General features: G+C 73.2%; 38 protein-coding genes, 1 other RNA gene and 1 pseudogene (1 of these 40 running past the window's edge). 19 read left to right on the top strand and 21 right to left on the bottom strand.

The annotated features are described in order from the left end of the window. Positions 1-104 carry the end of a response regulator gene (locus H0H10_RS29540; protein ID WP_188184196.1) on the top strand. 643 nt of this gene lie to the left of the window's left edge, so the window shows 104 of its 747 coding nt (coding positions 644-747); its start codon lies off the left edge, out of view; its stop codon occupies positions 102-104. A 37-nt stretch (positions 105-141) separates the two neighbouring features. Here H0H10_RS29540 and H0H10_RS29535 read toward each other — a convergent pair whose 3' ends face one another. Continuing rightward, positions 142-1,317 (bottom strand): winged helix-turn-helix domain-containing protein, encoded by a 1,176-nt coding sequence (locus H0H10_RS29535; protein ID WP_188184195.1) that lies wholly within the window; start codon positions 1,315-1,317, stop codon positions 142-144. A gap of 48 nt (positions 1,318-1,365) precedes the next feature. Then, positions 1,366-1,974, bottom strand: coding sequence for a GNAT family N-acetyltransferase (locus H0H10_RS29530; RefSeq protein WP_188184194.1), 609 nt, complete (start codon positions 1,972-1,974; stop codon positions 1,366-1,368). Positions 1,975-2,264: 290 nt separating this feature from the next. Between H0H10_RS29530 and secA the strand changes: the two genes are divergently transcribed. Further along, positions 2,265-5,084: a preprotein translocase subunit SecA gene (secA, locus tag H0H10_RS29525; RefSeq protein WP_188184193.1), complete on the top strand. Its 2,820-nt coding sequence runs from the start codon at positions 2,265-2,267 to the stop codon at positions 5,082-5,084. A 102-nt stretch (positions 5,085-5,186) separates the two neighbouring features. Here secA and H0H10_RS40625 read toward each other — a convergent pair whose 3' ends face one another. Continuing rightward, positions 5,187-5,873, bottom strand: coding sequence for an Rv3235 family protein (locus H0H10_RS40625; RefSeq protein ID WP_188184192.1), 687 nt, complete (start codon positions 5,871-5,873; stop codon positions 5,187-5,189). Positions 5,874-6,377: 504 nt separating this feature from the next. On the opposite strand from H0H10_RS40625, the gene H0H10_RS29515 reads away from it, so the two are divergent. The 4 genes from H0H10_RS29515 to H0H10_RS29500 all read left to right on the top strand — a co-directional run bounded on the left by H0H10_RS29515 (position 6,378) and on the right by H0H10_RS29500 (position 14,644). Beyond that, a complete protein-coding gene (locus H0H10_RS29515; RefSeq protein ID WP_188184191.1) occupies positions 6,378-6,893 on the top strand; it encodes a DUF6912 family protein in 516 nt (171 codons plus the stop codon). A 45-nt stretch (positions 6,894-6,938) separates the two neighbouring features. Next, positions 6,939-7,604 carry an HAD family hydrolase gene (locus tag H0H10_RS29510; protein ID WP_188184190.1) on the top strand — a complete coding sequence of 222 codons (666 nt, stop codon included), beginning with the start codon at positions 6,939-6,941 and terminating at the stop codon, positions 7,602-7,604. Positions 7,605-8,057: 453 nt separating this feature from the next. Continuing rightward, positions 8,058-12,998, top strand: a complete 4,941-nt coding sequence (locus H0H10_RS29505; RefSeq protein ID WP_188184189.1) for an NAD-glutamate dehydrogenase — start codon at positions 8,058-8,060, stop codon at positions 12,996-12,998. Positions 12,999-13,168: 170 nt separating this feature from the next. Continuing rightward, a complete protein-coding gene (locus H0H10_RS29500) occupies positions 13,169-14,644 on the top strand; it encodes a putative glycosyltransferase family protein (protein WP_188184208.1) in 1,476 nt (491 codons plus the stop codon). 127 nt (positions 14,645-14,771) lie between these two features. On the opposite strand, the gene H0H10_RS29495 is transcribed toward H0H10_RS29500, so the two are convergent. The 4 genes and pseudogenes from H0H10_RS29495 to H0H10_RS29480 form a co-directional block, all read right to left on the bottom strand. Then, entirely contained in the window at positions 14,772-16,436 is a 1,665-nt protein-coding gene (locus tag H0H10_RS29495) for a glycosyltransferase family 2 protein (protein ID WP_188184188.1), read from the bottom strand. Further along, positions 16,433-18,640, bottom strand: coding sequence for a CDP-glycerol glycerophosphotransferase family protein (locus H0H10_RS29490; RefSeq protein ID WP_188184187.1), 2,208 nt, complete (start codon positions 18,638-18,640; stop codon positions 16,433-16,435). The genes H0H10_RS29495 and H0H10_RS29490 overlap by 4 nt, the downstream gene beginning before the upstream one ends. 87 nt (positions 18,641-18,727) lie before the next feature. Continuing rightward, a pseudogene (locus H0H10_RS29485) lies at positions 18,728-19,623 on the bottom strand (ABC transporter ATP-binding protein). Next, entirely contained in the window at positions 19,598-20,524 is a 927-nt protein-coding gene (locus H0H10_RS29480; protein WP_188184185.1) for an ABC transporter permease, read from the bottom strand. Before H0H10_RS29480 ends, H0H10_RS29485 begins: the two are co-directional and overlap by 26 nt. A gap of 189 nt (positions 20,525-20,713) precedes the next feature. Here H0H10_RS29480 and H0H10_RS29475 point away from each other — a divergent pair, with 189 nt between their 5' ends. Next, the gene (locus H0H10_RS29475) at positions 20,714-21,340 is read left to right on the top strand and encodes a TetR/AcrR family transcriptional regulator (protein ID WP_188184184.1); all 627 of its coding nucleotides are present in this window, start codon (positions 20,714-20,716) and stop codon (positions 21,338-21,340) included. Between the two features lie 120 nt (positions 21,341-21,460). On the opposite strand, the gene galE is transcribed toward H0H10_RS29475, so the two are convergent. Both galE and H0H10_RS29465 read right to left on the bottom strand, forming a co-directional pair. Then, positions 21,461-22,441 carry a UDP-glucose 4-epimerase GalE gene (galE, locus tag H0H10_RS29470; protein ID WP_188184183.1) on the bottom strand — a complete coding sequence of 327 codons (981 nt, stop codon included), beginning with the start codon at positions 22,439-22,441 and terminating at the stop codon, positions 21,461-21,463. Positions 22,442-22,458: 17 nt separating this feature from the next. Next, positions 22,459-24,153, bottom strand: coding sequence for a glycosyltransferase family 2 protein (locus H0H10_RS29465; protein ID WP_188184182.1), 1,695 nt, complete (start codon positions 24,151-24,153; stop codon positions 22,459-22,461). 160 nt (positions 24,154-24,313) lie between these two features. Between H0H10_RS29465 and H0H10_RS29460 the strand changes: the two genes are divergently transcribed. Then, positions 24,314-26,239, top strand: a complete 1,926-nt coding sequence (locus H0H10_RS29460; protein WP_188184207.1) for a glycosyltransferase family 39 protein — start codon at positions 24,314-24,316, stop codon at positions 26,237-26,239. On the opposite strand, the gene H0H10_RS29455 is transcribed toward H0H10_RS29460, so the two are convergent. Beyond that, complete coding sequence (locus H0H10_RS29455) at positions 26,187-26,657, bottom strand: MarR family winged helix-turn-helix transcriptional regulator (protein ID WP_223180616.1); 471 nt, start codon at positions 26,655-26,657, stop codon at positions 26,187-26,189. The genes H0H10_RS29460 and H0H10_RS29455 overlap by 53 nt on opposite strands. Before the next feature lie 120 nt (positions 26,658-26,777). On the opposite strand from H0H10_RS29455, the gene H0H10_RS29450 reads away from it, so the two are divergent. After that, entirely contained in the window at positions 26,778-27,191 is a 414-nt protein-coding gene (locus H0H10_RS29450; RefSeq protein ID WP_188184180.1) for an organic hydroperoxide resistance protein, read from the top strand. Positions 27,192-27,208: 17 nt separating this feature from the next. On the opposite strand, the gene H0H10_RS29445 is transcribed toward H0H10_RS29450, so the two are convergent. The 9 genes from H0H10_RS29445 to H0H10_RS29405 all read right to left on the bottom strand — a co-directional run bounded on the left by H0H10_RS29445 (position 27,209) and on the right by H0H10_RS29405 (position 44,541). Continuing rightward, positions 27,209-28,759, bottom strand: a complete 1,551-nt coding sequence (locus H0H10_RS29445) for a hypothetical protein (RefSeq protein WP_188184179.1) — start codon at positions 28,757-28,759, stop codon at positions 27,209-27,211. Positions 28,760-28,853: 94 nt separating this feature from the next. Continuing rightward, positions 28,854-30,131 (bottom strand): hypothetical protein, encoded by a 1,278-nt coding sequence (locus H0H10_RS29440; protein WP_188184178.1) that lies wholly within the window; start codon positions 30,129-30,131, stop codon positions 28,854-28,856. Then, entirely contained in the window at positions 30,128-32,347 is a 2,220-nt protein-coding gene (locus H0H10_RS29435; protein ID WP_188184177.1) for a bifunctional glycosyltransferase/CDP-glycerol:glycerophosphate glycerophosphotransferase, read from the bottom strand. Before H0H10_RS29435 ends, H0H10_RS29440 begins: the two co-directional genes overlap by 4 nt. 7 nt (positions 32,348-32,354) lie before the next feature. Continuing rightward, the gene (locus tag H0H10_RS29430; RefSeq protein WP_188184176.1) at positions 32,355-34,559 is read right to left on the bottom strand and encodes a bifunctional glycosyltransferase family 2 protein/CDP-glycerol:glycerophosphate glycerophosphotransferase; all 2,205 of its coding nucleotides are present in this window, start codon (positions 34,557-34,559) and stop codon (positions 32,355-32,357) included. Positions 34,560-34,722: 163 nt separating this feature from the next. Beyond that, complete coding sequence (locus tag H0H10_RS29425; RefSeq protein WP_188184175.1) at positions 34,723-36,984, bottom strand: bifunctional glycosyltransferase/CDP-glycerol:glycerophosphate glycerophosphotransferase; 2,262 nt, start codon at positions 36,982-36,984, stop codon at positions 34,723-34,725. Between the two features lie 157 nt (positions 36,985-37,141). Further along, complete coding sequence (locus H0H10_RS29420; protein ID WP_188184174.1) at positions 37,142-38,062, bottom strand: carbohydrate ABC transporter permease; 921 nt, start codon at positions 38,060-38,062, stop codon at positions 37,142-37,144. After that, complete coding sequence (locus tag H0H10_RS29415) at positions 38,059-39,405, bottom strand: carbohydrate ABC transporter permease (protein WP_188184173.1); 1,347 nt, start codon at positions 39,403-39,405, stop codon at positions 38,059-38,061. The genes H0H10_RS29420 and H0H10_RS29415 overlap by 4 nt, the downstream gene beginning before the upstream one ends. Before the next feature lie 3 nt (positions 39,406-39,408). Further along, positions 39,409-40,800, bottom strand: coding sequence for an ABC transporter substrate-binding protein (locus tag H0H10_RS29410; protein WP_188184172.1), 1,392 nt, complete (start codon positions 40,798-40,800; stop codon positions 39,409-39,411). 294 nt (positions 40,801-41,094) lie between these two features. After that, positions 41,095-44,541 (bottom strand): FHA domain-containing protein, encoded by a 3,447-nt coding sequence (locus H0H10_RS29405; RefSeq protein WP_188184206.1) that lies wholly within the window; start codon positions 44,539-44,541, stop codon positions 41,095-41,097. A 425-nt stretch (positions 44,542-44,966) separates the two neighbouring features. Here H0H10_RS29405 and H0H10_RS29400 point away from each other — a divergent pair, with 425 nt between their 5' ends. The 4 genes from H0H10_RS29400 (at position 44,967) to H0H10_RS29385 (ending at position 50,231) form a co-directional block, all read left to right on the top strand. Beyond that, positions 44,967-46,658: a serine/threonine-protein kinase gene (locus H0H10_RS29400; protein WP_188184171.1), complete on the top strand. Its 1,692-nt coding sequence runs from the start codon at positions 44,967-44,969 to the stop codon at positions 46,656-46,658. Between the two features lie 170 nt (positions 46,659-46,828). After that, positions 46,829-48,073, top strand: coding sequence for a serine/threonine-protein kinase (locus H0H10_RS29395; protein ID WP_188184170.1), 1,245 nt, complete (start codon positions 46,829-46,831; stop codon positions 48,071-48,073). 66 nt (positions 48,074-48,139) lie between these two features. Next, positions 48,140-49,246, top strand: a complete 1,107-nt coding sequence (gene prfB / locus H0H10_RS29390; protein ID WP_188184169.1) for a peptide chain release factor 2 — start codon at positions 48,140-48,142, stop codon at positions 49,244-49,246. A 307-nt stretch (positions 49,247-49,553) separates the two neighbouring features. Continuing rightward, positions 49,554-50,231 (top strand): hypothetical protein, encoded by a 678-nt coding sequence (locus H0H10_RS29385; RefSeq protein ID WP_188184168.1) that lies wholly within the window; start codon positions 49,554-49,556, stop codon positions 50,229-50,231. Between the two features lie 123 nt (positions 50,232-50,354). Here the strand turns inward: H0H10_RS29385 and H0H10_RS29380 are convergent, their stop codons facing one another. Continuing rightward, a complete protein-coding gene (locus H0H10_RS29380; protein ID WP_188184167.1) occupies positions 50,355-50,546 on the bottom strand; it encodes a hypothetical protein in 192 nt (63 codons plus the stop codon). Positions 50,547-50,782: 236 nt separating this feature from the next. On the opposite strand from H0H10_RS29380, the gene ftsE reads away from it, so the two are divergent. From ftsE to ssrA, 5 genes are all read left to right on the top strand, one after another. Next, positions 50,783-51,472 carry a cell division ATP-binding protein FtsE gene (gene ftsE / locus H0H10_RS29375; protein ID WP_188184166.1) on the top strand — a complete coding sequence of 230 codons (690 nt, stop codon included), beginning with the start codon at positions 50,783-50,785 and terminating at the stop codon, positions 51,470-51,472. A gap of 46 nt (positions 51,473-51,518) precedes the next feature. Next, positions 51,519-52,436 carry a permease-like cell division protein FtsX gene (ftsX, locus tag H0H10_RS29370; protein WP_188184165.1) on the top strand — a complete coding sequence of 306 codons (918 nt, stop codon included), beginning with the start codon at positions 51,519-51,521 and terminating at the stop codon, positions 52,434-52,436. Positions 52,437-52,504: 68 nt separating this feature from the next. Next, a complete protein-coding gene (locus H0H10_RS29365) occupies positions 52,505-53,677 on the top strand; it encodes a S41 family peptidase (protein ID WP_188184164.1) in 1,173 nt (390 codons plus the stop codon). A gap of 76 nt (positions 53,678-53,753) precedes the next feature. Next, positions 53,754-54,233 carry an SsrA-binding protein SmpB gene (smpB, locus tag H0H10_RS29360; protein ID WP_188184163.1) on the top strand — a complete coding sequence of 160 codons (480 nt, stop codon included), beginning with the start codon at positions 53,754-53,756 and terminating at the stop codon, positions 54,231-54,233. A gap of 179 nt (positions 54,234-54,412) precedes the next feature. Beyond that, positions 54,413-54,812, top strand: a transfer-messenger RNA (tmRNA) gene (gene ssrA / locus H0H10_RS29355). Between the two features lie 63 nt (positions 54,813-54,875). Here the strand turns inward: ssrA and H0H10_RS29350 are convergent. Then, on the bottom strand, positions 54,876-56,165 hold the full coding sequence (locus H0H10_RS29350; protein WP_188184162.1) for an MFS transporter: 1,290 nt from the start codon (positions 56,163-56,165) through the stop codon (positions 54,876-54,878). An 83-nt stretch (positions 56,166-56,248) separates the two neighbouring features. Between H0H10_RS29350 and H0H10_RS29345 the strand changes: the two genes are divergently transcribed. Then, positions 56,249-57,217, top strand: coding sequence for a LysR family transcriptional regulator (locus H0H10_RS29345; RefSeq protein ID WP_188184161.1), 969 nt, complete (start codon positions 56,249-56,251; stop codon positions 57,215-57,217). Positions 57,218-57,671: the final 454 nt, after the last annotated feature.

Genomic DNA, 57,671 nt, shown 5'->3' with positions numbered 1-57,671 from the left:
CCGTGAAGAACCACGTGCGCAACATCCTGGAGAAGCTGCAGCTGCACTCCAGGATGGAGGCCGTGGTGTACGCGATGCGGGAGAAGATCCTCGAGATCCGGTGACGTCCGGCGCGGGTGCGCGGGTGCGCGGGTGCGCGGGTCAGGCCGACAGACGGGCCAGTTCCTTCACGAGGGGCCCGCGCAGATCCGGTGCGTCGACCCGTTCCACCCGTACGTCCGTGCAGTCCACCCAGCTCGCCGCCTCGGCCAGCGCCTGGGCGACCGCCGGCACGGCCCGGGGGCCGTCCAGCGTGACCTGCTTGGCCACCAGGGTGCGGCCCTCGCGCGCCGGGTCCACCCGGCCGACCAGTCGGCCGCCGGCGAGGACCGGCATCGCGAAGTAGCCGTGCACCCGTTTCTGCTTGGGCACGTAGGCCTCCAGACGGTGGCTGAAGCCGAAGATCCGCTCCGTGCGCGCCCGCTCCCAGACCAGGGAGTCGAAGGGCGACAGCAGCGTGGTGCGGTGCCGGCCGCGCGGGGGCGTCTCCAGGGCGGCCGGGTCGGCCCAGGCCGGCCTGCCCCAGCCCTCCACCGTGACCGGGACCAGGCCCGAGTCGGCGATCACGGCGTCGACCTGCTCGCCCTTGAGGCGGTGGTAGTCCGCGATGTCCGCGCGCGTGCCGACGCCCAGGGACTGGCCGGCCAGGCGGACCAGGCGCCGCAGGCACTCGGCGTCGTCCAGGTCGTCGTGCAGCAGCGACTGCGGCACCGCGCGCTCGGCCAGGTCGTACACCCGCTTCCAGCCGCGGCGCTCGACGCAGACCACCTCGCCGTACATCAGCGCGCGCTCGACGGCGATCTTCGTGCCCGACCAGTCCCACCACTCGCTGGTCTTCTTGGCGCCGCCCAGCTCCGTCGCCGTCAGGGGTCCTTCGGAGCGGAGCTGCTTGACGACCTGGTCGTAGGTGCCGTCGGGCAGGGGGTGGTTCCAGTGCGGGCGGTTGCGGTAGGCGCGGCGGCGGAAGGCGAAGTGGGGCCACTCCTCGATCGGGAGGATGCAGGCCGCGTGGGACCAGTACTCGAAGGCGTGCGTGCCCTTCCAGTAGGCGCTCTCGACCGTCTTGCGGCCCACCGCGCCCAGGCGGGCGTAGGGGACGAGCTCGTGGGAGCGGGCGAGGACCGAGATGGTGTCGAGCTGCACCGCGCCCAGGTGGCGCAGGACGCCGCGGACGCCGCCGCGGCGGTCGGGGGCGCCGAGGAAGCCCTGGGCCCGCAGGGCTATGCGGCGGGCCTCGTCTGCCGAGAGTTCCGTTGCGGAGCGCGGGAGGGTCGTCATACGTCCGCACGATAGGGGGTGGGTCTGACAGCCGGGGCGGGTCCCTGGCTACGGCGTCGCGGGCCGGCCCGCGACCGGGGCGCCGGACTGCGGGCGGGCCGGCAGGTACGGGGCCGTCGAGGGGAGGGACAGGTCCGAGGGCAGGAGTGAGCCGACCCAGCAGTCACGGCGTACGCCCTTGTTGTTGACCGCGGAGCGCAACGTGCCCTCCATGGTGAAGCCGACGCGCTGGGCCACCGCGCGGGAGGCCGTGTTGCCGACCTCGGCGCGCCATTCCACACGGTCGATCGCCAGATGGGTGAAGGCCCAGCGGGACACGGCGACGGCGGCCTCGGTGACGTAGCCGTGGCCGCGGTGCTCCCTCGCGCACCAGAAACCGATCTCGCCCACGCCCAGGGAGATCATCGTGAGGCCGAGCATGCCCGCCAGGTCACCGGAGGGGAGGAAGAGGCCGAAGGTGAACATGGAGCCGTTCGCCCAGCCGTCGGGGACCATCTGCTCGGTGAAGCCCCGCGCGTGTTCTGGCAGGTACGGCGAGGGGATCGTGGTCCAGCGCTGGATGTCGGGATCCTGACAGGCCGCGTGGACGGCGTCCGTGTCCTGGGGGCCGACCGTCCGCAGAAGGAGGCGGTCGGTGGTGAGCGTGAGGGGTTCCATCGGCCGATTCTGCTGGGCGACGGGTGACGGCCGCCATCCTTTTGCCGTGCGTGCACACGTGATCACGATTCGCGAGATTCACCGGCGGACGCGGCACCATCCGCGGGCCCCGGACGTTGTTCTCGGTGAAAGCAGACCCGACGCAGGAAGAACAGGAAGAAGCGGCGCGCGGTTTCCCCGTCACGGCAGGCCTCCCGGGGCGGCGGGGTCCTCGCATACGATGGCCGTTGCTCAGTCAGTGAAACGGAAACCGACCGTCCCAGGCCCGACCGGCAAGGAGACCAACCCCCGTGTCCGTCCTCTCGAAGATCATGCGTGCAGGCGAAGGCAAGATCCTGCGCAAGCTGCACCGCATCGCGGACCAGGTCAACTCCATCGAAGAGGACTTCGTCGACCTCTCCGACGCCGAGCTGCGTGCCCTCACCGATGAGTACAAGCAGCGCTACGCCGATGGTGAGACCCTGGACGACCTGCTGCCCGAGGCCTTCGCCACCGTCCGCGAGGCCGCCAAGCGCGTCCTCGGCCAGCGCCACTACGACGTGCAGCTGATGGGTGGCGCGGCCCTGCACCTGGGCTACGTGGCGGAGATGAAGACCGGTGAGGGCAAGACCCTCGTCGGCACGCTGCCCGCCTATCTGAACGCCCTCTCCGGAGACGGCGTCCACATCGTCACGGTCAACGACTACCTGGCCGAGCGCGACTCCGAGATGATGGGCCGCGTCCACAAGTTCCTGGGCCTGAGCGTCGGCTGCATCCTCGCCAACATGACGCCGGCCCAGCGCCGCGAGATGTACGGCTGCGACATCACCTACGGCACGAACAACGAGTTCGGCTTCGACTACCTGCGCGACAACATGGCGTGGTCCAAGGAGGAGCTCGTCCAGCGCGGCCACAACTTCGCCATCGTCGACGAGGTCGACTCCATCCTCATCGACGAGGCCCGTACGCCGCTGATCATCTCCGGCCCGGCCGACCAGGCCACCAAGTGGTACGGCGACTTCGCCAAGCTGGTCACCCGCCTCAAGCGCGGCGAGCAGGGCAACCCGCTCAAGGGCATCGAGGAGACCGGCGACTACGACGTCGACGAGAAGAAGCGCACGGTCGCCATCCACGAGTCGGGCGTCAGCAAGGTCGAGGACTGGCTGGGCATCGACAACCTGTACGAGTCGGTGAACACGCCGCTGGTGGGCTACCTGAACAACGCCATCAAGGCCAAGGAGCTCTTCAAGAAGGACAAGGACTACGTCGTCATCGACGGCGAGGTCATGATCGTCGACGAGCACACCGGCCGTATCCTCGCCGGCCGCCGCTACAACGAGGGCATGCACCAGGCGATCGAGGCGAAGGAAGGGGTGGACATCAAGGACGAGAACCAGACGCTCGCCACGATCACCCTGCAGAACTTCTTCCGCCTCTACAACAAGCTCTCCGGCATGACCGGTACGGCGATGACCGAGGCCGCCGAGTTCCACCAGATCTACAAGCTCGGCGTGGTCCCGATCCCGACCAACAAGCCGATGATCCGCAAGGACCAGTCGGACCTGATCTACCGCACCGAGGTCGCCAAGTTCGAGGCTGTCGTCGACGACATCGTCGAGAAGCACGAGAAGGGCCAGCCGATCCTGGTCGGCACCACCTCGGTCGAGAAGTCCGAGTACCTCTCGCAGCAGCTCAGCAAGCGCGGCGTCCAGCACGAGGTGCTGAACGCCAAGCAGCACGACCGCGAGGCGACGATCGTCGCCCAGGCGGGCCGCAAGGGTTCGGTGACGGTCGCCACGAACATGGCCGGCCGCGGTACGGACATCAAGCTCGGCGGCAACCCCGAGGACCTCGCCGAGGCGGAGCTGCGCCAGCGCGGTCTCGACCCCGAGGAGCACATCGAGGAGTGGGCCGCGGCCCTGCCCGCCGCGCTGGAGCGGGCCGAGCAGGCGGTCAAGGCGGAGAAGGAAGAGGTCGAGAAGCTCGGCGGCCTCTACGTCCTCGGTACCGAGCGGCACGAGTCGCGGCGTATCGACAACCAGCTGCGCGGCCGCAGCGGCCGTCAGGGCGACCCGGGCGAGTCCCGCTTCTACCTGTCGCTGGGCGACGACCTGATGCGCCTGTTCAAGGCCCAGATGGTCGAGCGCGTGATGTCGATGGCGAACGTCCCGGACGACGTGCCGATCGAGAACAAGATGGTCACGCGCGCGATCGCGTCCGCCCAGTCGCAGGTCGAGACCCAGAACTTCGAGACCCGCAAGAACGTCCTGAAGTACGACGAGGTCCTCAACCGGCAGCGCGAGGTCATCTACGGCGAGCGGCGCCGGGTCCTGGAGGGCGAGGACCTGCACGAGCAGGTGCAGCACTTCATGGACGACACGATCGACGCCTATGTCCAGGCGGAGACCGCCGAGGGCTTCCCGGAGGACTGGGACCTCGACCGTCTGTGGGGCGCCTTCAAGCAGCTCTACCCGGTGAAGATCACCATCGAGGAGCTGGAGGAGGCGGCCGGCGACCGGGCCGGCCTGACCGCCGAGTTCATCAGCGAGTCCATCAAGGACGACATCCACGAGCAGTACGCGGCGCGCGAGACGCAGCTCGGCTCCGAGATCATGCGTGAGCTGGAGCGCCGGGTCGTCCTGTCGGTGCTGGACCGCAAGTGGCGCGAGCACCTCTACGAGATGGACTACCTCCAGGAGGGCATCGGCCTGCGCGCGATGGCGCAGAAGGACCCGCTGGTCGAGTACCAGCGCGAGGGCTTCGACATGTTCCAGGCCATGATGGACGGCATCAAGGAGGAGTCCGTCGGCTACCTGTTCAACCTGGAGGTCCAGGTCGAGCAGCAGGTCGAGGAGGTTCCCGTCCAGGAGGACGCGGCGCCGTCGCTGGAGAAGGGCCCGCAGGACGCGGTGCCGGCGCAGGCGGGCGCCCGCCCGGAGATCCGCGCCAAGGGGCTCGACGCCCCGCAGCGCCGGGACCTGCACTTCTCCGCGCCGACCGTGGACGGTGAGGGCGGCGTCATCGAGGGCGACTTCACCACCGACGGGGAGCCGGTGCGGTCCGAGACCGACGGCCTCACCCGCGCCGAGCGCCGCAAGCAGGCCAAGGGCGGGCGGCGCCGCAAGAAGTGACGGTGCCGGCGGCGCCGTAGCGGTCGGAAGGGCCGGGTCACCCTCGGGGTGCCCGGCCCTTCCGCGTCTCCAGGGGCCCGGTCGTGCGGGCGGCGGCCTGTGTCAGTCGTCGTCCACGTGTGGCCTGCGCGGACCGCCCAGCTCCACCGCCGTACACCGCCAGCGCAGGTCCCGGCCGCGTTCCAGGCGGAAGGCCATGGCACGCAGCTGGTCGCCCGCGCCGATGCGGGCGAAGACCTCCAGGGCGCCCGGACGGGGCTCGAAGTAGCCGATGTCGCGGACGACGGGGAGCGTGCCCCGGGTGCGCAGCGGGCCGCGCTCGGCCAGCCAGGCCAGTTCGTCGTAGGCGCGCCCGGCTGTGTGCCGGAGCATCGAGTGGACGGGACGCCGGCCGCTGAGGACTCCCAGGAGGAGTTCGGCGAAGAGGTCGGTGGGGCGGGGCTGGGGAACGGACGGGACGGGGCGGCGGGGGGTCTGGGCGGGGACGACCGGGGGGACGGGCCGTGCGGGGGCCGGTTGCGGTGCCGGTGCGGGTGTGGACGGGGAGGCGGCTTGGCGGGTCGCCGCGGTGCTCGTCCCCGCGCGTGAGGCCGGCGGGGTCCTGCCCGGGCCGGTCGTCGGCGGGCGGGTGTCCGCCGGCCTCGTCCGGCCCCGGCGCGACCCGCCCGGTGCGCCCGGCGGACGGCCACCGGGCGCACCGGTCCGGGAGGCGTTCCCACCCGGCCTGCGCGGCGGAACGCCGCCAGGCGTGCGGGGCGACGGGGCCTCGTCCGGTACGCGCGTCGCCACGGCACCTGCCGTGCCGGCCGGGGCGCCGCCGGGCGTGCGGGACGCGGCCACCTCGGGCGTGCGCGGTGGCCTCCCGGACGGTGTGTGCGGCGTGCCGTCGGGCCTGTGGGGTGCTGTGGTGGGCGGTGGGCTGGCGGGAGTCGGTGGGGTGGGGTGGTGGGGGGCCCGGTGGAGTTGGGCCCTGGTCATGACCTTCTGCAAGTGCATGGAGTCCCCGTTTCGGTGAGCCGGTGGATACCGGGCAGTAACTTCTTGGTCGGGGATCTTGTACGGGGAGGCCGGGGGCGGCGGCAAGGAGGTGCGGGGCCGGGTCGGGGAGGCGGGAGGTTCACCTATCCGAGGGAGCCGGCCGCCGCCGGGGCCCGGTCCCGAGCGGATGGCCCGGGTGAATGCCGGGTCCGGGGTGGACGCGTCCGGCGTCATGGGCGGGGACCCGAAAGGGGACGGCCCGCACGTATCCTGAAGGCTCTCCGAGCGGAGCCCCGACCACGAAAGCGGCCAGCCATGCGCGTCTACGTCCCCCTGACCCTCTCCGGTCTCGCCGAGGCGCACAGGACGGGGGAGCTGGGGTCCGGGCCGCTCCTGGCGTACGCCGTCACGCCGGCACTGCGCGAGTGGTACCTCTCGGACGACATCGAGGAGCTGGAGTACGCCGCCCTGAGCCGCGCCGCGCTGGCGTCGCTGCGGCTGCTGGCGGCGGACGCCGGTGCCGCACGGCGCCGGGTCGTGGTCGCGGCCGACGTGCCCGACGGCGCGGTCTCGGCCGACCCCGGCCGGGGGCTCGACCCCGCGGCGCTCGGCGAGGTCCGCGTCACCGGGCCCGTGCCGCTGGCGAAGGCCGCCGCGGTGCACGTGGACGCCGCCGACGCCGAGGCGGACGTGGCCGCCGCGGCCGGGGCGCTCGCGGCGGCCGACGGCGGGGACGACGACGCCCAGTTCGTCGTGGACGGGGCCGAGGACCACGAGCTGCTGTGGTACGCGACGCAGGAGATCCCGAACCTGGTGGGGCTCGACGACTGACCTCCGCCGCCTTGACTGTCAGTGGCGGCGGGTACGTTTTGATGCATGGGGATGCACACCGGCGCGCACATCGTCTGGGACTGGAACGGGACGCTGTTCCACGACAATGACGCGGTCATCGGAGCGACGAACGCGGCCTTCGCCGAACTCGGGCTGGAGCCGATCACACTCGAGCAGTACCGGGCGCTGTACTGCGTTCCGGTGCCGAAGTTCTACGAGCGCCTGATGGGGCGGCTGCCCACCGACGCGGAGTGGGAGGTCATGGACGCGACCTTCCACCGTCACTACACCGAGCACCGCGTGCGGTGCGGGCTGACCGAGGGCGCGGCGGAGCTGCTGGCGGGGTGGAGTTCGGCGGGGCGCAGCCAGTCGATCCTCAGCATGTACGGTCACGAGGAGCTCGTCCCGCTGGTCAAGGGCTTCGGGATCGAGACGCACTTCATACGCGTCGACGGACGGACCGGGCCCTCCGGTGGCAGCAAGGCCGAGCACATGGTGCGGCACCTCGCGGCGCTCGCCGGTGTGGAACCCGCCCGTACGGTCGTGATCGGGGACGCGGCCGACGACGCGGTGGCCGCGCGGCACGCGGGGGCGCGGGCCGTGCTGTACACCGGGGGATCGCACAGCCGGGCCAGCCTGGAGGGCGCCGGTGCGCCGGTGGTGGACACGCTGGCGGAAGCCGTCGCGGAGGCCGAGCGGCTGGCCGCCTGAGCAGCCGGGGGCGGAGCCGGTCGCGCGTCTCTGTGCAGAACGTCAAACTTCCACCCCCGGATTTGTACACATACGGCTCATGACGGGCCCCCCGCAAGGAGCGATAGCCTTGTGGCGTGATCAGCGCGATAGCTCGCGGGGGCATCGCCGCCCCTGCCCTGCGCCCGGTGAGCACGGAGGACATCCGTGACCGGGCGGCGGTCGCTGGTCTTCGCGGGCGGGCCGGGTCACCGGAGGTGGCCGGGACGACGCGCACTCCCCGGACGGTGCCGCCGAGACCGGCATCACATGCGGCGGGCGCGTCTCAGATGGCTGATATGCCCCCGCTCCTCTCACCTTGCGGCATAGCGTCGGAACAGACCGGACACCCCGCGTCTCGGCGTCACGCCGGAAGGCAGGAGACCGTACTTCCTTCTACGTCACGCAACGGCGCGCGACAGGAGCCAGAGGACAATGCAGACCAAGCTGGACGAAGCCAAGGCCGAGCTGCTCGAAAGGGCTGCCCGGGTAGCTGAGAACAGCCCGGTCGGGGGGCACCTACCGACTGGGACGACGGACGAGGGCACCCCGGGCACCCCGGACCACGCATCCGTGTTCGCGTTCCTCCGGCGCTACTACCGGCACACCGCCCCGGAGGACCTCACCGACCGCGACCCGGTCGACGTCTTCGGAGCGGCCGTCTCGCACTACCGGCTGGCGGAGAACCGCCCGCAGGGCACGGCCAACGTGCGGGTGCACACCCCGACGGTGGAGGAGAACGGCTGGACGTGCAGCCACTCCGTCGTCGAAGTGGTCACCGACGACATGCCCTTCCTCGTCGACTCCGTGACCAACGAGCTGACCCGGCAGGGGCGCGGCATCCACGTCGTCGTCCACCCGCAGTTCGTCGTACGCCGCGATGTCACCGGCAAGCTCGTCGAGGTGCTGTCCACCCCGCCCACCGACGGCCTCCCGCACGACGCGCACATCGAGTCCTGGATCCACGTCGAGATCGACCGTGAGACCGACCGCGGAGACCTGAAGCAGATCACCGCCGACCTGCTGCGCGTGCTGTCCGACGTCCGCGAGGCCGTCGAGGACTGGGGCAAGATGCGCGACGCGGCCGTCCGGCTCGCCGAGGGCCTGTCCGACGAGCCGGCCCCCGACGACCTGAACGCGCAGGAGCTGGAGGAGGCCCGCGAGCTGCTGCGCTGGCTCGCCGACGACCACTTCACCTTCCTCGGCTACCGGGAGTACCAGCTGCGCGGCGACGACTCCCTCGCCGCCGTCCCCGGCACCGGCCTCGGCATCCTGCGCTCCGACCCGCACCACGCCGGCGAGGACAGCCACCCCGTCAGCCCGTCCTTCGAGCGGCTGCCCGCCGACGCCCGCGCCAAGGCCCGCGAGCACCGGCTGCTGGTGCTGACCAAGGCCAACAGCCGGGCGACCGTGCACCGGCCGTCGTACCTGGACTACATCGGCGTCAAGAAGTTCGACGAGAACGGCAACGTCGTCGGTGAGCGGCGCTTCCTCGGCCTGTTCTCCTCCGCCGCCTACACCGAGTCCGTCCGCCGCGTGCCGGTCATCCGGCGCAAGGTGGAGGAGGTGCTGGAGCGGGCCGGCTTCTCGCCCAACAGCCACGACGGGCGGGACCTGCTGCAGATCCTGGAGACGTACCCGCGCGACGAGCTGTTCCAGACGCCGGTGGACGAGCTGCAGGCCATCGCGACCTCCGTCCTCTACCTCCAGGAGCGGCGGCGGCTCCGCCTCTACCTGCGCCAGGACGAGTACGGGCGCTACTACTCGGCCCTCGTCTACCTCCCCCGGGACCGCTACACCACGGGTGTCCGGCTGCGGATCATCGACATCCTGAAGGAGGAGCTCGGCGGCACCAGCGTCGACTTCACGGCCTGGAACACCGAGTCGATCCTGTCCCGGCTGCACTTCGTGGTCCGCGTCCCGCAGGGCACCGAACTGCCGCAGCTGTCCGACGCCGACAAGGAGCGCATCGAGGCCCGCCTCGTCGAGGCCGCCCGCTCCTGGTCCGACGGTTTCGCGGAGGCGCTGAACGCCGAGTTCGGCGAGGAGCGCTCCGCGGAGCTGCTGCGCCGGTACGCGGACGCCTTCCCCGAGGGCTACAAGGCCGACCACGGCCCGCGCTCCGCCGTCGCCGACCTCGGCCACCTGGAGCGGCTGGACGAGAAGCACACCTTCGCGCTGAGCCTGTACGAGCCGGTGGGCGCCGCGCCCCAGGAGCGCCGTTTCAAGATCTACCAGAAGGGCGGCTCGGTCTCCCTGTCCGCCGTGCTCCCGGTGCTCAGCCGGCTCGGCGTCGAGGTCACCGACGAGCGGCCCTACGAGCTGCGCTGCGCCGACCGCACGACGGCCTGGATCTACGACTTCGGCCTGCGCATGCCCAAGGCGGCCACCGGCAGCGGCGACTACCTGGGCGACGACGCCCGCGAGCGGTTCCAGGACGCCTTCGCCGCGACCTGGACCGGCAAGGCGGAGAACGACGGCTTCAACGCCCTCGTGCTCAGCGCCGGGCTGACCTGGCGGCAGGCGATGGTGCTGCGGGCCTACGCCAAGTACCTGCGCCAGGCGGGCTCGACGTTCAGCCAGGACTACATGGAGGACACCCTCCGCAACAACGTCCACACCACCCGCCTGCTCGTCTCCCTGTTCGAGGCGCGGATGTCCCCGGACCGGCAGCGCGCCGGGCGCGAGATCGTCGACGCCCTGCTCGAAGAGGCCGACGCGGCCCTCGACCAGGTCGCCAGCCTCGACGAGGACCGGATCCTGCGCTCCTTCCTCACGGTCATCAAGGCGACGCTGCGGACCAACTTCTTCCAGGAGGCGAGCGGCGGCAGGCCGCACGACTACGTCTCCATGAAGTTCGACCCGCAGGCCATCCCCGACCTGCCGGCGCCGCGTCCGGCGTACGAGATCTGGGTGTACTCGCCGCGCGTCGAGGGCGTGCACCTGCGCTTCGGCAAGGTCGCGCGCGGCGGCCTGCGCTGGTCCGACCGCCGGGAGGACTTCCGCACCGAGATCCTCGGCCTGGTCAAGGCGCAGATGGTGAAGAACACCGTCATCGTGCCGGTCGGCGCCAAGGGCGGCTTCGTCGCCAAGCAGCTCCCCGACCCGAGCGTCGACCGCGACGCCTGGATGGCGGAGGGCATCGCCAGCTACAAGACCTTCATCTCGGCGCTGCTCGACATCACGGACAACATGGTCGCGGGCGAGGTCGTCCCGCCGCACGACGTCGTACGGCACGACGAGGACGACACCTACCTGGTGGTCGCGGCCGACAAGGGCACGGCGACCTTCTCGGACATCGCCAACGAGGTCGCCCAGTCGTACAACTTCTGGCTCGGTGACGCCTTCGCCTCCGGCGGCTCGGCCGGTTACGACCACAAGGGCATGGGCATCACCGCCCGCGGCGCCTGGGAGTCCGTCAAGCGGCACTTCCGTGAGCTGGGCGTGGACACCCAGAACGAGGACTTCACGGTCGTCGGCATCGGTGACATGTCCGGTGACGTGTTCGGCAACGGCATGCTGCTCAGCGAGCACATCCGCCTGGTCGCCGCCTTCGACCACCGGCACATCTTCATCGACCCGACCCCCGACGCGGCCACCTCCTACGCCGAGCGCCGCCGTCTGTTCGAGCTGCCGCGCTCCTCGTGGGCCGACTACGACACCGCCCTGTTGTCGGCGGGCGGCGGGATCTTCCCGCGCACGGCCAAGGCGATCCCGGTCAACGCGCACATCCGGGAGGCCCTCGGCATCGAGGAGAAGGTCTCCAAGATGACCCCGGCCGACCTGATGAAGGCGATCCTGAAGTCGCCGGTGGACCTGCTGTGGAACGGCGGCATCGGCACGTACGTCAAGGCGTCCACCGAGTCCAACGCCGACGTCGGCGACAAGGCCAACGACGCCATCCGCGTCGACGGCGCCGACCTCCGGGTCAAGGTCGTCGGCGAGGGCGGCAACCTGGGCCTGACCCAGCTCGGCCGGATCGAGTTCGCCCGCCACGGCGGCAAGATCAACACGGACGCCATCGACAACAGCGCGGGCGTGGACACCTCCGACCACGAGGTGAACATCAAGATCCTGCTCAACGGTCTGGTGGCGGACGGCGACATGACCGTCAAGCAGCGCAACAAGCTGCTCGCGCAGATGACCGACGAGGTCGGCGCGCTGGTCCTGCGCAACAACTACGCGCAGAACACGGCGATCGCCAACGCGCTGGCCCAGTCCAAGGACATGCTCCACGCCCAGCAGCGCTTCATGCGCCACCTGGTCCGCGAGGGCCACCTCAACCGGGCCCTGGAGTTCCTGCCCACCGACCGCCAGATCCGCGAGCGGCTCGGCGCCGGACAGGGCCTGACCGGCCCGGAGACGGCCGTGCTGCTGGCCTACACGAAGATCACGGTCGCCGAGGAGCTGCTGCAGACCTCGCTGCCCGACGACCCGTACCTGCGCGGGCTGCTGCACGCCTACTTCCCGACGGCGCTGCGCGAGCAGTTCGCCGAGCGGATCGACGGCCACCCGCTGCGCCGCGAGATCACCACGACCGTGCTGGTCAACGACACGGTCAACACGGGCGGTACGACGTATCTGCACCGCCTGCGCGAGGAGACCGGCGCGTCGCTGGAGGAGATCGTGCGGGCGCAGACCGCGGCCCGGGCGATCTTCCGCGCCGCCCCGGTGTGGGACGCGGTGGAGGCCCTGGACACCAAGGTCGAGGCCGCCGTCCAGACCCGGATCCGGCTGCACTCGCGCCGCCTGGTCGAGCGCGGCACGCGCTGGCTGCTCAACAACCGGCCGCAGCCGCTGCAGCTCGCCGAGACGGTGGAGTTCTTCGCCGAGCGGGTCGAGCAGGTGTGGTCGCAGCTGCCGAAGCTGCTGCGCGGCGCGGACGCGGAGTGGTACCAGCACATCCACGACGAGCTGACCGGCGCCGGGGTCCCGGAGGAGCTGGCCACCCGCGTGGCCGGGTTCTCCTCCGCCTTCCCGACGCTCGACATCGTCTCGGTGGCCGACCGCATGGGCAAGGAGCCGCTGGACGTCGCCGAGGTCTACTACGACCTCGCCGACCGGCTGACCATCACCCAGCTGATGGACCGCATCAGCGACCTGCCCCGCACCGACCGCTGGCAGTCCATGGCCCGCGCGGCGATCCGCGAGGACCTGTACGCGGCGCACGCGGCGCTCACGGCCGACGTCCTGGCGGCGGGCAACGGCAGCGCCACGCCGGAGCAGCGCTTCAAGGTCTGGGACCAGAAGAACGCGGCGATCCTCGGCCGGGCGCGTACGACGCTGGAGGAGATCCAGAGCTCGGAGGCGTTCGACCTCGCCAACCTCTCGGTGGCGATGCGGACGATGCGGACGCTGCTGCGGACGCACTCGTAGTGCCGTAGCTCCTAGCGCCGCAGTGGCATCAGGCGCCCCGGACCGTGACGGTCCGGGGCGCCTTGCTGTTCGGACATACCGGCTGATTGAGATCTTTACTGGCGCATTCCGGATAAAGTGACCGGGTGACTGGGCGTTCCGGCGCTACGCGCGACACGCCGCCGGGTGCGGTGGCCGTTCACCGGGCGGTCGCCGCACTCGTCCTGCTCGTCCTTCTTCTGCTGCTCCTGGTGGTCGTCCGGTTGCCGTGGGCCGGTGACCTGGGCATACACGCGGCCACGGTCGAACGCCTGCGGCACAGCCTCCTCGACCCCGGCAACCCGCTGGTCGACGCGGACACGCCGAGCCCGTACTACTCGCCGTGGATGCTGCTGCTCGGCTGCGTCGCCCGGGTGACGGGGCTGTCGGTCTTCGTCGTGCTGCGGCTCGGGGCGCTGGTGGCACTGGCGCTGCTGGTGACGGGCGTGTGGCGGTACGTGCGCACGCTGAGCGCGCACCGGGCCGCGCCCGCGCTGGCGCTGCTGTGCCTGGTGCTGTTGTGGGGCACGGTGCTGTTCAACTGGAGCGGCTTCCTCGGCCTCGGTTCGCTCGCGCTGACGGTGGCCTATCCGAGCGTGTTCGCGCTCGGTCTCGCCTTCCACTTCTGGGCGGGGCTGGCGGGGGCGGTGCGGGGCCGCGGTCCCGTCGGCCGGCCCTGGGCCCGGCTCCGGCCCTGGTTCGGGCTCGGGGTGCTGTGGGCGGTGATCCTGCTCTGCCACCAGTTCTCCGGTGTCGTCGCCTCGCTGGGCGGCCTGGCCACGGTGCTCGGGGCGCGGTGCGGGCGGGGGGTGTGGCTGCGGCTGGGCGCCGGGCTCGTGCTCGGGGTGGTCGTGCTGTGGATCTGGCCGTACTACGACTTCTTCGCGCTGTTCGGTGCCGGCGACGGGCTGGAGCCGGTGCACCGGTCCCTGTACCGGGAGCTGCCCGGGCGGCTCTGGCTGGTGCTGGTGGGGGTGGCCGCGCTGGTGCCGCGGTGGCTGCGTGACCGGCGGGATCCGCTCGTGCTGTTCTTCGTGCTGGGGGCGCTGGTGTTCGCGGCGGGTGGGGTGAGCGGGCACTGGTCGTGGGGGCGTGCGCTGCCCGCCGCGGTGATCCCGGCGCAGCTCGCCGCGGCGCTGGAGCCACTGGAGTCCGGGCGGCGGGTGGTGCGGGCCGGGTGGGCGTGCGCGCTGGCCGGGGCGCTGGTGGTGGGGGCGTGGACGCAGGCGGGGACGCTGGGGTACGTCGTCGGGCGCGGGGTGCTGCCGGAGGCGGTCGCGGCCAAGTACCGGGAGCCGTGGGCGGGGTACCACTGGATCACGCCGTGGGTGTCGTACGGGGACGTGGTCATGGCGCGGACGTCTGCGGCGCGGCAGATTCCGGCGTACGGGGCGTACACCGTTGCTCCGGGGTATCCCGACTTCTTTCTGGGGGACGAGGGGGCTCGGGTGGAGGCGGTGCGGAGGTTTTTCGCGGAGGGGACGGTGTGGGCGGAGAGGTCGGGGATCTTGCGGGAGTACGGGGTGCGGTGGGTTGTTGACCGGGGGGTGGGGCTGCGGGGGGTGGAGGGGCTGCGGGAGGTGGCTCGGGGGCCGGGTGGGCAGGTGCTGTACGCGGTGGTGCGGTGAGGTTCGTCGCCGGGTGGCGCGGTGTGGGGGTGCGGTGGGGTGGGTGGCGCAGCCCGGCGTTGCGGGGTGCCGCCTGCGCCCACCCGTGCCGCCCCAGCGGCACGACTGCCCGCAGGCTACGGCGCGGCTAGCGGAGGATGCTTGCTGCCAGGCGGGCCGCCTGCTTCATGCGGGGGGTGGCGAGGTGGTGGGCCAAGGGGCGTAGGACCCGGGCCGTTGTTCCCTGCGGCTGCCAGCGGATCTGGAGGCGGCCGGGGTTGTGGCCCTCCGGTTCGATGGTGACGCGGTGTGGGGTGGCGCCGGCGTGGTAAGGGACGCGGGCGGTGAGGGGCGTGAAGGTCAGGGGGGCCAGCAGCAGGCCGGTGTGGGTCTGGGCCTGGTGGCGGAGGCGGAGCACGGGGTGGCGTACGCCCTCGAAGCCGTGCAGGGGGAGCCTGGCCGACGCCAGGTCGAGGCGGGCCCGGCCTTCGAAGACGCCCGGCCGGACCGGATCGAGACGGAAGGGGACGGTGAGGCGGCGCCGCCCCGGGGTCACGAGCAGGGCCGCCCGCTGGGGGCCGACCGGGAGGCGCAGGGCGGGGTCGTAGGTGCGGACGGCCAGGTCGACCGAGGCGCCGGGGCCCGGCGCGACCTCCGTGATCTCGTGGCGGAACTGGGCGCTGAAGAACGGGCGGGTGTCCAGCTCCAGGTCGGTGACGTCCAGTTCGCGGCGGGCCGGTTCGGCGTCGGGGATCCGGTCGCCCCAGTACACGCGGCCGTCGGCGTCCGTCGTCACCTCTCGCGGCGCCACACCGTGGCCGAGCCCGCGGGCGGCCGTTCGTACGTCGGACAGGCGGCGGTCGCGGACCAGCTGGAGCACGACCCGCTCGGCGCGCGGCAGCCGGGCGAAGGCACCGGGGGCCAGCGTGCCGAGGTACGGGTCCATGATGTCCGCGAAGGACGCCAGCCACGCGTCGTCGCGGTGGGGCAGGTCGCCGGCGTACATGCGGAAGTCGTGCTTGAGGAACTTGTAGTCCTTGTCCTCGCGCAGCGACTCGTGCCCGCTCTCGGCGAGGAAGGCGTCGATGAGGCGCTGGACGTGGACGCGGTCGCGGACGTTGTCCAGCCTGTCCCGCTGGTTGGAGATGGAGGCGGCGTGCGAGTGCGCGTACGGCGCCACGTACCAGCGGTAGACCGGCTCCGGGATGATCGTGAAGGTCTTCGCCAGGCAGTACGCCTGCGCCGAGAACAACTGGTCCTCGTAGTGGATGCCCTCGGGGAAGCGCAGGCCGTGCCGGTCGAGGAAGGCGCGGGCGTACATCTTGCTGGTCGCGAGGTGTTCGAAGAACAGGCGGGGGTCGGCCTCGATGCCGTCGAGCGTGCGGCGTTCGGCCACCAGGTGCGGCATCCACGTCGAGCGGCGCCCGTTGTCCACGCGCACCCGCTGCACCGCGCCCATCGCGAAGTCGAGGTCGCGTTCGCGGTGGGCGGCGAGCAGCGACTCGACGGCTCTCTCGGGGAGTTCGTCGTCGCTGTCCAGGAACATCAGGTACGGGGCCTGCGCGATCTCCAGGGCGCGGTTGCGCGGCGCGCTGCAGCCGCCGCTGTTCTCGTCCAGGCGGAGGTGGACGATCCGGGGGTCCTGCGCGGCCAGCCGCCGGGCGACCGCCGGGGTGTCGTCCGTGGAGTGGTCGTCGCTGATGACGATCTCGATGCCGGGGTGGGTCTGGCGCCGGACGGAGGCCACCGCGCGGGGCAGGCGCTCGGCGTCGTTGTGGACGATGACCGTGACGGTGACGTCGGGGGTGCTCATGACGAGGTGGCCTCCTCGGGGCTCGGGGCCGGTGTGCGCTCCTCGAGGGGCAGGACCGGTGGCAGGGACCGCTCGTCCTGGCCGAGGAAGACCCGGCGCACGACGCGTTCGGCCGCGCGGCCGTCGTCGTACTCGCAGAACCGGCGCCGGAAGGCGGCCCGGGCCTTCGCGGCGCGTTCGTCGCGCCACGCGTCGGTGGTGAGGATCTCGGTCAGTTCCTCCTGGTCGCGGGCGACCGGGCCGGGCGCCTCGGCCATCAGGTCGAAGTAGACGCCGCGGGTGGTGCGGTACGTCTCCCAGTCGTCGGCATGGACGACGATCGGGCGGTCGAGGTTGGCGTAGTCGAACATGATCGACGAGTAGTCGGTGACCAGGGCGTCGGCGGCCAGGCACAGGTCCTCGACCGGGTCGTAGGCGGAGACGTCGACGATCCGGCCGGTGCGGCGCAGGCCGGTGAGGGGGGAGGCGGCGCCCTCGTAGAAGTAGTGGGCGCGCACCAGCAGGACCGTTTCCTCACCGAGCCGGTCGGCGAGGTCGGCGAGGTCCAGGCGAGGCGTCCAGCCGGCCTCGTAGTCGCGGTGCGTGGGCGCGTACAGGACGGCCTTGCGGCCCCGGGGGATGCCGAGCCGGGCGCGGACGGCGCGGACGTCCTCGGCGCCGGCCGTGTAGTAGACGTCGTTGCGCGGATAGCCGTGGTCGAGGCAGGTGTAGTGGGAGGGGTACGCCCGCTGCCACATGCGGGTGGAGTGGCTGTTGGCGGAGACGCTGTAGTCCCACTTGTCGACGCGCGCCAGCAGGGCGCCGAAGTCCGTGCCGCGGGCGGCGGCGGGGTACGGCATCTGGTCCAGGCCCATGCGTTTGAGCGGGGTGCCGTGGTGGGTCTGGAGGTGGACCGCGTCCGGGCGTTTGACCACCGCGCCCGGGAAGTTGACGTTGTTGACGAGGTACTTGGCGCGCGCCAGCACCTCCCAGTAGCGGCGGGTGCCGGGGACGACGTGGTCGGTGCCGGGCGGCAGCAGGGCCGCGTTGTCCGCGGTCACCACCCACACCGGGTGGATCCATGGGGCGAGTTCGCCGAGCTTGGCGGCGATCGCGGCGGGGTTGCAGGCCACACCGCGGTTCCAGTACGCCGAGAACACGGCGAGCCCGGGGTCGACCGGGCGGGCCAGGGCCCGGCGGTACCGGTGGTCGCGGACCGCGGACCCCGCCTTGCGCGCGCGGTCCCTGACGGCCTTCCGTACCGTGCGCCGGGTGCGGTTGGCGGCCTGCAGGGCGCGGTACTTGGTGTAGGCGCCCTCCTCCAGCAGCGACCGGCGTACGCCTTCCAGGCCGGCCGGGTGCCGGTGGTTCTCGGGGCGCCGGCGCAGGGCCGCCAGGGACGCCCGGCGGAAGAACTCCCGAGCGACCTCCTCCGGCATCGCGGCACGGACGAAGGTGCGCAGGCAGTCGCGGACCATGCGGTCGTACAGGACGGCGTAGGCGGCCGGGCGGTCCCGGGCGAGGCCGAGGAGGGTCTCGTAGCGGTCGACGAGGGCGTAGTGCTGCTCGGGGGTGGCCGGCGGAAGGCTCTCGGGGCGCAGCCGGCGGTCCTCGTGGGCCGGGTGGGGCAGGCAGGCCACGCGGTCGGCGAGCAGCAGGGCGGCGTACGCGGCGAACGGCTCGTCGTCCGTGGTGAGGTACCGCTCGTGGGCCCGCCAGAAGCCGGTGCGCAGGACGCGGTTGCCCAGCAGCGAGGTCACTCGCAGCAGCGCCGCGCAGTCGTCGAGGGCGAGGCCGGCGCGGCCCGCGCGGGCGAGGAGGGGGCCGTCCGGGGAGGGCAGGCCGGTGGTGCGCCAGGTGCTGCGGACGTGGTCGAAGAGCAGGACGTCCACGGTGTCGGGGAGTTCGGCGGTGTGCTCGGCGAGGGTGCGGGGGGCGCCGGCGGGCAGGCCGTCCTTGGCGTGCACGAAGTGCAGCCAGCGGCCCGTCGCCCGCGCCGCTCCCGCCGCACGGGCCTCGGCGTCGCCCGTCCCGTCCGGCAGGGACAGCACCCGGAACGCGGGGGTGTGCCGTTCGGCCGTCTCCCCGGCCCAGTCGCCGACGGCGGCGACGACCACCTCGGCGCCGGCGAGGGGGTGGGCGGCCAGGGAGTCGAGGAGCCCGGTCAGGTGGTCCTGGACGTTCGGTCCGTGGACGACGACGCTGAGTTCGGGGGTCTCGGGCATCGCGGACTCCTTCGCCTTCGTCGCTCCCGGCACACTATTCGGTCATAGTGGCATCAAACAGAACGAAGGGATAACCGCGGCTGCGTCTTACGAGGGAAGGGGCGCCTTGGCCCCGGCGGCCCTGGGCACGGGCTTCGGGTTCGGGTTCGGCTTCGGATTCACCGCCTTGTCGGGGCCGCGGTGAACTTCTCGTACTCCTTCAGGACCTCCTCCGTCGGGCCGTCCATGCGCAGCTCCCCGCGCTCCAGCCACAGCACCCGGTCGCAGGTGTCGCGGATCGACTTGTTGCTGTGGCTGACGAGGAACACCGTGCCCGCGTGCTTGCGCAGCTCCCGGATGCGCTCCTCGGAGCGCTTCTGGAAGGAGCGGTCGCCGGTGGCCAGCGCCTCGTCGACGAGGAGGACGTCGTGGTCCTTGGCGGCGGCGATGGAGAAGCGCAGCCGGGCCGCCATGCCGGAGGAGTACGTGCGCATGGGCAGGGTGATGAAGTCGCCCTTGTCGTTGATGCCGGAGAAGTCGACGATCTCCTGGTAGCGCTCCTTGATCTGCGCACGGGACATGCCCATCGCCAGTCCGCCGAGGTGGACGTTGCGCTCGCCGGTGAGGTCGTTCATCAGGGCGGCGTTGACGCCGAGCAGGGAGGGCTGGCCGTCGGTGTAGATGCGGCCCCTCTCCACCGGGAGCAGGCCGGCGACCGCCTTGAGCAGCGTCGACTTGCCGGAGCCGTTGGTGCCGATCAGGCCGATCGCCTCGCCCCGGTGGGCCACGAAGGACACGTTCCGCACCGCGTGCACCCGGCGTACACCGGCCGCCTTCTCGGCGCGTCCGCGGCGCAGGATGCGGTTGAGGGCGGCGGTCGCGGAGCCGCGTCCGGCGCCGGTGCCGTTGACCCGGTAGACGATGTCGACGCCGTCGGCGATGACGGTGGGGACCCGCTCGCCCGCCTGCTTGGTGTTGTCAGCCACGGCCGTAGGTCTCCTCAGCCTTCCAGAAGTAGATGAAGCCGCCGATCCCGGCCAGCAGGGCCCAGCCCAGGGCCATCGCCCACACGTGGTCCGGCAGCATGCCGCCGCCGAAGCTGTCGATCAGCGCGAAGCGCATCAGGTCGATGTAGACGACGGCCGGGTTGACCTGGAGGACGGGGCCGACCCAGGACGGCAGGCCGCTGTCGGGGCCGGTCATGTGGTGGATGCTGAACATCACGCCCGAGCCGTACATCCAGGTGCGCAGCAGGAACGGCATCAGCTGGGCCATGTCGGGGATCTTGGAGCCCACCCGGGCCATGATCAGCGACACGCCCGCGTTGAAGACGAACTGGAGGATCAGGGCCGGGACGGCCAACACCCAGGACGCGGCGGGCGGGACGCCGAACGCGAGCAGGATCACGACCAGGGCGGCCATCGAGAACATCAGCTGCTGCAGCTGCTGGAGGCAGAAGGAGACCGGCAGGGCCGCCCGCGGGAAGTGCAGGGCCCGCACGAGGCCGAGGTTGCCGGAGATGGCCTTGGTGCCCGCCATGATCGAGCTCTGCGTGAACGTCCACACGAACACACCGGTGACCAGGAACGGGACGTAGTCCTCCACGCCCCGCTTGGTGTTCATCAGCACGCCGAAGATGAAGTAGTACACCGCCGCGTTCAGCAACGGCGTCATCACCTGCCAGACCTGGCCCAGCTTGGCCTGGCTGTACTGGGCGGTGAGCTTGGCGGTGGCGAAGGCGCCGATGAAGTGCCTGCGCGCCCACAGCTGGCGGACGTACTCGGGCAGGGAGGGGCGGGCGCCGCTGACCGAGAGGCCGTGGCGGGCGGCGAGGGCCGCGAGGTCGTCTTCGCCGGCGGCCGGGGCCGAAGTCGTCGGGGGCGGTGTGTGGAGGACCTGGCTCACATCCGCTGCTTTCGCTCGGGGGAGGGGGGTGACGCCGGAGGGGGTGGCGCCCGGACGCCCGGCGTTTCCCTGAGTGACTCCACGCGTTCACTTACGTCGGGACGGCACCGTATCGTCGCAACGTGAGCGTAGGCCGTGGCGACGCCGGAACGCAACCGTTTCGTCGTAACGCCCCTATGCTTGGCTCGCATGACGACCAACGCCGACGAGCCGCAGCCGCGCCCGCGCCGCCGGGCGCCCGCCGGGGCGGCCGTGCTCCGTGAGGACGTGACGGAAGCCATCCGGGCGGCCGTCTTCGAGGAGCTCGCGGCCGTCGGCTACGCGCGGATGTCCATCGAGGGCATCGCGCGCCGCGCGGGCGTCGGCAAGACCGCCGTCTACCGGCGCTGGCGCTCCAAGCTCCACCTGGTGCTCGACATCGTCTCGGCGCTCGCCGTGCAGGGACTGCCCGCCCCGGACACCGGCTCCCTCCAGGGCGACCTGCGGCTGCTGTACGAGGTGACCTCCCGCGCCCTGCGCCACCCGGTGGCCTCGCAGATCATCCCCGACCTGCAGGCGGAGGCCGCCCGCAATCCCGACATCGCCGAGGCCATGCAGAAGACGCTGCGGGAGGGCCAGGACGGCGTCGCCAGCAAGATCCTGGCCGCGGCGGCGGAACGCGGCGAGGTCCGCCCCGGCCTCGACACCGACCTCGCCCTGGACCTGATCTCCGGCCCGCTCTACTGGCGCTCGGTGGTGATCCGCAGCCCGAAGCTGCCCAAGGGCTACCTGGACGCGCTGGCGCGGGCGACGGCGGAGGGGCTCAAGGCGCTCTGACGCGTGCGCGGTGGGTCCGTGGCTCGTCTGCGGGTCGGCAGGGGCTGGTCGCGCAGTTCCCCGCGCCCCTTGAGGGGCGTCACCGGGGCCGACGGGGACCGGCCCCGGCGGGGAACTGTCCTAGCCCCGCGCCGCCTCCGGATGCCGCCGGATCCAGCCCGCCCACGCCGACGTGATCATGTCCTGGACGTCGTACTTGGCCTTCCAGCCCAGTTCGACGGCGGCGCGGTCGGCCGAGGCGACGACGCGCGCCGGGTCGCCGGGGCGGCGCGGGGTGACCGTCGGCGGGCGGTCGTAGCCGGTGAGGGCGTTGATGCGGTCGATCATCTCCCGGACGGAGACGCCCTCCCCGCGGCCGATGTTCAGGGTCAGGTCGCGGCCGGGGGACGCCTGCAGCGCGCGGGCCGCCGCCACGTGGGCCTCGGCCAGGTCCACCACGTGGATGTAGTCGCGCACGCAGGTGCCGTCCGGGGTGTCGTAGTCGTCGCCGAAGATGCGCGGGGCCGCGGCCTCGGTCAGCTTCTCGAAGACCATCGGGACGAGGTTGTACACACCGGTGTCCGCCAGCTCGGGGCTTCCCGCACCCGCCACGTTGAAGTAGCGCAGGGAGGCCGTGGACAGCCCCGTCGCCCGCCCGGTCGCCCTCACCAGCCACTCGCCGGCGAGCTTGGTCTCGCCGTACGGCGACATGGGCGCGCACGGCGTCTCCTCCGTCACCAGCGCGACGTCGGGCATGCCGTACACGGCGGCGGAGGAGGAGAAGACGAAGGACGGGACGCCGGCGGCCGTGACCGCCTCCAGCAGGACGCGCAGGCCCTCGACGTTCTCCCGGTAGTAGTGCAGCGGCAGGTCCACGGACTCGCCGACCTGCTTCTTCGCCGCGAGGTGCACGACGCCGGTGACGCCGTGGTCGGCGAGGGCGCGTGCGACCCGCTCACCGTCGAGGACCGAGCCCACCACCAGGGGCACGCCGTCGGGCACGCGCTCGGCGATGCCGGTGGACAGGTCGTCGTACACCACCGCCTGCTCGCCCGCCTCGGTCATCGCCCGTACGACATGCGATCCGATGTAGCCGGCGCCGCCGGTGATCAGCCAGGTCATGTGCGGCCGTCCCCTCGTCAGTGGCCCCTCGGTGTCCCGGAGCCCCGGTGACCATGGTCCCTCATCCGGACTCGGTGAATCAGGCGCCGCAGCCTGCCGCGCACCACCGCCCCCACCCCGCGCACCCCGGGCGCCAGCCGCAGCGCCAGCGCGCCGGAGTGCGTGGCGTACGGCTGGACGAGCAGGACGGCGTGCCGGGCGCTCGGCAGGGCGCGACGGCGCAGCAGCCCGGGGCCCGCGTACGCGTGCGCCGTGACCTCGCGGCTGGCGCCGTCCCGGAAACGCACCCGCAGGTACAGGTCCCAGGTGCCGGCGCCGAGCGCGGCCAGGTCCGCCAGATCCACGTCCGCCCGGGCCGTCCAGGTGGCACCGGTGGTCGTCGGGACGAGCACGGCGGTACGGCACGCACGCGTGCGCCCGTCCTCCCGTCGCCGCCACTCGACGTCCACGGACTCCGGCCCGGCCTCGGCCAGCCGGCCGTACAGCTCGTGCAGGCGCAGCCGCAGACGGGTGCCACGCGCGCGGGGCCGCAGCGCCGCGTCGACGGCCAGCGGAAGGGCGTCCACGGGCCGGGCCAGCAGCGCCTCCAGGGTGACCCCGGGCAGGTCGGCCGACCAGACGGGCGTGCCTCCCCCAGTGTCTGAATGGCCCGGCCCCCGGGCGGCGCGGGCGTACGGCGGGCGCAGACGCGCCGGGCGGGACGCCAGCTCCCGCAGCCGGGGCAGGTCGCGCGGCTCCGGGGAGGCCAGCACCACCCGGCCGACGAGCCGCCCCGGCGCGCCCGGGTCACGGGCCCAGTCGTCGGCGTCGTACTCCGCGAGGTACGCCCGCGCGTGCGCCCACCACGCACGCCGGTAGTGCGCGTCCCGCAACCCCAGCTCGCGCACGTACATGCGCAGCTCGTGGTCCAGGAACTTGTCCCGCGCCGCCCGCGCGACCTCCTTCTGCCCGGCACCGAGCAGGGTCTCGTGGGCGAGCCGGCACGCCCGGGTGCGCGCCCGCCAGTCGTCGATCCCGGCCCGGTCGAGCGAGATCGACAGCCGTTCGGCGGACCGGCGCACGTGCCACACGTAGACCCGGTCCGGGACCAGGGCGATGCGCGGGCCGGCGGCCAGTACGCGCGCGGCGAAGACGATGTCCTCGTAGCGGAAGCGGCCCTCGGGGAACCGGATGCCGTGCTCGCGCAGGAAGCCGGTGCGGTAGAGCTTGCCGACGCACAGCCTGTCGCGGACCAGACGGGGGAGCAGGACGGGGTGCTCGACGACCGCGCGCGTCGCGTACAGCGGCGCCTCCCACGGCGTCTCGCGCCCCGACGGCAGCTCACGGCGCACGCACAACCCGCTCGCGACCTGCGCGCCCTCCTCGGCCGCCGCCGTCAGCAGCGCCTGGGCCGCGCCCGGCGGCAGCACGTCGTCACTGTCCAGGAACATCACGTACGGGGAGGTCACCGCGTCCAGGCCGGTGTTGCGCGGGGTGCCGCAGCCGCCGCTGTTGGCCGGGCGACGGATCACCGTCAGTCGCGGCTCCGACGTGGCCAGGTGGGCGAGCAGTTCCGCGCTGCCGTCCGTCGAGCAGTCGTCGACGGCGACGACCTCGCGGACGACCGGCCCCTGCGCCAGCGCCGAGCGGACGGCGTCCGCGACATGGGCCGCGTCGTCGTACCCGATGACGACGATGCCGACCTGGGCGACCTGGGGGAGGTGAGGGCTCATCACGGCGGATCGTAAGCCGTACGAATGCCATATGAGCGCGGTTACGCGCAAATCGACGTCAAAGGGCTGTTAAACCCACAAAATCGGGCCCGTGGTGAGCGGGGATGCGGGGAAGGCCGGCCGGGCGGGTCTCGTGGCCGTGGCGGTTCCCACGGCCGTCATGCTCGCGATCGGGCTGTGGGGAGTGGGCCGCGGCGGCATGTGGCGCGACGAGGCGGTGACCTTCCAGGTCGCGCGGCGCGCGGTGCCGCAGATCTGGCGGCTGCTGCACGGCGTGGACGCCGTGCACGGCCTGTACTACCTGCTGATGCACGCCGTCCTGGCCGTCGACCCCGCGCCCGGCGAGGTCGTCCTCCGGCTGCCGTCGGTGTGCGGTGCCGCCGCGACGGCGGGGCTGGTCGCGGCGCTCGGCACCCGGCTGGCCCGGCCGCGCGTCGGGCTGTGGGCGGGCCTGCTCTACGCGGTCACGCCGCTGGCCGGCCACTACGCCCAGGAGGGCCGCTCCTACGCGCTGGTCGCGGCCGGCGCGGCGGGGGCGACGCTGCTGCTGGTGCGGGCGCTGGGCGGGGCCGCCCGCGCGTGGTGGCCGTACGGCCTCGTGGTCGCCGTGACCTGCCTGCTGCACGAACTGGCGGTGCTGGTGCTGTGCGCGCACGCGGTGACGCTGGCGCTGGTCCGGGCGGGGCGGGCGGTGTGGTGGGGCTGGGGCCGGGCGGCGGTCGCGGCGGGGGTGGTCCTGGCGCCACTGGTGATCGTCTCGCGGGCCCAGGCGGGGCAGGTGGGGTGGCTGCCGGTGCCGGGGTGGGGGAGCGCGGAGCGGGTGCTGCGCGGCTTCGTGGCGGCGCCTGCGGGGCCCCTGTTCTGGGGGTGCGTGGCGCTCGCGGTCCTCGGGCTGGGCCGCCGGCGGCTGGCCGTCGTCGCGGGGCCGTTGGCGGTGGTGCCGCCCGCGTTGCTGATGGGCATCTCGCAGGTGCGGCCGGTGTACGACGACCGGTACGTGCTGTACGCGCTGGCGGGGGCGCCGTTGCTGGCGGCGGCCGGCGCGGAACGGGTGGCCGGTGCGGTGGGGCGGCTGTGGCCCGGTGGCCGGCGTCCGGTGCGCGCCCGCCCCGTCGTCGCCCTCGCCGGTGTCGTCGCCGTCGCCCTCGCCTTCCTCCAGCACCTCCCCCTGCACCGCGTGGACCGCACCCCCGCGACCCGCGCCGACAACCTCGCCGCCGTCTCCGCCCTCGCCGCGCGCGAGATCCGCCCCGGCGACGCGGTGCTGTTCCTGCCGTCCATCGCGCGGCGCGCGGCGCTCGCGTATCCGGCCGCCTTCGCGGGGGCGCGGGACCTGGCGCTGAGCGAGTCCGGGCCCAAGTCCGGCACGCTGTACGGCCGTGAGGTCGGACCGGCCGAGCTGCGCCGCAGGCTGGCGGGACCGGACCGGGTGTGGGTCGTCGTGGAGCCGTACGCCCTGCGGGGGGACGGCCGTCCGTCCGACCCGGCCGACCGCGCCAAGCTCATGCTCGTGCGGGACCACTTCGCCCTCCGCGAGGAACACACCCGGCCCGGCGCCACCGCCGGCGCGACCCTCCGCCTCTACGTCCGCGTCGGCGCAGCGGCGCGCCCGGAGCCCGCCCGGCGGACCGCGCCGGGGCCGCCAGGTCCGCGTCGGCGCGGCGGCGTGCCCACAGGCCGCCCGGCGGACCGCGCCGCGGCCGCGGGTCCGGCACGCCCGGCCGCCGTGTCGTCACCGGACGCCGACTCCCCGCGCTCGGCTCCGCCCGTGCCGGAGGCACGCCACCGACGGCGCCCGGGCGCCTCGCGGTCGCACGGTCGACCAGCCAGGCGCGGGAGCTCGCCGGACCGGCACAGCGGATGTTCGCAGAACCGCGCCACCCGCTCCGCGACGCCTGGCACGCTCCCGCACAGGGGGCACCTCCGCTCGACGCGGGCCCACCCTCCGCCGAAGGGTGGGACAGGCCCGCCGGGCGGACGGGCGGACGGGCGGACGGGCGGACGGGCGGACGGTGCGGCTCGGCGGACGGCCTCTAGCCCCGCCCGGCCGTCTCCGGCAGCTCCGCCCCGTCCAGCGCGGTCGTGAGGCGCTCCAGCCGGGAACGCAGGTCCTGGAGCTCCGCGAGGTCGAAGCCGGTCGCGGCGGCTATCCGGCGCGGCACCTCGACGGCCCGCTCGCGCAGCGCGACGCCCTCCCCGGTCGGCCGCACCCGCACCGACCGCTCGTCCCGCGCACTGCGCTCCCGCCGGACCAGACCGGCCGCCTCCAGCCGCTTGAGCAGCGGCGACAGGGTGCCGGAGTCCAGGCGCAGATGCTCGCCGAGCTTCTTCACCGGCAGCTCGCCGTGCTCCCACAGCACCAGCATCACCAGGTACTGCGGGTAGGTGAGGCCGAGGTCCTTGAGGACCACGCGGTAGACGCCGCCGAAGGCGCGGGAGGCGGCGTTCAGGGAGAAGCAGATCTGCTGGTCGAGGCGGAGCCAGTCCGCTGCGGGCATGGTCATGCCCCCAGGGTAGCGTTTGGGCGCCATTTAGTTGTGCACAACTTAATTGTGTGCTCTACTCGTGGTCACAGGGCGGCTCCGGTCGCCACGACACGACCTTGATGAGAGGGATGGTCTTCCATGGACGCGCTCTACACCGCCGCCGCCACCGCCACCCACGGCCGCGACGGCCGTGCCGTCAGCTCCGACGGCAAGCTGGACCTCGCGCTCGCCGCCCCGGTGGAGCTCGGCGGCAACGGGCAGGGCACCAACCCGGAGCAGCTGTTCGCCGCCGGGTACGCGGCCTGCTTCGGCAGCGCCCTCGGCCTCGTCGGCCGGCAGGCGAAGGTCGACGTCAGCGACGCCGCGGTGACCGCCGAGGTCGGCCTCGGCAAGCAGGGCGAGGGCTTCGCGCTCGCCGTGACCCTCCGGGTCGAGCTGCCCGAGGGCGTGGACGAGGCGACCGGCCGCAAGCTGGTCGAGCAGGCCCACCAGGTCTGCCCCTACTCCAACGCCACCCGCGGCAACATCCCGGTCGAGCTGGTCATCGAGTAGCACCCTGCCCGTCCCGCTCAGCCGACCCGCGCCAGCACCTCGCCCGTCCGCTCGCTCCACGCCACCACCACGGCCTCCTCGGGCACCGGGTGCCAGCGCGTCAGCAGCAGCCAGCGCACGCGGTAGCGGCGGGCGATCGCGGTGCGCTCGGCGCGGGTCGAACCGGCGGCGAGGTACGCCTCGACGTCGGCCACGCGCCGCCTGCGCTCCCGCTCGTCCAGGGACGGGTCCGGCCAGGCGGGAGCGGCGAGGTTCGGCCCGTAGCCGGCGATCGCGTGACCGGCGTAGTAGCCGTCGCTGATCACCACCTCGCCGGGCCCGATGTACCGCGCCGCCCACGCGTAACCGGGCCAGTCGGGCGGCTGCCGGAAGCCGACCGGGTCCAGCGCGCGCGGCACGACCGCCCCGGCGTGGACCGTGAGGAACCCCAGCAGGGCCCCCGCGGCCGCCGTCCAGCCCAGCGCCCGCCGCCACCGCCGCCACGGCCGGGGTGCCGCCAGCTCCACCGCCAGCGCGAACTGCAGCGGCACCAGCGTGAGCCCGAGGATCCGGCCGTAGGTGTAGTGGCCGCTGACCCAGCCGTACGCCACCACCGCGCAGTCCAGCGCGAACATCAGCACCAGCGGGTCGCGCGCCGAGCGGCGCCCGCGCAGCCACAGCGCCGGCAGGCCGAGCAGCGCCAGCCAGAACTCGCCGGGCAGGCGCAGGTACAGGACGCGGTGCATCCCGTCCACGCTGTCGTCCCCGACCAGCGCGAACACGTCGAAGTACGGCCAGACCGCCGCCGTCAGCAGCGCGGTCGCGGTGGTCAGCGCCCAGCGGCCGGCGACCGCCCACCGCCACCCCCGCTCCCACCCGGCGATCAGCGCCACCGCCCCCAGCACCGCCGCCACCGACGTGATCGGGTGGACCAGCAGAATCACGCCGTAGAGGGCGCCCAGGCCCGCGTACCCGGCGAATCCGCGCCGTCCGCTCGGGCCCACGTACCGCACCCGGCGGGTGTCCCGCGCCCGCGCCCCGGTCAGTGCCCAGGCCCAGAAGGTGAGCCCGATGGCGAACGTCGACGGGTAGCCGAGGTTGCCCGTCATCGACATCAGCCCGAGGTAGCCGCTCCACCAGGCCCGCTCGGTCCCCCACAGCAGCGTCATCGCGCCCAGCGCCAGCACCGGCGCCCACGGCCGGGGCGTCAGCACCTTCACGAAGGCGCCGAGGCCCGTCAGCAGCACCAGCAGGTTCAGCGGCCCGGAGAGCCGCACCACCTCCCAGCCGCCCAGCCCCGTCACCCGGGCGAACGCCCCCTGCGCGACGGCGTACGGCGAGTAGTACGCGCTGCCCGCGCCCGGCAGGTCGGCCATCGGATGGCGCGGACGGAGCAGGTCGTCCTTCAGGCGCTCGACGACGGCCGCGTGCTGACCCGCGTCGCAGCACAGCGGGACCGCCCAGTGGGCCAGGAGCATCAGCAGCCAGAACAGGAAGCCGAAGACCTGGAACGGGGAGGGCCGGATGCGGCCGCCGCGCAGCGCCGTCGCGCCGAGCACGGACCGCCGGACGAGGACTCCGGCGCTCACGGCAGGATCGAAGAGGGGGGCATTCGGGACATTTGTCGTACGTTCCCGTGCGGGTCAACGCCGTGACCTCACCTCACCTCATCGGGTGAGAACGTCACCTCACCGACTGCGCCCGATCGGCGTGCCCCTGGGCCGGCAGCGCCACCCGGCGGCCCCGCACCACCGGCTCCAGCAGCAGCGGCAGCCCCACCACCGGCAGCAGCCACGCCAGCACGATCAGCCGCTCGCCCCAGATGTTGATGTCCGGATGCGCCGCCTGCGTGAGGATTCCGGTGAACGCCGCGGCGACCAGGAAGACACCGAACGGCCGCTGCCGCAGCGCACCCCACGCCCCGGCGCCCAGGGCCGCCAGGAACAGCGGCTCCCACAGCTGCCGGCGCAGCCACTCCACCCAGAAGTTGCCCTGCAACTGCCAGAACTCCCGCCACGGATGCTCCCGGTCGGGCCGGGCGAAGTGGCCCGTCAGCAGGTCCTGCATGCTGTCGGACTCGGACGGGTAGTGCAGCAGCCGGGCCAGCAGCACCGTGCCGAGCGCGGCGGCCAGCCCCACCCCGGCCAGCGCCGGCACGCCCCGGCCCGGCGGCCGGCCCCGCCGGTGCCGGACCAGCACGGTCACCGCGCCCGCCCCCGCCAGACACAGCCCGAGGAACAGCGCCTGGGAGTGCTTCACGGCGAACAGCGCGGCCAGCGACCCGGCGACCAGCGCGAGGCCCGCCCGCTCACGCCGCCCGCGCAGCACCAGCGCACAGCCCCACACCGCCGCCAGGGTCAGCGCCATCAGCAGCCCCTCGGTCATCGGACGCATGGCGGTCGTGCCGCACGGCAGCACGTAGTACAGCGCCTGCCCGGTCAGCGCGAGCGGCACCGGTACCGACAGGGTGCGCAGGATCAGGAAGGCGAGCACCCCGCCCGCCACCGTGACGACCACACCCGCCGCCCACAGCCCCCACGTCACGCCGAACAGGGAGATGAACGGCACCAGGAACACCGGGTAGCCGGGCCGCGCCTCGAAGATCCGCATGAAGCGGTCCGTCATGTACGGCACGGTGTGCCCGCCGGTCTGCCCGGCCGCCAGCCGCGGCTCCACCACCCGCCACTGCGCCCGCCGGCACTCGTCCGTCACCCGCTCGGTGGGGTCCGGCCGGTGGAAGCGCACCACGTCCACGCTCTGGTCGCGACGCGCTTTCGTCGCGGCGCTCAGACACACGTAGTCGATGGTGGCCGCGGCCGCCTCCCGCTTGCTCTCACCGCGCAGGCTCAGGGCGTACGACAGGTAGTTCTTGGTGTCGGGGGTGTCCCGGCCGGTGACGTTGGCGAGCTGGAGCACGGCGAACGCCGCGGCCAGGACCAGCACCCAGGTGCGCGGCCTCACGAGGACGCGAGCAGGTCGCGGCCGGCCGGGACCGAGCGGGCGCGGGGGACCGCCGCCGGACCGGGCATCCGCTCGCCCAGCATCAGCGTCCGCACCACCCGCTCGGCGGCCCGGCCGTCGTCGAACTCGCAGAACCGGTCCCGGAACGCGGAGCGCAGCCGCGCCGCCTCCTCGTCCCGCCACGCCCCGGAGGCCAGCAGCCAGGCCAGCTCCCGGTAGGAGCGCGCCACATGGCCCGGGGCCTCGGCGGTGATGTCGAAGTAGGCGCCGCGGCTCGCCGCGTACGCGCCCCAGTCGTCGGCGTGGATCACGATCGGCCGGTCCAGGTTGGCGTAGTCGAACATCAGGGCGGAGTAGTCGGTGATCAGCAGGTCGGAGGCGAGCATCACCTCCTCGACGTGCGGCTCGTCCGTGGCGTCGACCACCACGCCCCGCCGGTGCAGCTCGGACAGGCCCATGCCGCGCGCGGGACCCGTGGCGAGCGAGGGGTGCAGGCGGACCACCAGGGTGTGCCCGTCGCCGAGGTCGGCGGCGAGGCGGGCCAGGTCGATCCGCTCGACGTACCCGCCCCGCCGGTAGTCGCGGCGGGTCGGCGCGTACAGCACGACCCGGTGGTCGTCCGGGATGCCGTGCCGGCGCCGGAAGCCGGCCCCGTCCTCCGGCCGCGCGCCGACCAGGACGTCGTTGCGGGGGCTGCCGGTCCGCAGCGAGGTGAAGTGGCAGGGGTAGGCCCGCTCCCACACCAGCTCCGAGTGCCGGTTGGCGACCAGGCTGTAGTCCCAGCGGTCGGCGCGGCGCAGCATCTGCGGCACGTCGACGCCGTACCGTGCGCCGGGCTTGCCCAGCAGATCGGCGCCCATGTACTTGAGCGGGGTGCCCTGGTGGGTGTGGATGTGGACGCTGCCGGGGCGCTTGGGCACGGTCCCCGGCCAGTTGACGTTGTTGACCAGGTACGTGGCCCGCTCGGTCACCCGGCGGTAGCGGGGGCTGCCGAGGATCACGTGGTCCGTGCCGGGCGGCAGCAGGGCCGCGTCCTCCTCGTCGCGCACCACCCACACCCCGCGCAGCCCCGGGGCGATCTCCCGCGCCTTGTGGTAGATCGCCGCGGGGTCGCCGAGCATCCCCCGGTGCGAGAACGCCGAGTACACGGCGAGGTCCGGGTCCAGCGGGCGGCGGGTGTGCACCGCGGTGCGGACGCGCCCCAGGCGCCCGGCGACCGCACCGCGCGCCCGTACGGCCCGCCGCCCCAGCTCGCGGCCCGCCCGCCCGGACTGCCGCCGCAGCCGGTAGGCCGCGTAACCGCCCTCCAGCACCCGCAGCTCGGGCCGGACCCGGGCCCCCTCCGGCCGGTACGCCCGGAACATCTCGGCGGTCCGGCGGAAGAACTCGGCCTTGTCGGACGGGGGCAGCCGGTCCGGCTTGGCGAGGATGTCCAGGCAGTGCTCGCCCATCTTGGCGTGCAGGAACGGCCGCCACCCGGCCAGCTCCGGCCGGGCGTCGACGAACGCGAAGACCCGCTCGTACTGCTGGTGGATGTCGAAGTGCTTGCGGCTGGTGGTGGACAGGATGTTGCCCTGGCGGCGCTGCCGGTAGTTCAGGCAGATGCGGTCCAGCGTGGCGATCCGCCGGGCGCTGAACATCACCGGGAACGTCCAGGGCGTGTCCTCGTAGTAGCCCGGCGGGAACGTGAAGCCCTCGCGCTCGACGAAGTCGCGCCGGTAGACCTTGTTCCAGACCACCATCAGCAGGTCGAGGATCTCCGGGCGCTCGGCGGCGGTGAACGTGCCGTCGCCCGCCTCGGCGAGCACCCGCGCCAGGACGTTGCGGCGGGTGCCGCCCCACCAGTAGGTGCGCGCGTAGTCGAAGACCAGCACGTCGGGGTCGCCGGTCTCCGCGAGCCGGTCGGTCATCGCGCGCAGGGCGCCCGGCGTGAGGGTGTCGTCGCTGTCCAGGAAGAACAGGTAGTCGCCGGTGGCGTGCGGCATCCCGGCGTTGCGGGCCCGGCCGAGGCCGGCGTTCTCCTCCAGGTGCAGCACGCGCACCCGCTCGTCACGGGCCGCGTACTCGTCGAGGATCGCTCCCGAGCCGTCCGGGGAGCAGTCGTCGACGGCGATGACCTCGATGTCCCGGTAGGACTGGTCCAGGACCGAGTCGAGGCACTCGCGCAGGAAGCCCTGCACCTTGAAACAGGGGATGATGACGCTGAAGCGGGGCACTTCGGGTTCAGCTCCTTACGAGGGTGGCGGCGGGGGCCGGGACGCGCTCCGCGAGCGGGGTCACGGGCGGGATCGCCTCCGGCGGTTCGCCGAGCAGCACCCGGCGCACCACGCGCTCGGCGGCCCGGCCGTCGTCGAACTCGCAGAAGCGCTCCCGGAAGGCCGCCCGCAGCGCCGCGGACTCCGCGCCCGCGTGACCGCCGTCGCGGAAGATCCGGGCCAGCTCCTCCGGCGTGCGCGCCACCGGACCGGGGGGCGCCGCCATCAGGTCGAAGTAGACACCGCGCGTCTCCCGGTAGACCTCCCAGTCGTCGGCGTACACGACGATCGGCCGGTCCAGGTTGGCGTAGTCGAACATGATCGACGAGTAGTCGGTCACCAGCGCGTCGGCGGCCAGGCACACGTCCTCCGTGGAGCGGTGCGCGGTCACGTCGATGACCCGGCCGCTGCCCGGCCGCCCGCCCCGGTCGTAGAAGTAGTGGGCGCGCAGCAGCACCACCACGTCCTCGCCGGCCGCCTCGCAGAACGCCTCGAGATCCAGGCCGCCGGTGCCGAAGCCGGTCTCGTAGTCCCGGTGGGTGGGCGCGTACAGGACCGCCGTCTTCCCCTCCGGGACGCCCAGTTCCCGCCGGACGCGGGCGACGTCGTCGGCGGTCGCCGTGTAGTACACGTCGTTGCGCGGATAGCCGTACTCCAGCTGCTCGTAGGAGCCGGGGAAGGCGCGCTCCCACATCTGGGTGGAGTGCCGGTTGGAGGAGAGGTTGTAGTCCCAGCGGTCCACGCGGCCCAGCAGCTTGGCGAAGCTGCCGCTGGCCGCGGCCACCACCGGGTACGTCGACTGGTCGACGCCCATCGTCTTCAGCGGGGTGCCGTGCTGGGTCTGCAGGTGCACGCTGCCGGGGCGCTTGACCACGCCCTCGGCGAAGTTGGCGTTGTTGACCAGGTACTTGGCGCGGGCCAGCACCTCCCAGTAGCGCCGGCTGCCGATGACGGCGTGGTCGACGTCCTCCGGCACCGTGTGCGCCTGGTCCCGCTCCACCAGGAACACCGCGCGCAGGTGCGGGGCGAGTTCGCGGGCCTTGGCGTGGATCGCGGCCGGGTTGCAGGCGTAACCGCGGCCCCAGTACGCGCAGTAGACGGCCAGGTTCGGGTCCAGGGGCCGGCGCAGGTGGCGCCGGTACAGCAGGCGGGTGCGCAGCCCCTGGGGGCGGGGCAGCGACCGCAGCGTCCGGCCCGCCGCGCGGTTCGCGGCGCGCAGGGCGCGGAACCCCGCGTACGACCCGGACGCCAGCAGCCGGTGCTGCACCCCCAGCCGGCCGCCCGGCGGGCGGAAACCGGCGGGGCGATGACGCCGGTAGAGGGCGCCGGCCCGGCGGAAGAAGGCACGGCGCTCCCGGTGGGTCAGCCGCCGCGGATGGGTGGCCGTCTTCAGGATCGCCGCGAACAGCTGCTCGAACAGCGGACCGCGCCGCTCGGCCGGCAGTCCCCGCTCGGCGGCGTGTTCGAGCGCCCGCTCGGCCTGGTCCAGCAGCTCCGCGTGGTGCTCGCCCGGCAGGTTCAGCCGGTTGCCCTGCCGCCGCACCAGGTGCCGTACGACGACCGAGCGCAGCACCGCCATGCGCTCGGCGCCCGCCGCCGCCATGGCGCCGAAGCCGATGTCCGTGAAGTGGCCCTCGGGGAAGGCCAGGCGCCGCTCGGCGAGGAAGGAACGGCGGTAGGCCGCGCTCCACGCCGGCAGCTGCACACCGGTGAGGTGGGGCGCACGGCCGGGGGAGAAGGCGCCGTCCGGTGCCTTCGCCAGCAGGGGTGCGGGCGGGTTGGCGGGCTCGCCCTCCCACCAGGGGGTGCGCTCGTGCTCGAAGTACAGCACGTCGACGTCCCCGGTCCGGGCGAGCCGCGCGTCCAGCGCCGCCAGCGCGCCGGGAACGAGTACGTCGTCGCCGTCCAGGAACAGCAGATACGCGCCGGTCGCCGCCCGCACCCCGGTGTTGCGCGCCCCGGCCAGGCCGGCCGACGGCGGCGAGTGCACGGGCGCCACCCGGGAGTCCCGCTCGGCGCGGGCGGCGGCGACCTCGGCCGCCGCGCAGTCCGGTGCGTCGCAGACCGGGATCAGCTCGAAGTCGCCGAAGGACTGGGCGAGGACCGAGTCCAGCGCCTGGGACAGCCGGCCCGCGACCCCGTGGGACGGAACGATGATGCTGAAGCGGGGCATACTGCTCTTTCTCTTGTTGTCCTGGTCCGACGGGAGGGCGGAGCCCCCGCGGCCCGGACCGGCCGGTGGCCCGGCCGCCCGGCCGGCCGCCAGGTGGACGGCCGGGTCGGGGTGGGCCGTGACGAGCTGCGGGGCATACGGACTCCCAGTGGGCAAACGGCGGTCAGCGGCCGTCGGTGACGGGGCGGGGACCGGCGGGTTGCGGAACGGCGGTGAGCGGACTGCGCGCGAGGGACGCCGCCGCCGACGGCACCGGACGCCGTTCGGCGAGCGGCACGACCGGAGGAAGGTCCGTCTCCCCCAGCACCAGGTGGCGTACGACGCGCTCGGCGGCACGCCCGTCGTCGTACGGGCAGAACCGCTCGCGGAACGCCGCCCGGAGCTGGGAGGAGCGTGAGCCGCGCCAGTGGCCGGTGGCGAAGACGTCGATCAGCTCGTCCTCGCTGCGGGCCGTCGCGCCCGGCGGGAAGGAGCGCAGGTCGAAGTAGGTCCCGCAGGCCGCCCTGAAGACCTCCAGGTCGGCGGTGTGGACCACGATCGGCCGGTCCAGGGCCGCGTAGTCGAACATCAGCGAGGAGCAGTCGGTGACCAGGACGTCCGAGGCCAGGCACAGCGACTCCACGCTCGGGTGGTCGCTGACGTCCAGGACCCGCCCGCGGGACTCGGCGAGCGGGCCGCCGTGCCGGGGGTGGGCGCGGGCCAGCACCATGAAGCGCGGGCCGAGGCGGGTGAGGACGCGTCCCAGGTCGAGGGCGGCGCGCTGGGTGCGGTGGTGGTCGCGGTGGGTGGGCGCGTACAGGATCGCGACCGTGCCCTCGGGGATGCCGAGCGTCTCGCGGAGCCGGGCCACGTCCGCGGCCGTCGCCCGCTGGAAGACGTCGGCGCGCGGCTGGCCGCACTCCAGCGTGGTGTACCGGCCCGGGTAGACGCGCTCCCAGGTCAGGGTGGAGTGGCGGTTGGCGGACAGGACGTAGTCCCAGGTGTCGACGTCGCGCAGCAGCCGGGCGAAGTCGGTGCCGCGGGCGGCGGCCGGGCGCTCCTGGAGGTCCAGGCCCGTGTGCTTGAGCGGGGTGCCCGCCGGCGTCCGCACCAGGACCTGGCCGCGCCGCTTGACCAGCCGGCCCTCGAAGGCGCCGCCCGCGACCAGGTACCGGGAGCGGGCCAGCGCCGTCCAGTACGCGGCCGTGCCCGGGGTCAGCCGGCGCGGGCCCGGCGGGATCGTGTGGTGGTGCTCGGGGGCGGCGGCCCACGCCGTGCGCACGTGCGGGGCGAAGGAGCGGAACGCCGCCTCCAGCGCCCCCGGATTGCCGCCGTGGCCCCGGCCGTCGTGAGCGGCGAAGAGGGCACGGTCGGCGCGCACGGGAAGGGCGCGCTGGAGCCGGTAGTGCAGCCGGAGGACGCCTGCCCGCACCCCGCGCAGCACCCTCGCCATGAGCCGCACCGTCCGGCGGCGCAGCGCCGACGCCAGCCGCAGCGCCGCGTAGGTGCGGCGCAGGCCCAGCCGGATCAGGGCGTGGCGCAGCCGGGCGGGCAGCGGGGCGGGCGCGCCGGGCACGCGGTGGCGACGGCAGTGGGCGCGGGCCCGGCGCAGGAACTCGGCCCGCAGCGAGCGGGGGAGGCGGTCGGGCCGGGTGAACACCGTCGCCAGGTGGTCGGCCATCCGGCGGTAGAGCACCGGCCGCCAGCGCTCCAGCGCCGGGTCCGACTCCAGGAACGCGAAGACCCGGTCGTACTGCGCGAAGACGTCGAGGTGCCGCTCGCTCGGCGTGCCGAGGATGCTGCCCCGCCGCCGCTGCCGGTAGTGCACGCAGACCCGGTCCAGGGTCGCGATCGACTCCGCCGCCATCAGGACCGGGTACGTCCACGGCGTGTCCTCGTAGTAGCCGGGCGGGAAGGTGAAACCCCGCCGCTCGACGAACCCGCGCCGGCACGTCTTGTTCCAGGCCACCATCAGCAGTTCCAGCAGCCCCGGCCGGTCCTCCAGCCGGAACGGCGCCGGGCCCTCCTGCGCCAGCCGCGCCGCCGCCCGGTTGCGGACCGCCTCGCCCGTCCAGTACGTGCGCGCGTAGTCGTAGACCAGGACGTCCGGCTCGCCGGTCTCCTTGAGCCGGTCGGCGACGGCCTGCAACGCGCCCGGCGTGAGGGTGTCGTCGCCGTCGAGGAAGACCAGGTAGTCGCCCACCGCCCGCTCCATCCCGGCGTTGCGGGCCGGGCCCAGGCCCCGGTTCTCCGGCAGGTGCACGGGACGTACGCGCGGGTCCCGGGCGGCGAACTCGTCGAGGATCGCGCCGCAGGCGTCCGGCGAGCAGTCGTCGACGGCGATCACTTCGAGATCGGCGTACGACTGGGACAGCACCGACTCCAGGCACTCGTGCAGATACGCCTGAACCTGGTACGCGGGGACGATGACACTGAACCTGGGCACGGGGACATCCATGGGTCGTCGGCGCGGGCGTTCTGCCCGGCAACGGCCGATGGAGTGACTTGGTTACGTCCGCTACGGCATTCGGGGGACCGGGCGGACGGACGCGCGAAGGGGCGGACCGGTGCAGGTCCGCCCCTCAACGACCCGGAGGCAGTGGCTACTTGACGGCGCCCGCCATCACGCCGGAGACGAACTGCCGCTGGAACGCGAAGAACACGGCCAGCGGAATGACCATGGAGATGAACGCGCCCGGCGCCAGCACGTCGATGTTGTTGCCGAACTGGCGCACCTGCGTCTGCAGCGCGACCGTGATCGGCTGGCTCCCGGAGTCCGAGAAGATCAGCGCGACCAGCATGTCGTTCCACACCCACAGGAACTGGAAGATGCCGAGGCTCGCGATCGCGGGCCCGCCGAGCGGCATCACGACCCGGGCGAACAGCCGCAGTTCGCCGGCCCCGTCGAGCCGGGCCGCCTCCAGCAGCTCCCTCGGGATCTCCGCGAAGAAGTTCCGCAGCAGGAACACCGCGAACGGCAGGCCGAAGCCGACGTGGAACAGGATCACGCCGAGGATCGAGCCGAACAGGCCGATCTCGCCGAAGAGTTCGGCGATCGGGATCAGCGCCACCTGCACCGGCACCACGAGCAGCCCGACGACGCCGAGGAACCACCAGTCGCGGCCCGGGAACTCCATCCACGCGAACGCGTACCCCGCGAGGGAGCCGATGACGACGACGAGGACCGTCGCCGGGACCGTGATCAGTACGGTGTTGACCAGGGACGTCGTGATGTCGTCGTTCTTCAGCAGCTCCTCGTAGGCGCCGAAGGTGAGCCGGGAGGGCTCGGTGAAGACCTTCCACCAGCCGCTCGCCGCCATGTCCTCGGGCGTGCGCAGCGAGGACAGCAGCAGGCCGATCGTGGGGACCAGCCAGAACAGGCCCACGACGATCAGGAAAACCCGGACCAGACCGCCGCTGACGCCCTCGGCGAGCCGCGAGCCCAGCGACCGCCGCCCGGCCCCGGCGGTCCCGGCGCGGGGTTCCGGCGCCGCCTTGGTGAGAGAGCTCGCGTCCGCGGTCATCGCCGCACCTCCCGCCTGAGCCTGCGGATGTTGAACCACATCACCGGGATGACCAGAAGGAGCAGGAACACCGAGATGGCGCTGGCGACGCCCGGCCGGTCCTCGGAGAAGCCCTTGCGGTACAGCTCCAGGGCGAGCACGTTCGCGTCGTCCTGGGAGGAGCCGGGGGCGATGATGAAGACCAGGTCGAAGATCTTCAGCACATTGATCATCAGGGTGACGGTCACGACCGCGAGGACCGGCGCCAGCAGGGGCACCGTGACCCTCCTGAACACCTGCCACTCGTTGGCCCCGTCGACGCGCGCGGCCTCCAGCAGCTCCCGGGGCACGCCCGCCAGACCGGCCGCGATCAGCACCATGGCGAAGCCCGCCCACATCCACACGTACGAGCCGATGATCGCCGGCGTGACGAGCGACGGGCCGAGCCAGTCCAGGCCGTTGTACGGCTCCTTGAAGTTGTCGGCGGGGAGCCTGAGCTGCGCCCCGTCGGCCGCGGCCGGCAGCGTGAACGTGCCGTCTCCGGCGGCCGTGGTGGACGCCACGACCTTGCCGTCCTTCACCGCCTCGATCTTCATGCCGGCGTAGCCCAGCTCGGAGGCGTCGACCCCGCCCAGCTTGCCGACGCCCTTGCCGCGGGTGAAGTCCTGCCAGGTGGTGCCGGTGATCTTGCCGTCCTCCGGCCGCGCGGCCACGGCCCGCTCCGCGTCGTCCGGCATCAGGTCGGGGGCCACGCCGACCAGCGGCAGGGTGACGACCTGGCCGGTGCGGACGGGCTCCTTGGTGATGAACGCGCCCCCGCCGGCGGCCCGCAGCGGCGACTCGCGCCCCGGGTGCGCCTTCGGGAACGCCGACGACTGGGCGAAGGTGTCGTGCACGCCGACCCACACGGCGTTCGCGACGCCCTTGTCCGGGTCCTGGTCGTACACCAGGCGGAAGATGATGCCGGCGGCCAGCATCGAGATCGCCATCGGCATGAAGACGACCAGCTTGAACGCCGTGCCCCAGCGCACCCGTTCGGTGAGCACCGCGAAGATCAGCCCGAGCGCGGTGGCGACCGTCGGCGCGAACACCACCCAGATGACGTTGTTCTTCAGGGCGGTGCGGATGCCGTCGTCGGTGAACAGGGCCCGGTAGTTGTCGAATCCGGCGAATCCGTCGCCGGACTGGTCGTAGAAGCTGCGGACCAGCGAGTACCCGATCGGGTAGACCACGAGCGCGCCGAGCAGGACCAGGGCGGGCAGCAGGAACAGGGCCGCCACGGCCTTGCGGGTGCCGGTCACGCTCCTGCGCGACTTGGGAGCGGCAGGGGCCGACGGGGCCCCTGCCGCGCTGGCCGGCGTCATCCGTCAGCCCCCGTAGGCGGCGGCCGCGTCCGCCTCCAGCTTCGCCTGCGTGCCCGCGATGTCCTCCGGGTTCTTCAGGAAGTCCTGCAGCGCCTTCCACTCGCCCTTGCCGGGCGTGCCGCCGAAGGCCTGCGGGGCCTGGTCGGACATGTCGAAGCGGAAGTCGTCGCCGGCCGCGAGCAGCGCCTCGGCCATCTTGCGCTGCACGTCGTTCGGGTACGCCGACGTGTCCACGTTCTTGTTCGGCGAGAGGTAGCCGCCGAGCTTCGCGTGGACCGTCGCCGCGTCCGGCGAGGCCAGGAAGGTGGCCAGGGCCTGCGCGGCCTTGGAGTCCTTCAGGATGACGGCCGCGTCGCCGCCGGAGACCACCGGCGCGGTGTCACCGACGGCCGGGAACGGGAACACCTTCGCGTCCGTGCCGACCTTCGCCTTCGTCTCCCCGATGTTGACCTGTACGAAGTCGCCCTCGAAGACCATGCCCGCCTTGGGCTGGTCGCCGCCCGTGAAGGTCTGCGTCACCGAGGCCGGGAACTCCGTCTGGAGCGCGCCCTTCGCGCCGCCCGCGACGTAGTCCTTCTTGCCCCAGACCTCCGCGAGGGTCGTCAGGGCGTCCTTCACGGACGGGTCCGTCCACTTGATCTCGTGCTTGGCCAGCTGGTCGTACTTCTCGGGGCCCGCCTGCGAGAGGTAGATGTTCTCGAACCAGTCGGTGAGGGTCCAGCCGTCCGCGCCGCCGACGGAGAACGGCGTGACGCCGGAGTCGTAGACGGTCTGCGCGGTCGTCAGCAGGTCGTCCCACGTCTTCGGCTCGGTGGCGCCCGCGTTCTCGAAGACCTGGGCGTTGTACCAGATCAGCGACTTGTTGGCGGCCTTGTAGTAGACGCCGTAGCTCTTGCCGCCGACCTTGCCGATGTCCTGCCAGCCCTGCGAGTAGTTCTCGCTCAGCTCCGCCTGGGCCTCGGCGCCGAGCGGTTTGGCCCAGCCCTTGTCGACGGCCTGCTTGATGGCGCCGGGCTGGGGGAGCATCGCCACGTCCGGCGGCTGTCCGCCGGCGATCTTCGAGCCGAGGAAGTTGATGATCGGGTCCTGGGCGGGCACGAAGGTCACCTTGGCGCCCGTGCGCTTCTCGAACTCGGCGAGGACCTGCTTGAAGTTCTTCTGTTCGGCACCGGTCCAGACGGCGGCGACCGACAGGCTCTCGCCGTCCAGCTTGGGGAGGGTGACCGAGGCGGCCGTCTCCTTGTCGCCGCTGCCGCTGCCGCCGTTGGCGTCCTTGTCGTCGTCGCCGCCGCACGCGGTGAGCGAGAGCGCGAGTGCTCCCGCTGCGACGGTGGCCGCGGCCCTGATCCGCACGGCCCTGCGTGTCCGGATGGTGGTGCTGCTCGTGCTGCGCATCACTGCCCCGTTCTTCGTTGCTCGTCGAACGATCGGCGCTGTCCCGTGCGGTCTGGTGTACGCCAGGGGGTGGGGGGCGGCAAGAGTGCGTCCCGTGTAAAGCCAAAGATCGTGACCGCGTCGTGACTCGCCGCCATAGCTGCGGGCAGTCGTGCCGCTGGGGCGGCACGGGTGGGCGCAGCGGCACCCCGCCAGCGCCGGGCCGCGCGACCCACCCCCGGCCCGCACCGACGCCGGGCAACTCGTCGGCGCCGGACCAGGCAACCAACCCCCGGCCCGCACCCACGCCCCGCCCTACAAGAGCGACGGCACCTCCGCCGCCGAAACCTCCCGCGCCGCCCGCTCCAACGCGCTCGCCAACAACGCCAGATCCGTCGGCCCGTTCCCCAACTCCCGCACGGGCCGCCGGGCCGGCGGATCCCCCATCCGCTGCCACTCCACCGGCACCACCGTGGGCCGCAGCGTCGCCGTCCGCGGAATGCGTCCGGTGACCCGACCGCCCTGGAACACCACGGACCGCCCGTCCGCACCGGCCAACCGCCCCCGCCCCGGCGCCGGTTCGTCCGCCCCCGGCGCCGACGTGTCGAGCGTGACCCGCAGCGCGGCCCGGCGGGCCGGTTCCGTCTGGGCCGTACGGCCCCCGGGCCCGGCGGCGGCCACGAGGTGCACCCCGAGCCGCTCGCCCTCCCGCGCGACGGCCTCCAGCGCACGCATCACCGAGCCCGCCGCGGGCCGCCCGGGCGATCCGAGCGGGGGAGTGACGAGCGCGTCCAGGTCGTCCACCACCACGACCAGCCGCGGCAGCGGAGGCGCGGCCTCGGCCCTGCGGCCGCCCGCCCCCGGCCGCAGCCGCAGGGTCGAACTGGGCGGGGCTTCGAGATCCCCCGCGTCGGGCCCGGCGGCCGCCGTCCGCGGGGCCGGGGCGCCGCCCGGGACCGCCGTGCGCTGGGCGACCAGTCGGCCCGACACCTCGCGCCCGGTGTGCCACTCGGCGAAGTCCGACCGGCCCAGCAGCTCGGCGCGCCGCTTCAGCTCCGCGCTCAGCGACTGGGCGAACTCCCGCATGCGCACGGGGTCGTTGGCGGTGAGATGGGTGGTGACATGCGGTACGTCCGTGCAGACGCGCAGTCCCTCGCCGTGCCCGCCTCCCCCAGAGGGGGTACCCCCAGCGCCCACGCTGTCCCGGCCGTCCATCAGGACGATGCCGAGGCGGTCGGGGCGCTCGGCCGAGGCCAGCGAGGCGACGACCGCGCGCAGCAGTTCCGTACGGCCGCTGCCGGGCGGCCCCTCGATCAGCAGGTGCGGTCCCTCGGCCGCGAGGTCCACCGCGACCGGGCCGCGGGGCCCGGCGCCCAGCACGGCGTGCGCCCGGCCGCCCAGCGCCCCGGTGTCGTCGGCCGCGTCCGCCCAGCGGGCCATCAGGGACGCCGGGGTGGCGCGGGCCAGGCCCAGCTCGTCGAGGAGCCGGGCCGCCTGGGGCAGCGGCGCCGACACGCGGGCGGGCCGCTCGCCGGCCTGACCGTCCGCGCGCAGGGGCGCCAGGGCCCGGGCGAACCGCTCCGCCCACGCCGCGGAGACGGCGTCCACGGTGCCGAGCGTGCCGTGGCCGACGGGACCGCTCGGGGACGCGCCCGAGCGCGCGACGCGCAGCAGCCGCAGGGCCGTCGCCACGTCCCCGCTGAGCAGCGCGACGGCACCGCACTCGCCGAACACCGGCGACACCGCGCAGGCCGCCTCGTAGGTCTCCGTCACCGGCGACATCGGGGAGGCGGCCGGCGTCTCGGCGAGGCACACCACGTGGATGCCGGCCCGCGGGCCCTCCTGGGCCAGCCTCGCCACCGCCTCGCGCACGTCGGCGCCGCCGGGGTCCCCGTCGACGACGACCACGCTGTACGGCCCGGCGAAGCCGTCCGCCGGGTCGGTCCCGTCGTCCGGGCGCGCCCAGGAGGGCCGCCGGGCGGCGTCCACGCCTTCCGGGGCGGGTTCTCCCGCGCCGCCCCGGCCGTACCGCACGTCGTGGGCGGAAGCCGTCGGCTGTGCCGGTATCGCCCGGGCGGGCGCCTGCGGCCGTGCCCCGGTCATCGCGTCCGCCAGGTGGTCCTCCAGACGCCGCAGGAGCTCCTGGGCGCGGGCCATGGCCTGCTCGCGGTCGTAGGCGAGCAGCAGACGGCAGTCCTGGCCGTGTCCCGGGCGCAGGTGCGGCAGCCAGCCCAGCCAGGACCACTCGGCGGTCCGCTCCGCCACCGGACGGGAGCGGTCCGCACTGATCAGGACGATCTCCAGCACCCCGGGCGAGTGCAGTGCGGCGAGCTGGGCGAGGACCGCGCGGGCCAGTCCGGCGAGCCGCGCGCGCGGGCCCGCCAGTCCGAGCGCCCCGACCTCGCGCAGTCCGGCGGTCACCGGCACCGCGGGGAGCGGGGCCGAGCCGCCGGGCACCATCCGGTCGGCCGTGCCCAGCCGCACGGCGAGCGCCTCGGGGTGTCCCGGCGCGCGCTCCCACAGCCGCGTCCCGGGGCCCAGCGCCGTCAGCAGCAGGGCGGCGGGGTCCGGCCAGGTCTCCGGTGCCGGGGAGCCACCGGCGGGGGTCACGGCCGCAGGGCCGGCGGCGTCCTCGTCGTACGCCCCGGGCGCGGCCGGGGACTGCGCGCCGCGACCGCCGGCCAGCCGCCGGGCCCACGCGCCGAGCCCTCCGCGCCGGCGCGCGCCCTGCGGCAGGTCGGTGCCCCGCAGCGGTGTGCCCTTGCGCGTCGGACCGTCCGCGGCGGGGCTGTGGGCGGCACCGCCGAACGTGCCGGTGCCGGTGTGGGTGGGACCCTCGCCGGGGAGCGGTCGCGGCGCGGCGGCGAGCGGTGTCGTGGACGGCGCGTCGGCCGCGGGCGCGGCGCCGTGGTTCTCGATGCGCGGCGCCCCGCCCTGTCCCGGCACCACGGAGGGTCCGGCCGGTCCGCGCGCCGCGGCGCCGGCCGGACCCATGCCGTGGCCCGCCGTGCCGTAGGCCCGGTGGGTGCGCTCGGCGGGGCCGTCCGCCCCGTCGGCCACGCGCGCGTGCGCCACCTCGTCCCCGTCCGCCGCCGCGGCGGGCAGCCGTACGTGCCCCTCCCCGTCCGGCATCGTCTCCAGACACCTCTCCGCCCCCGGGGCCGGGACCAGGCGCAGCGCCGACTCACCGATCCGCAGCAGCGCCCCCGCCGCGAAGCGGACGGGGCGCGTGCCCACGGGGGTGCCGTCCAGCGTGGTGCCGTTGGTGGAGCCGAGGTCGGCGACCGAGACGCGGCCGTCCGTGGCGACGGTCACGGCGCAGTGGATCCGGGAGACGTCCGGGTCGTCGAGCGCGACGTCGGCGTCGGCGGAGCGGCCGAGCTGTATCTGCCCGCCGTGCAGCAGGTGGACCCCGCCCGCGTCGGGCCCGGCGACCACGTGGAGCTGGGCCGGGGCGCCGGCCGGATCGGTGTGCGGGTCGGGCTCGCCGGGGGCGCCCAGGGACAGCACCGCGCCGTCGATCAGCGGGGGCTCGCCCAGGGTGCAGCGCTGGGCGTCGAGCCGCTGCGCGCCGGCGTACAGCACGACCGGGCCGGTGCCCTGGGCGTCGGCGCCGGGGACCGCCGCGGCCAGCGCGGAGGCGACCGCGGCCAGTGCCGTGCCCGCGGGCGCCGTGACCAGCACGTCGCAGCTCACGGCGCGGGCCCGCGCCGGCGGGGCGGACGGGCCCAGCGGGTCTACGACGGTCAGCCGGATCTGCATCGCCGTCAGCGGTCCCTTCGCGCGGGCGCCCGCGCGCCGGGGTCGAAGCCACTCTCCGCGGTCCCCCACCGCGGACTTCCCCCACCGCCACACGAGCACGTCGGCCAGTACTGGAGGCATCCTCGCACCTGCCACCGACAACGTGCCCGCCGCCCGCCGCCAAATGATCTTGATTGGTCGGCTCTGCCCGCAAAAATGCCTGACCGGTGATGCGTGGCTGACCGAATGGTGACCGCTTGAGATCCGTCACGTTCGAGTGCGGCAACCAACGGACCGGGTCGAGCGTCTTTCCTGCGAACACGTACCGGAACGCGTTCCCGTACTTTGTCCCGGAAGAACGACAGCCCGGTGCCGCGCCCCACGGCACTACAGTGGGTCGGAAACAGTGGGTCGGAACAGTCAGCAAGCAACAGGGAGCGCATGACGTGCGGCCGGTAGGCAGCAAGTACCTCCTCGAGGAGCCGCTCGGTCGCGGCGCCACGGGGACCGTCTGGCGAGCCCGCCAGCGGGAGACCGCGGGCGCCGAGGCGGCCGTACCCGGACAGCCCGGCGAGACCGTCGCGATCAAGGTCCTCAAGGAGGAGCTCGCGAACGACGCCGACGTCGTGATGCGCTTCCTGCGGGAGCGCTCCGTCCTGCTCCGGCTGACCCACCCCAACATCGTCCGGGTCCGCGACCTGGTCGTCGAGGGCGATCTGCTGGCGCTGGTCATGGACCTCGTCGACGGCCCCGACCTGCACCGCTACCTGCGCGAGAACGGCCCCTTCACGCCCGTCGCGGCCGCGCTGCTCACCGCCCAGATCGCCGACGCGCTCGCCGCCAGCCACGCCGACGGCGTCGTCCACCGCGACCTGAAGCCGGCCAACGTCCTGCTCCGGCAGGACGGCGGCGAGATGCACCCGATGCTCACCGACTTCGGCATCGCCCGCCTCGCCGACTCGCCCGGTCTCACCCGCACCCACGAGTTCGTCGGCACGCCCGCGTACGTGGCGCCCGAGTCCGCCGAGGGCCGCCCGCAGACCTCCGCCGTCGACGTCTACGGCGCCGGCATCCTGCTGTACGAGCTGGTCACCGGCCGCCCGCCGTTCTCCGGCAGCTCCGCCCTCGAAGTCCTCCACCAGCACCTGAGCGCCGAGCCGCGCCGCCCCTCCACCGTCCCCGAACCCCTGTGGACGGTCATAGAGCGCTGCCTGCGCAAGAACCCCGACGAGCGGCCCAGCGCCGAGAACCTCGCCCGGGGCCTGCGCGTCGTCGCCGAGGGCATCGGCGTGCACGCGAACAGCGCGCAGATCGGCGCCGCCGAGAACGTCGGCGCGCTCCTCGCCCCCGACCCGGCCCCCGCGCCGGTGCCGGGCGCACCCGGCGCCGCCGACCCGACCCAGGTCCTGCCGCAGAACCCGAACGGCGCCTACGACCCCAACGCCGCGACCAGCGTCCTGCCGCACACCGGCGGCCCCGCGGGCGCCGCCGACCCCACCGCCGTCCTGCCGAACCGCGGCGCGGCCGACCCGACCGCCGTCATGCCGCCGGTGCCCCCGGGGCAGCCGGGCGGACCGGGACAGGGCGGGCAGAGCGGCGGCCCCGAGGACCCGCACCCCTGGCAGAACCAGCTGCGCGCCGCCCGCGACCGCAACGAGCAGACGCAGATCCAGTACCTCGACCCTAACGAGGACCCGCTGCGCCGCCGCCCCCAGCGCCAGGTCGCCCGGCCGCAGCAGCAGCCCCGCCCCCAGCAGCGTCCCCAGCCCCAGCAGGGCCACGGCTACCCGCCGCAGCCCCAGCCGCAGCGGTACGCCGCACCGCAGCCCCAGCAACCCCAGCAGCCGCCCCAGCGGTACGCCCCGCCCGCCCCGCCGGAGCCCCAGCGGCCCCGGCGCGAGCCGAGGCAGCCGCGGCAGCGCAGCGCCAACCCGATGAGGATCCCCGGGCTCGGCTGCCTGAAGGGATGCCTCTTCACGCTCGTCATCCTGTTCGTGGCCGGCTGGCTGATCTGGGAGCTGAGCCCGCTCCAGGACTGGATCGGCACGGGCAAGGGCTACTGGGACCAGCTCACCGACTGGTTCGACACCGTCACGGGGTGGATCGGGGACCTGGGCGGCGGCTCGGGCGGCAACTGAGCCACCGGCGGCAGCCGAGCCGCCGGCGGGCCGCGGCCCCGCGTCTTCGGCGGGTTTCCTCGTGAGTCGGGGGATTTGTCGACAACCGGCGGGGGATTTCCGCCTCCCCGGTGAAGGCCGGCTCGGCGGACGCGTAGTTTTAGCGACAACACGCGTCGGTAGGAGCAGTCTTGGCACGGAAGATCGGCAGCCGGTACACCGCCCACCAGATCCTCGGGCGGGGCAGCGCCGGCACGGTGTGGCTGGGCGAGGGACCCGAGGGCCCCGTCGCGATCAAGCTGCTGCGCGAGGACCTCGCGTCCGACCAGGAGCTCGTCGGACGCTTCGTGCAGGAGCGCACGGCCCTGCTGGGCCTGGAGCACCCCCACGTCGTCTCCGTGCGCGACCTCGTGGTCGACGGCAACGACCTGGCCCTGGTCATGGACCTGGTCCGCGGTACGGACCTGCGCACCCGCCTCGACCGCGAACGGCGCCTGGCGCCCGAGGCCGCGGTGGCCGTCGTCGCCGACGTCGCGGACGGCCTGGCCGCCGCGCACGCCGCCGGGGTCGTGCACCGCGACGTCAAGCCGGAGAACGTGCTGCTCGACATGCAGGGCCCGCTCGGACCCGGCGGCTCGCACCGCGCGCTGCTGACCGACTTCGGTGTGGCCAAGCTCATCGACACGCCGCGGCGCACCCGCGCCACGAAGATCATCGGAACGCCCGACTACCTGGCCCCGGAGATCGTCGAGGGCCTGCCCCCGCGGGCCGCGGTCGACATCTACGCGCTGGCCACGGTCCTGTACGAGCTGCTCGCCGGCTTCACGCCGTTCGGCGGCGGCCACCCCGGCGCCGTACTGCGCCGCCACGTCACCGAAACCGTCGTCCCCCTCCCCGGCATCCCGGACGAGCTGTGGCAGCTGATCGTGCAGTGCCTGGCCAAGGCGCCGGCCTCCCGGCTGCGCGCCTCGGAGCTGGGCGTCCGGCTGCGCGAGCTGCTGCCCCTGCTGGCGGGCATGCCGCCGCTGGACGTGGACGAGCCCGGCACCGAGCAGGCCGATGACGCGCCCGAGGAGCCCGCCGCCTCTCCCGCGCCCGCCGGGGAGCCCGTACGGCGACGAGGAGCGGTGCCGCTGGTGCCGGGCCCGAAGCCGGCCGACTCCAACCGCGACACGCACACGTCCATGCGCGTACCGGCCCCCGACGAGCTGGCCGGCGGCGCCCGCGGCACCGCCCGCGCCCCGCGCGCGACCGGGGCGCCCCGCCCGGGCTCCGCCCGCAACCGGGCCACCGCGCGCCGCCGCCGGGCGGCCCTCGGCGCGGCCGCGCTCGCCCTCGTGGCGGCGGTCGGCGTCGGTACCTGGCTGGCCACGGACGGTGACGACGAGGGCGGCGGCCCCGGGGACACGAGGAACTCGGCACCCGCGGCACCGTGAGGCGCGGCACCCCGCCCGCGACACGACCCGGCGTGGAGCGCTTGGCAGAGCCGTTACGCTGGATGCGTGGCAGTCGTCGATGTATCCGAAGAGCTGAAGTCCCTCTCCTCGACCATGGAGTCGATCGAGGCCGTTCTGGACCTCGACAGGATGAGGGCAGACATCGCCGTGCTCGAGGAGCAGGCGGCCGCGCCGTCCCTGTGGGACAACCCGGAAGAGGCGCAGAAGATCACCAGCAAGCTCTCCCACCTCCAGGCGGAGGTGCGGAAGGCCGAGGGCCTGCGCGGCCGGATCGACGATCTCGCCGTGCTCTTCGAGATGGCCGAGGAGGAGGACGACCCGGACACCCGTGCCGAGGCCGAGTCCGAGCTCGAGTCCGTCCGGAAGGCGCTGGACGAGATGGAGGTCCGCACGCTGCTCTCGGGTGAGTACGACGCCCGTGAGGCGCTCGTGAACATCCGCGCCGAGGCGGGTGGCGTGGACGCCGCCGACTTCGCCGAGAAGCTCCAGCGCATGTACCTGCGCTGGGCCGAGCAGCACGGCTACAAGACCGAGGTCTACGAGACGTCGTACGCCGAAGAGGCCGGCATCAAGTCGACCACCTTCGCCGTCCAGGTGCCGTACGCCTACGGCACCCTCTCCGTCGAGCAGGGCACGCACCGGCTCGTACGCATCTCGCCCTTCGACAACCAGGGCCGCCGCCAGACGTCCTTCGCGGGCGTCGAGGTGCTGCCCGTCGTCGAGCAGTCCGACCACGTCGACATCGACGAGTCCGACCTGCGGATCGACGTCTACCGGTCCTCCGGTCCGGGCGGTCAGGGCGTGAACACCACCGACTCCGCGGTGCGCATCACGCACCTGCCCACCGGCATCGTGGTCTCCTGTCAGAACGAGCGGTCCCAGATCCAGAACAAGGCCACCGCGATGAACGTCCTCCAGGCCAAGCTGCTGGAGCGGCGCCGCCAGGAGGAGCAGGCCAAGATGGACGCCCTCAAGGGCGACGGCGGCAACTCGTGGGGCAACCAGATGCGTTCCTACGTGCTGCACCCGTACCAGATGGTCAAGGACCTGCGGACCGAGCACGAGGTGGGCAACCCCGAGGCCGTGTTCAACGGTGAGATCGACGGTTTCCTGGAGGCCGGCATTCGCTGGCGCAAGCAGCAGGCGAAGTAACGCCGCGCGGAAACACCGCTTTGTCGACAAGGCAACTGCCGCCCCCGGGGCGGCAGTTGCCTTTCGTTTGCCGGTGATGTCCGGCTTCTACAGCACACTCACACCGATTGTCTCCGGCATACCCCCCTGTAGTCGGACATCGCGTACGCAATGACCTTGACGTTGCTTTGAAAAATGGGAAAGGTGAGGCGCGGCATGCGTATTTCTGGGGCGCATGTGAACCGGGGGGCTTCACTGCAGCTATCTCCGTCGATCACGGCCCCGAGCGCCGCCTCACTGACGATCAGCTACTGGGGGTAGCAACCATATGACCAAGAAGACGCGGATCCGTGTCGCCCGGATAGCGGCCGGTGCCGTGATCGCGGCCGGAGCCTCGCTGACCGCCGCGGGCGCCGCCTCGGCGCTCGACCTCGGTGTGAGCGCCGAGGTCGGCGGCGTCGGCGTCGGCGTCGGCGTGGGCCTCAACGGCGACGACGACCCGGAGACCCCGCCGACCACCATCCCCAGCGAGGAGCCTCCGACCGAGGAGCCCCCGACGGAGGAGCCGCCCACGGAGGAGCCCCCGACCGAGGAGCCTCCGACGGAGGAGCCGCCCACGGAGGAGCCCCCGACCGAGGAGCCGCCCACGGAGGACCCCGGCGGCCCGACGGACCCCACCGAGGAGCCGACCGAGCCGGCCGACCCCACGGAGGCCCCGGGTAACGGCAACGGCAACGGCGGCGGCAACGGTGGCGGGAACAACACCAACCCCGACGGCGGCTCCAACCCCTCCACCCAGGAGCAGGGCTCCTCGGCCCTGACCGACACCGGCGAGGAGGCCCCGGCCTCCGACGCCTCCGCCCAGGGCGGCGGCGAGGAGCTCGCCGAGACCGGTGCCGCGCAGACCACGTTCCTGCTGGTCGGCGCCGCGACGATGATCGCCGGCGGCATCGGCTTCCGCGTGCTGCCGCGCATGATGAACGGCCGTGGCGGCGCGGCTGCCTGAAGGTAGCCGCCCGCGTACGGAGCGTACTCCGGCGTACGCGCGACGCACGTAAAAGGGCCCGGAGCACACAGGCTCCGGGCCCTTCCGCGTCCCTGCCGCCCCTGAAGGGGCCCTCCACGACTCTCAGACGGTCTGGTGGGCCAGCAGCGCCACCGCCGCGACCAGGACCGCCAGCAGCGCGATCAGCGCCATCGGGTTCAGACCCGACAGGAAGTTCTCCTGCTGCAGCCGCTCGCGGTTCGCCCGGCACACGGGGCACCGGCCCTCACTGACGGGCGCCGCGCAGTTCGCGCACACCAACCGGTCGTACGTCATGCGCTCGCCCTCCTTGCAACCGGTTCTCGAAGTACAACGCTCGCGGCACCGCGAACGTTCCCCCTCCACTGTGCCAGGTTCCGAAGGCCCCTGCGCGCCCTCCCACAAGGGCCGGGGCCCGCCGCCCGCGGGGACAAAACGCGCAACTGGCGCGCAACCCCGACCGGCGACTGCGGGCCGCTCCCCGCTTCGCGTATGGTCACGCTCATCTACCCCCGGCGACCCGTGGTGCATCCGTGATCCGATTCGACAACGTCTCCAAGGTCTACCCCAAGCAGAACCGCCCAGCCCTCAGGGATGTCTCCCTGGAGGTCGAGAAGGGCGAGTTCGTCTTCCTCGTGGGGTCCTCCGGCTCCGGAAAGTCCACCTTCCTGCGGCTGATCCTCCGCGAGGAGCGGTGCAGCCACGGTCAGGTGCACGTCCTGGGCAAGGACCTCGCCCGGCTGTCCAACTGGAAGGTGCCGCAGATGCGGCGCCAGCTGGGGACCGTGTTCCAGGACTTCCGGCTGCTGCCGAACAAGACGGTGGCCGAGAACGTGGCCTTCGCACAGGAGGTCATCGGCAAGTCCCGCGGCGAGATCCGCAAGTCCGTGCCGCAGGTGCTCGACCTCGTCGGGCTCGGCGGCAAGGAGGACCGCATGCCGGGCGAGCTGTCCGGTGGTGAGCAGCAGCGCGTCGCCATCGCGCGGGCCTTCGTCAACCGGCCCAAGCTGCTGATCGCCGACGAGCCCACCGGCAACCTCGACCCGCAGACCTCCGTCGGCATCATGAAGCTGCTCGACCGCATCAACCGGACGGGCACCACCGTGGTGATGGCCACGCACGACCAGAACATCGTGGACCAGATGCGCAAGCGCGTCATCGAGCTGGAGCAGGGCCGCCTCGTCCGCGACCAGGCACGCGGCGTCTACGGCTACCAGCACTGAGACCGCAGACCGCACCGGCTTCCACGGAAAGGCTCAACCACCCGCCATGCGCGCCCAGTTCGTGCTCTCGGAGATCGGCGTCGGTCTCCGCCGCAACCTGACGATGACCTTCGCCGTCATCGTCTCCGTCGCCCTGTCCCTGGCCCTGTTCGGCGGTTCGCTGCTGATGAGCGACCAGGTCAACACCATGAAGGGCTACTGGTACGACAAGGTCAACGTCTCGGTGTTCCTCTGCAACAAGAGCGACGCCGAGTCCGACCCCAACTGCGCCAAGGGCGCGGTGACCGAGGACCAGAAGAAGCAGATCCTCGCCGACCTGGAGGAGATGTCGGTCGTCGAGAAGGTGACGCACGAGTCGCAGGACGAGGCGTACAAGCACTACAAGGAGCAGTTCGGCGACTCCCCGCTGGCCAGCTCCCTCACGCCGGACCAGATGCAGGAGTCGTACCGGATCAAGCTCAAGGACCCGGAGAAGTACCAGGTCATCGCGACCGCCTTCGACGGCCGGGACGGCGTGCAGTCCGTGCAGGACCAGAAGGGCATCCTCGACAACCTCTTCGAACTCCTCAACGGCATGAACTGGGCCGCGCGCGCGATCATGGCGCTGATGCTGGTCGTGGCGCTGATGCTGATCGTCAACACCGTGCGCGTGTCGGCGTTCAGCCGCCGTCGCGAGACCGGCATCATGCGCCTGGTCGGCGCCTCCGGCTTCTACATCCAGGCGCCGTTCATCATGGAAGCGGCCGTCGCCGGCCTCATCGGGGGTGGCGTCGCCTGCGCCTTCCTGGTGATCGCCAGATACTTCATCATCGACCACGGACTGGCCCTGTCCGAGAAGCTGAACCTGATCAACTTCATCGGCTGGGACGCCGTACTGACGAAGTTGCCGCTCATCCTGGCCACGAGCCTGCTGATGCCGGCGCTGGCGGCGTTCTTCGCGTTGCGCAAGTACCTGAAGGTGTGACGCATGCCAAGAGGGCCGAACGGTCAAGCGACCGTTCGGCCCTCTTGCGTTGTCCTAGACTCACCGTCATGTCAGGTCGTGACCTGTTCTGTCAGCCCCGCCGCGCCCGCCACGGGGCCGCCCTGACATTGGTGTTCGCCGGCGTGCTCGTCGCCGGCGCCGCCACCGGCTCGTTGCCCGGGACCGACGGCAATTCCGCGTCGGACGAGGCCCGTTCGGCCGCCCCCGCCGGGCATCACGAGGAGGTGGCCAGGGCGGCCGCCGAGGCGATGGCCGACGGAAAGTCCCCCGTGGAGGCCGCCGAACGCGCCGTCAGCCGCAGCGGGGACCGCTGGGGCGCCGTGTACTCCGCAGGGGAGTACGAGGAGTTGGAGGAGTCCCTCGACGGCCAGTACACCGGCGTGGGCCTGTCGGCGCGCCGGGGGAGCGACGGCGGCATCGAGATCACCAAGGTGCGGTCCGGCTCTCCCGCGGCCGACGCCGGGATCCGCGCGGGCGACCGGCTGCGCACCGTCGACGGCGAAGGGGTCGACGGACGCCCCGTCGCCGAGGTCGTCTCCGCCCTGCGCGGCGACGCCGTGGCCGAGCCCGCCGGCACCACCGTCCGGCTCGGCCTGGAGCGCGGCACGCGCACGTGGACCGAGACCGTGCGCCGGGTCCGGCTGACCACGGACCCGGTGAGCGTGCGCGGCACGGACGGCGGCGCCAGCGTCATCAAGGTCGCCTCCTTCACCAAGGGCGCCGGCGACCAGGTCCGCACCGCCGTGCGCCGGGCCCCGGCCGGCGCCGGGGTCGTCCTCGACCTGCGCGGCAACTCCGGCGGCCTGGTCACCGAGGCCGTCACCGCCGCCTCCGCCTTCCTCGACGGCGGCCTGGTCGCCACGTACGACGTCGACGGCGACCAGCGCGCCCTGCACGCCGAGCCCGGCGGCGACACCACCAGACCCCTGGTCGCGCTCGTCGACGGCGGCACGATGAGCGCGGCCGAACTCCTCACCGGCGCCCTGCAGGACCGCGGACGGGCGGTCGTCGTGGGCTCCCGCACCTTCGGCAAGGGCTCCGTCCAGATGCCGAGCCCGCTCCCCGACGGCTCGGTCGCCGAACTGACCGTCGGGCACTACCGCACCCCCTCCGGACGCGGCGTCGACGGCACCGGCATCAGACCCGACCTGGAGGTCGACCCCGCGGACCCGGACGCCCTGGACCGGGCGGAGACGGTGCTCAGCGGCCTGGGCCGGTAGCCGCACCGCCGGGTGCACGCCCTGGGTGAAATGGCTTTCCGCCGACCCCCTCCGTGGTGCGAAAATGGTCGGCACTATGGCTAAGGAAAAAGGGCGCAAGCTGATCGCGCAGAACAAGAAGGCGCGGCACGACTACCACATCCTCGACACCTACGAGGCCGGCCTGGTCCTCACCGGTACCGAGGTGAAGTCGCTGCGCCAGGGGAGGGCGTCGCTGGCCGACGGCTTCGTCCAGATGGACGCGCACGAGGCGTGGCTGTACAACGTCCACGTGCCCGAGTACAGCCAGGGCACCTGGACCAACCACAGCGCGCGCCGCAAGCGGAAGCTGCTGCTGCACCGCGTGGAGATCGAGAAGCTGGAGTCGAAGTCCCAGGAGACCGGTCACACGATCGTGCCCCTCGCGCTGTACTTCAAGGACGGCCGCGCCAAGGTCGAGATCGCGCTGGCACGCGGCAAGAAGGAGTACGACAAGCGCCAGACCCTGCGCGAGAAGCAGGACCGGCGCGAGGCGGAGCGGGCGATGTCGGCGATCCGGCGCAAGCAGCGGGCGTGACGCGGACCACTCCCGCGAGCCGGGAATGCCCGGGTGCGCGACCGTGTTGAACCCCGTGTCGGCACGGGGGTGAGCCCCCGGGAATACGCTGGCACGGACGTGCGTTGTTCACGTACGATGGCACTCGCACCGCAGAGCGGGTGCACGGTCCCTCTCCGGAGGGTTTGAAAAATCAACATGGGGATGATCGGTTTCGACAGCGGATGTCGAAGCAGGGGAAGCGTGTCGAGGAAGCGGCCATGATCTCGTAAACCACAGGCCGAAAAAAATAATCGCCAACACCAAGCGCGATTCCTCCCAGCAGGCCTTCGCCCTCGCTGCCTGATCTCAGGTAGCAGAGCGAGCCTCCTACTAAGGGAGTGTCAGCCCGGGGCTGTTCCCGACCCGGATCCTGGCATCAGCTAGGGAACTAAACCTCGATCCCGGTCACGGGGTGAAGAGGGAAACCAAACAGTGACTGAGCCCGTCGGAGACTTGTCCGCGTGATCTCCGGGGCCGAGAAAAGCGAAGCGGACTGCACACGGAGAAGCCCTGGTTCCACACCGTTGGACGCGGGTTCGATTCCCGCCATCTCCACAATTCCCATGTGGCCGAAGGCCCCGCCGCGCACAAGCGGCGGGGCCTTCGGCACGTCCGGCCCGGTCACGCCCCGTCACCGGTCGCCGGCCGCAGGGTGAGCAGCAGTGCCGCCGCCGCGGCCGTGAGCGGTACTCCGTACCCGGCCGTGGCCGACAGGTGTTCCACCGTCCAGCCGCCTGCCGCGCTGCCGCAGGCGATACCGCCGAGCAGGCCGGTCACCGCGAGGGTCATGCCCTCGTTCAGGCGTCCCTCGGGGGTGCGCCGCTGGACCAGCGTCATGGTGGTGACCATGGCCGGGGCGGTCGCCATCCCGGCGACCAGCAGCGTGACCGCCAGGAGCGGCAGCGAGCCGGTGAGGGAGGCCGCGAGCAGCGGCAGCGTCAGCAGGGCCGCCATCGCGGCCACGCACCACGGCAGGCGGTCCTCGGCGGCCCCGGCCGGCTTCAGCGCCCCGTACAGCAGACCCGCCGCGCACGAACCGGCCGCCTGCAGCCCGAGCACCACACCGGCGGCCGTACGGTGCCCGTTCGCGTCCGCGAACGCGATCGTGACCACCTCCATCGCCCCGAACACCCCGCCCATGGCCAGGCACACCGCCAGCAGCGGCGGGATGCCGGGAGCACGGAAGGGGGCCTTCGCGCGCGGACGCGGCCGCGCGGGCGGCTCGGTCGCCCGCTGGGCGGTGAACAGCAGCATGCCGGTCACCAGCAGCACCACGCCGACGAGCGTGCCCGCCTCCGGGAAGAACGTCGCGCTCAGGAAGGCCGCCAGCACCGGGCCCAGCATGAAGCACAGCTCGTCCGCGGCCTGCTCGAAGGAGTTCGCCGTGTGCAGCAGCCCGGCGTCGCCCTTGAGCAGATGGGCCCAGCGGGCACGGGCCATGCCGCCGGTGTTGGGCGTCGTGGCGGTGGCGGCGTACGCGGCGAACAGGGTCCAGTCGGGGGCGCCGTACCGGACGCACAGCAGCAGGGCGAGCGAGCCGAGGGCGGCGACGAGCGTGGCGGGCAGGGCCACCCGGGCCTGGCCGTGCCGGTCGACGAGCCGCGCGGTCCAGGGGGCGACCAGCGCGGTCGCCGCCAGGCCCATCGCGGTGACGGCGCCGGCGAGGGCGTACGAGCCCCGCGTACCGGCGATCATCACGACCGCGCTCACGCTGAACATGCCCATGGGCAGACGGGCGATGAGATTCCCGGCCGTGAACGCGCGGGCGCCGGGGACGGAGAGGAGACGGCGGTACGGGCCGGGCGGGCGGCGCCGGGTGCGCGGGCGGAAGTCGGCGGCGACGAGAGAGTCGCCGGTGACGGTGAGCAGAGGGGTGTGCCCGGTCGGGCGGCGCGGGGTGGTCGGCGGCATGCGCCCACCGTCCCCCGGGGGTGATCGAGGGGTCCAACACCTTCTCCGTACCCATTCACGCACGCACGTTGTAAATTCGCCGGATGCCCGCACCGAGCCACCTCGACCCGCGCCTGCTGCGGGCCTTCGTCACCGTCGCCGAGGAACTGCACTTCACGCGCGCCGCGGCCCGCCTGTACGTCGCCCAGCAGGCGCTCAGCCGGGACGTACGGCGCCTGGAGCGGGAACTGGGCGCCGAGCTGTTCGTCCGGACCACCCGGCAGGTCACGCTGACGGCCGACGGCGAACGCCTGCTGCCGTACGCGCGCCGCGCCCTGCAGGCGCAGGACGACCTGCTCGCGGCCTTCGGACAGGCCCGCCCCCTGCTCGTGGACCTCAACTCGCCGGGACTGACCACCGGGCGCCGCGTCCTGGAACTGGCCCGCCGGCTCGCGCCGGACCAGGAGCTGATGGCACGTTACGAGAGCGGCCTGACGGGCGCCGCCGCCGAACTGCTCGCCGGCCGCCTCGACGCCTCGTTCGGCCGGTTCGCGGGCCTCGCCCCGGCGTTGCGCGCGGGACTCGGCCACCAGCCGGTCCGCTACGAGCCCATGGCCGTCGTCCTGCCCGAGGACCATCCGCTGGCCGGGCTGCCGGAAGTCCCCCTCGCCGCGCTCGCCGGCGAGAGCGTGTACGCCGGGGCCGGCAACCCGCGGACGCCGGAGTGGACCGACCTCGCACATCACCTGTTCGAGGGACGGGGCATCGAAGTGGCGTCACCCGCTCCGCTGGCCGTCGGGCACGAGGAGTTCCGGCGGATCATGGACAAGACGCGTAATCCGATCCTCGCCGTGGTGGGCTTTCCGGCCATGCCGTCGACGGTGGTGCGCCCGCTGGTCGACCCCGTGCCGCTGTCGCCCGTGTCGCTGGTCTGGCGAAAGGGGCTGGTGCACCCCGCATTTGAGACGCTCCGCCGGGCCGCGGCCCGGCTCGCGGCGGAGGAGAGGTGGCTGGAGAGGCCCGCCGGAGGGTGGATTCCGGCCAGTGACGACGCTGTGATGTCGGTTCGTTAACCGACACCCGGGGACCACACATCCTCCGCGTGCGCTACATTCTTGGCCTGAGCACGGTGTGGTACAGGGGGCGCTCGAACCTGGTGGGGGCCGGTTCGGCCGACGGGTGCTCGGAGTCGTATGCGCACCCGGAACTGTCCCGTGGGGGGAAGTGCGCGCGCGTGAAGAAATGGCAGAAAGACGCCCAACCGGAGTGGCCCGTGACTGGTTCCGGGACTCATGGTCTCCCCGAGCCGAGCCAGGACGAGGACGCCACGCAGGCGATCCCGGCACCCGGAGCCTTCGCGGCCCCCGGTGAGCCCCCGACGACCGACGCGCCCCCGCAGCCGGGTCCCTACGCGGGGCGTGGTGGATTCCCCGGCTCTCATACGTTTCAGGACACCCGGAATGCCGACGTCCGCCGTGGTCCGGGTGGGGATGCGGCGGGGTCGGGGTTCCCGGGTGGTGGTCCGTT

Origin of the sequence: Streptomyces griseicoloratus (assembly GCF_014534645.1) — a bacterium.
GTDB classification, from domain to species: domain Bacteria; phylum Actinomycetota; class Actinomycetes; order Streptomycetales; family Streptomycetaceae; genus Streptomyces; species Streptomyces griseicoloratus.
The sequence above is the reverse complement of the archived record's forward strand: the minus strand, read 5'-3'. Positions and strand labels throughout refer to the sequence as shown.

Excerpts from the sequence above, each read along its gene's own strand:
- H0H10_RS29535 (WP_188184195.1), bottom strand. The coding sequence starts at position 1,317 with ATGACGACCCTCCCGCGCTCCGCAACGGAACTCTCGGCAGACGAGGCC.
- H0H10_RS29530 (WP_188184194.1), bottom strand. The coding sequence starts at position 1,974 with ATGGAACCCCTCACGCTCACCACCGACCGCCTCCTTCTGCGGACGGTC.
- H0H10_RS29515 (WP_188184191.1), top strand. The coding sequence starts at position 6,378 with ATGCGCGTCTACGTCCCCCTGACCCTCTCCGGTCTCGCCGAGGCGCAC.
- H0H10_RS29510 (WP_188184190.1), top strand. The coding sequence starts at position 6,939 with ATGGGGATGCACACCGGCGCGCACATCGTCTGGGACTGGAACGGGACG.
- H0H10_RS29505 (WP_188184189.1), top strand. The coding sequence starts at position 8,058 with ATGCAGACCAAGCTGGACGAAGCCAAGGCCGAGCTGCTCGAAAGGGCT.
- H0H10_RS29495 (WP_188184188.1), bottom strand. The coding sequence starts at position 16,436 with ATGAGCACCCCCGACGTCACCGTCACGGTCATCGTCCACAACGACGCC.
- H0H10_RS29490 (WP_188184187.1), bottom strand. The coding sequence starts at position 18,640 with ATGCCCGAGACCCCCGAACTCAGCGTCGTCGTCCACGGACCGAACGTC.
- H0H10_RS29475 (WP_188184184.1), top strand. The coding sequence starts at position 20,714 with ATGACGACCAACGCCGACGAGCCGCAGCCGCGCCCGCGCCGCCGGGCG.
- galE (WP_188184183.1), bottom strand. The coding sequence starts at position 22,441 with ATGACCTGGCTGATCACCGGCGGCGCCGGCTACATCGGATCGCATGTC.
- H0H10_RS29465 (WP_188184182.1), bottom strand. The coding sequence starts at position 24,153 with ATGAGCCCTCACCTCCCCCAGGTCGCCCAGGTCGGCATCGTCGTCATC.
- H0H10_RS29460 (WP_188184207.1), top strand. The coding sequence starts at position 24,314 with ATGCTCGCGATCGGGCTGTGGGGAGTGGGCCGCGGCGGCATGTGGCGC.
- H0H10_RS29455 (WP_223180616.1), bottom strand. The coding sequence starts at position 26,657 with ATGACCATGCCCGCAGCGGACTGGCTCCGCCTCGACCAGCAGATCTGC.
- H0H10_RS29450 (WP_188184180.1), top strand. The coding sequence starts at position 26,778 with ATGGACGCGCTCTACACCGCCGCCGCCACCGCCACCCACGGCCGCGAC.
- H0H10_RS29430 (WP_188184176.1), bottom strand. The coding sequence starts at position 34,559 with ATGCCCCGCTTCAGCATCATCGTTCCGTCCCACGGGGTCGCGGGCCGG.
- H0H10_RS29420 (WP_188184174.1), bottom strand. The coding sequence starts at position 38,062 with ATGACCGCGGACGCGAGCTCTCTCACCAAGGCGGCGCCGGAACCCCGC.
- H0H10_RS29415 (WP_188184173.1), bottom strand. The coding sequence starts at position 39,405 with ATGACGCCGGCCAGCGCGGCAGGGGCCCCGTCGGCCCCTGCCGCTCCC.
- H0H10_RS29410 (WP_188184172.1), bottom strand. The coding sequence starts at position 40,800 with ATGCGCAGCACGAGCAGCACCACCATCCGGACACGCAGGGCCGTGCGG.
- H0H10_RS29405 (WP_188184206.1), bottom strand. The coding sequence starts at position 44,541 with ATGCAGATCCGGCTGACCGTCGTAGACCCGCTGGGCCCGTCCGCCCCG.
- H0H10_RS29385 (WP_188184168.1), top strand. The coding sequence starts at position 49,554 with ATGACCAAGAAGACGCGGATCCGTGTCGCCCGGATAGCGGCCGGTGCC.
- H0H10_RS29380 (WP_188184167.1), bottom strand. The coding sequence starts at position 50,546 with ATGACGTACGACCGGTTGGTGTGCGCGAACTGCGCGGCGCCCGTCAGT.
- ftsX (WP_188184165.1), top strand. The coding sequence starts at position 51,519 with ATGCGCGCCCAGTTCGTGCTCTCGGAGATCGGCGTCGGTCTCCGCCGC.
- H0H10_RS29365 (WP_188184164.1), top strand. The coding sequence starts at position 52,505 with ATGTCAGGTCGTGACCTGTTCTGTCAGCCCCGCCGCGCCCGCCACGGG.
- smpB (WP_188184163.1), top strand. The coding sequence starts at position 53,754 with ATGGCTAAGGAAAAAGGGCGCAAGCTGATCGCGCAGAACAAGAAGGCG.
- H0H10_RS29350 (WP_188184162.1), bottom strand. The coding sequence starts at position 56,165 with ATGCCGCCGACCACCCCGCGCCGCCCGACCGGGCACACCCCTCTGCTC.
- H0H10_RS29345 (WP_188184161.1), top strand. The coding sequence starts at position 56,249 with ATGCCCGCACCGAGCCACCTCGACCCGCGCCTGCTGCGGGCCTTCGTC.